Origin of the sequence: Sphingomonas sp. So64.6b (assembly GCF_014171475.1) — a bacterium.
Lineage (GTDB): Bacteria > Pseudomonadota > Alphaproteobacteria > Sphingomonadales > Sphingomonadaceae > Sphingomonas > Sphingomonas alpina_A.
In genome coordinates, this window is sequence record NZ_CP048817.1 from 4,488,460 (window position 1) to 4,546,130 (window position 57,671).

General features: G+C 64.2%; 46 protein-coding genes, 1 tRNA gene and 1 pseudogene (2 of these 48 only partly in view). 28 read left to right on the top strand and 20 right to left on the bottom strand.

Going from position 1 to position 57,671, the window contains the following annotated elements; genetic code table 11:
* From G4G27_RS21600 to G4G27_RS21625, 6 genes are all read left to right on the top strand, one after another.
* On the top strand, positions 1-2,506 hold the 3' portion of the coding sequence (locus G4G27_RS21600) for a TonB-dependent receptor (protein ID WP_183110535.1). 11 nt of this gene lie to the left of the window's left edge; only the last 2,506 of its 2,517 coding nucleotides appear in the window; the start codon falls outside the window, past its left edge; its stop codon occupies positions 2,504-2,506.
* A gap of 8 nt (positions 2,507-2,514) precedes the next feature.
* Positions 2,515-3,261 (top strand): tetratricopeptide repeat protein, encoded by a 747-nt coding sequence (locus tag G4G27_RS21605; RefSeq protein ID WP_183110536.1) that lies wholly within the window; start codon positions 2,515-2,517, stop codon positions 3,259-3,261.
* Positions 3,258-3,941, top strand: coding sequence for a Fe2+-dependent dioxygenase (locus tag G4G27_RS21610; protein ID WP_183110537.1), 684 nt, complete (start codon positions 3,258-3,260; stop codon positions 3,939-3,941). Before G4G27_RS21605 ends, G4G27_RS21610 begins: the two co-directional genes overlap by 4 nt.
* A 7-nt stretch (positions 3,942-3,948) precedes the next feature.
* Complete coding sequence (locus tag G4G27_RS21615; RefSeq protein WP_183110538.1) at positions 3,949-4,518, top strand: DUF922 domain-containing protein; 570 nt, start codon at positions 3,949-3,951, stop codon at positions 4,516-4,518.
* 112 nt (positions 4,519-4,630) lie between these two features.
* Positions 4,631-5,107 (top strand): PH domain-containing protein, encoded by a 477-nt coding sequence (locus G4G27_RS21620; RefSeq protein WP_183110539.1) that lies wholly within the window; start codon positions 4,631-4,633, stop codon positions 5,105-5,107.
* Complete coding sequence (locus tag G4G27_RS21625) at positions 5,104-6,636, top strand: PH domain-containing protein (RefSeq protein ID WP_183110540.1); 1,533 nt, start codon at positions 5,104-5,106, stop codon at positions 6,634-6,636. The genes G4G27_RS21620 and G4G27_RS21625 overlap by 4 nt, the downstream gene beginning before the upstream one ends.
* A gap of 10 nt (positions 6,637-6,646) precedes the next feature.
* Here G4G27_RS21625 and G4G27_RS21630 read toward each other — a convergent pair whose 3' ends face one another.
* Complete coding sequence (locus G4G27_RS21630; protein WP_183110541.1) at positions 6,647-7,006, bottom strand: VOC family protein; 360 nt, start codon at positions 7,004-7,006, stop codon at positions 6,647-6,649.
* Positions 7,007-7,248: 242 nt separating this feature from the next.
* Here G4G27_RS21630 and G4G27_RS21635 point away from each other — a divergent pair, with 242 nt between their 5' ends.
* Complete coding sequence (locus G4G27_RS21635; RefSeq protein WP_183110542.1) at positions 7,249-7,791, top strand: TetR/AcrR family transcriptional regulator; 543 nt, start codon at positions 7,249-7,251, stop codon at positions 7,789-7,791.
* 470 nt (positions 7,792-8,261) lie between these two features.
* Here G4G27_RS21635 and G4G27_RS21640 read toward each other — a convergent pair whose 3' ends face one another.
* From G4G27_RS21640 to G4G27_RS21655, 4 genes are read right to left on the bottom strand one after another with little or no spacing between them, the layout of a single operon-like run.
* Positions 8,262-9,218, bottom strand: coding sequence for an FAD:protein FMN transferase (locus G4G27_RS21640; protein WP_244624455.1), 957 nt, complete (start codon positions 9,216-9,218; stop codon positions 8,262-8,264).
* 56 nt (positions 9,219-9,274) lie between these two features.
* Positions 9,275-10,090: a DUF4198 domain-containing protein gene (locus tag G4G27_RS21645; protein ID WP_183110543.1), complete on the bottom strand. Its 816-nt coding sequence runs from the start codon at positions 10,088-10,090 to the stop codon at positions 9,275-9,277.
* 23 nt (positions 10,091-10,113) lie between these two features.
* The gene (locus G4G27_RS21650; protein WP_183110544.1) at positions 10,114-10,632 is read right to left on the bottom strand and encodes a DUF2271 domain-containing protein; all 519 of its coding nucleotides are present in this window, start codon (positions 10,630-10,632) and stop codon (positions 10,114-10,116) included.
* A 10-nt stretch (positions 10,633-10,642) separates the two neighbouring features.
* On the bottom strand, positions 10,643-11,278 hold the full coding sequence (locus G4G27_RS21655) for a PepSY-associated TM helix domain-containing protein (RefSeq protein ID WP_183110545.1): 636 nt from the start codon (positions 11,276-11,278) through the stop codon (positions 10,643-10,645).
* A 160-nt stretch (positions 11,279-11,438) separates the two neighbouring features.
* On the opposite strand from G4G27_RS21655, the gene G4G27_RS21660 reads away from it, so the two are divergent.
* The gene (locus tag G4G27_RS21660; protein ID WP_183110546.1) at positions 11,439-11,588 is read left to right on the top strand and encodes a hypothetical protein; all 150 of its coding nucleotides are present in this window, start codon (positions 11,439-11,441) and stop codon (positions 11,586-11,588) included.
* Positions 11,589-11,616: 28 nt separating this feature from the next.
* Here G4G27_RS21660 and G4G27_RS21665 read toward each other — a convergent pair whose 3' ends face one another.
* On the bottom strand, positions 11,617-16,251 hold the full coding sequence (locus G4G27_RS21665; RefSeq protein ID WP_183110547.1) for an NAD-glutamate dehydrogenase domain-containing protein: 4,635 nt from the start codon (positions 16,249-16,251) through the stop codon (positions 11,617-11,619).
* A 245-nt stretch (positions 16,252-16,496) separates the two neighbouring features.
* The gene (locus G4G27_RS21670; protein WP_183110548.1) at positions 16,497-17,777 is read right to left on the bottom strand and encodes a hypothetical protein; all 1,281 of its coding nucleotides are present in this window, start codon (positions 17,775-17,777) and stop codon (positions 16,497-16,499) included.
* Between the two features lie 182 nt (positions 17,778-17,959).
* Here G4G27_RS21670 and G4G27_RS21675 point away from each other — a divergent pair.
* The 6 genes and pseudogenes from G4G27_RS21675 (at position 17,960) to G4G27_RS21690 (ending at position 25,417) form a co-directional block, all read left to right on the top strand.
* A tRNA-Thr gene (locus G4G27_RS21675) sits at positions 17,960-18,035 on the top strand.
* A gap of 267 nt (positions 18,036-18,302) precedes the next feature.
* Positions 18,303-18,398, top strand: a pseudogene (locus G4G27_RS24420) (Arm DNA-binding domain-containing protein); the annotation flags it as partial.
* 98 nt (positions 18,399-18,496) lie between these two features.
* Positions 18,497-18,862: a hypothetical protein gene (locus tag G4G27_RS24425; protein ID WP_345940690.1), complete on the top strand. Its 366-nt coding sequence runs from the start codon at positions 18,497-18,499 to the stop codon at positions 18,860-18,862.
* Positions 18,840-19,451, top strand: a complete 612-nt coding sequence (locus G4G27_RS24430) for a site-specific integrase (protein WP_345940660.1) — start codon at positions 18,840-18,842, stop codon at positions 19,449-19,451. Before G4G27_RS24425 ends, G4G27_RS24430 begins: the two co-directional genes overlap by 23 nt.
* Positions 19,452-19,856: 405 nt before the next feature.
* Positions 19,857-22,085 (top strand): TonB-dependent siderophore receptor, encoded by a 2,229-nt coding sequence (locus tag G4G27_RS21685; RefSeq protein WP_183110549.1) that lies wholly within the window; start codon positions 19,857-19,859, stop codon positions 22,083-22,085.
* 20 nt (positions 22,086-22,105) lie between these two features.
* Entirely contained in the window at positions 22,106-25,417 is a 3,312-nt protein-coding gene (locus G4G27_RS21690) for an amidohydrolase family protein (RefSeq protein ID WP_183110550.1), read from the top strand.
* Here the strand turns inward: G4G27_RS21690 and G4G27_RS21695 are convergent.
* Positions 25,414-26,568, bottom strand: coding sequence for a carbohydrate porin (locus G4G27_RS21695; RefSeq protein ID WP_183110551.1), 1,155 nt, complete (start codon positions 26,566-26,568; stop codon positions 25,414-25,416). The two genes, G4G27_RS21690 and G4G27_RS21695, sit on opposite strands and share 4 nt — an antisense overlap.
* A gap of 193 nt (positions 26,569-26,761) precedes the next feature.
* Between G4G27_RS21695 and G4G27_RS21700 the strand changes: the two genes are divergently transcribed.
* On the top strand, positions 26,762-28,282 hold the full coding sequence (locus tag G4G27_RS21700; protein WP_183110552.1) for an amino acid permease: 1,521 nt from the start codon (positions 26,762-26,764) through the stop codon (positions 28,280-28,282).
* Here the strand turns inward: G4G27_RS21700 and G4G27_RS21705 are convergent.
* The 5 genes from G4G27_RS21705 to G4G27_RS21725 form a co-directional block, all read right to left on the bottom strand.
* The gene (locus G4G27_RS21705; protein WP_183110553.1) at positions 28,267-28,872 is read right to left on the bottom strand and encodes an FMN-binding negative transcriptional regulator; all 606 of its coding nucleotides are present in this window, start codon (positions 28,870-28,872) and stop codon (positions 28,267-28,269) included. The genes G4G27_RS21700 and G4G27_RS21705 overlap by 16 nt on opposite strands.
* Entirely contained in the window at positions 28,869-29,807 is a 939-nt protein-coding gene (locus G4G27_RS21710; protein ID WP_244624456.1) for an alpha/beta hydrolase, read from the bottom strand. Before G4G27_RS21710 ends, G4G27_RS21705 begins: the two co-directional genes overlap by 4 nt.
* 6 nt (positions 29,808-29,813) lie before the next feature.
* Positions 29,814-31,016, bottom strand: a complete 1,203-nt coding sequence (locus tag G4G27_RS21715; RefSeq protein ID WP_183110554.1) for a PepSY-associated TM helix domain-containing protein — start codon at positions 31,014-31,016, stop codon at positions 29,814-29,816.
* Between the two features lie 120 nt (positions 31,017-31,136).
* Complete coding sequence (locus G4G27_RS21720; protein WP_183110555.1) at positions 31,137-31,895, bottom strand: helix-turn-helix transcriptional regulator; 759 nt, start codon at positions 31,893-31,895, stop codon at positions 31,137-31,139.
* Between the two features lie 181 nt (positions 31,896-32,076).
* Positions 32,077-32,556 (bottom strand): Lrp/AsnC family transcriptional regulator, encoded by a 480-nt coding sequence (locus G4G27_RS21725; protein WP_183110556.1) that lies wholly within the window; start codon positions 32,554-32,556, stop codon positions 32,077-32,079.
* A gap of 223 nt (positions 32,557-32,779) precedes the next feature.
* On the opposite strand from G4G27_RS21725, the gene G4G27_RS21730 reads away from it, so the two are divergent.
* From G4G27_RS21730 to G4G27_RS21770, 9 genes are all read left to right on the top strand, one after another.
* A complete protein-coding gene (locus G4G27_RS21730; protein WP_183110557.1) occupies positions 32,780-34,273 on the top strand; it encodes a peptidase S10 in 1,494 nt (497 codons plus the stop codon).
* 13 nt (positions 34,274-34,286) lie between these two features.
* Positions 34,287-35,255 (top strand): ornithine cyclodeaminase family protein, encoded by a 969-nt coding sequence (locus tag G4G27_RS21735; RefSeq protein ID WP_183110558.1) that lies wholly within the window; start codon positions 34,287-34,289, stop codon positions 35,253-35,255.
* Positions 35,252-37,357: an amidohydrolase family protein gene (locus G4G27_RS21740; protein ID WP_183110559.1), complete on the top strand. Its 2,106-nt coding sequence runs from the start codon at positions 35,252-35,254 to the stop codon at positions 37,355-37,357. The genes G4G27_RS21735 and G4G27_RS21740 overlap by 4 nt, the downstream gene beginning before the upstream one ends.
* Positions 37,347-38,846, top strand: a complete 1,500-nt coding sequence (locus tag G4G27_RS21745; RefSeq protein WP_183110560.1) for a peptidase S10 — start codon at positions 37,347-37,349, stop codon at positions 38,844-38,846. Before G4G27_RS21740 ends, G4G27_RS21745 begins: the two co-directional genes overlap by 11 nt.
* Positions 38,843-40,177, top strand: a complete 1,335-nt coding sequence (locus tag G4G27_RS21750; protein ID WP_183110561.1) for an APC family permease — start codon at positions 38,843-38,845, stop codon at positions 40,175-40,177. Before G4G27_RS21745 ends, G4G27_RS21750 begins: the two co-directional genes overlap by 4 nt.
* Positions 40,178-40,258: 81 nt before the next feature.
* Entirely contained in the window at positions 40,259-41,449 is a 1,191-nt protein-coding gene (locus G4G27_RS21755) for a pyridoxal phosphate-dependent aminotransferase (RefSeq protein ID WP_183110562.1), read from the top strand.
* 269 nt (positions 41,450-41,718) lie between these two features.
* Positions 41,719-43,992, top strand: coding sequence for a TonB-dependent receptor (locus G4G27_RS21760; RefSeq protein ID WP_183110563.1), 2,274 nt, complete (start codon positions 41,719-41,721; stop codon positions 43,990-43,992).
* A gap of 107 nt (positions 43,993-44,099) precedes the next feature.
* Positions 44,100-45,860: a peptidase M61 gene (locus G4G27_RS21765; RefSeq protein WP_244624457.1), complete on the top strand. Its 1,761-nt coding sequence runs from the start codon at positions 44,100-44,102 to the stop codon at positions 45,858-45,860.
* Positions 45,861-46,435: 575 nt separating this feature from the next.
* Complete coding sequence (locus G4G27_RS21770) at positions 46,436-47,077, top strand: IS6 family transposase (protein WP_244624458.1); 642 nt, start codon at positions 46,436-46,438, stop codon at positions 47,075-47,077.
* Between the two features lie 300 nt (positions 47,078-47,377).
* On the opposite strand, the gene G4G27_RS21775 is transcribed toward G4G27_RS21770, so the two are convergent.
* On the bottom strand, positions 47,378-48,790 hold the full coding sequence (locus tag G4G27_RS21775; protein WP_183110566.1) for a helix-turn-helix transcriptional regulator: 1,413 nt from the start codon (positions 48,788-48,790) through the stop codon (positions 47,378-47,380).
* Positions 48,791-49,002: 212 nt separating this feature from the next.
* Between G4G27_RS21775 and G4G27_RS21780 the strand changes: the two genes are divergently transcribed.
* Complete coding sequence (locus tag G4G27_RS21780; protein ID WP_183110567.1) at positions 49,003-49,272, top strand: GlsB/YeaQ/YmgE family stress response membrane protein; 270 nt, start codon at positions 49,003-49,005, stop codon at positions 49,270-49,272.
* A gap of 58 nt (positions 49,273-49,330) precedes the next feature.
* The gene (locus G4G27_RS21785) at positions 49,331-50,047 is read left to right on the top strand and encodes a hypothetical protein (protein ID WP_183110568.1); all 717 of its coding nucleotides are present in this window, start codon (positions 49,331-49,333) and stop codon (positions 50,045-50,047) included.
* 423 nt (positions 50,048-50,470) lie between these two features.
* Here G4G27_RS21785 and G4G27_RS21790 read toward each other — a convergent pair whose 3' ends face one another.
* The 6 genes from G4G27_RS21790 to G4G27_RS21815 are packed head-to-tail and all read right to left on the bottom strand — an operon-like array spanning position 50,471 to position 55,190.
* On the bottom strand, positions 50,471-50,887 hold the full coding sequence (locus G4G27_RS21790; protein ID WP_183110569.1) for a DUF126 domain-containing protein: 417 nt from the start codon (positions 50,885-50,887) through the stop codon (positions 50,471-50,473).
* On the bottom strand, positions 50,884-52,113 hold the full coding sequence (locus G4G27_RS21795; protein ID WP_183110570.1) for an aconitase X catalytic domain-containing protein: 1,230 nt from the start codon (positions 52,111-52,113) through the stop codon (positions 50,884-50,886). Before G4G27_RS21795 ends, G4G27_RS21790 begins: the two co-directional genes overlap by 4 nt.
* Positions 52,110-53,048, bottom strand: a complete 939-nt coding sequence (locus G4G27_RS21800) for an ornithine cyclodeaminase family protein (protein ID WP_202049614.1) — start codon at positions 53,046-53,048, stop codon at positions 52,110-52,112. Before G4G27_RS21800 ends, G4G27_RS21795 begins: the two co-directional genes overlap by 4 nt.
* An 8-nt stretch (positions 53,049-53,056) precedes the next feature.
* Entirely contained in the window at positions 53,057-53,959 is a 903-nt protein-coding gene (locus G4G27_RS21805; protein WP_183110571.1) for a 3-keto-5-aminohexanoate cleavage protein, read from the bottom strand.
* A 2-nt stretch (positions 53,960-53,961) separates the two neighbouring features.
* Positions 53,962-54,720 carry an SDR family oxidoreductase gene (locus tag G4G27_RS21810; RefSeq protein ID WP_183110572.1) on the bottom strand — a complete coding sequence of 253 codons (759 nt, stop codon included), beginning with the start codon at positions 54,718-54,720 and terminating at the stop codon, positions 53,962-53,964.
* 20 nt (positions 54,721-54,740) lie between these two features.
* Positions 54,741-55,190, bottom strand: a complete 450-nt coding sequence (locus G4G27_RS21815) for an acyl-CoA thioesterase (protein ID WP_183110573.1) — start codon at positions 55,188-55,190, stop codon at positions 54,741-54,743.
* A 133-nt stretch (positions 55,191-55,323) separates the two neighbouring features.
* Here G4G27_RS21815 and G4G27_RS21820 point away from each other — a divergent pair, with 133 nt between their 5' ends.
* Both G4G27_RS21820 and G4G27_RS21825 read left to right on the top strand, forming a co-directional pair.
* On the top strand, positions 55,324-57,444 hold the full coding sequence (locus G4G27_RS21820; protein ID WP_183110574.1) for a TonB-dependent receptor: 2,121 nt from the start codon (positions 55,324-55,326) through the stop codon (positions 57,442-57,444).
* 58 nt (positions 57,445-57,502) lie between these two features.
* On the top strand, positions 57,503-57,671 hold the 5' portion of the coding sequence (locus G4G27_RS21825) for a S9 family peptidase (RefSeq protein ID WP_183110575.1). It continues 1,826 nt past the right edge of the window; only the first 169 of its 1,995 coding nucleotides appear in the window; the start codon lies at positions 57,503-57,505; its stop codon lies beyond the right edge, outside the window.

Here is a 57,671-nt window from a genome sequence, read left to right on the forward strand (position 1 = left end):
GGGCACTGTTTCACGTCGCGCCGCTGTGCCTGCTTTTCTGGCTCTGTCGTGTGTCGGTGCGTTCGTCACCGCCCCGGCGATGGCCAAGGATGGCGCCGATGCCGCGCCCGCTGACGAAGCGGCCCTCGCGCAACGCCGCGACGACGATATTCTGGTCGAAGGCGAGCGGATCCGGCAGGACGCCAGTCCAAAGGATGTGGCGCCGATCATCGATACGCCGAAGTCGATAGTCCTGCTCGACAAGAGCGTGATCGAACAGACAGGGTCGGCCAATTTGCAAGACGCATTGCGCACGGTACCGGGCATCACCTTTGGCGCGGCCGAGGGCGGCAATCCGATCGGCGACCGGCCATTCATCCGTGGCTTCGACAGCCAGGGCAGCCTCTATGTCGATGGCGTGCGCGATCTCGCATCGCAGACCCGTGAGGTTTTCGCGATCGAGTCGATCCAGATCGTGCGCGGTTCGGATTCGACGCTGGGTGGCCGCGGCAGCGCCGGCGGGACGATAAACATCCTCTCCAAAACGCCGCAGCCGGGCAACTTCGGATCAGTCAATGCCAGCTACGGCAATGGCGACTACAAGCGCGTCACCGGCGATCTGAATGTGCAGATCAGCGATACCGTCGCGGCGCGGATTCAGGGGCTTTGGCACGATCAGAATGTCGTCGATCGCGACGCGATCTGGTCGAAGCGTTGGGGTTTTGCACCCAGCATCACGATCGGTCTCGGTACGCCGACCCGCCTGACCGCCAGCTATTATTATCTGGAAAGCCATGAACTGCCCGACAGCGGCATGCCGTTCCTGTATACCATCGCCAATGCGCCCGGCACCGGCAATATCTTTACCACCCCCGCGCTCGGCAACGTCATCACGGCGGGTGGCCAGACCGGTTATGTCGCTCGCTCCAACTTCTATGGGCTGGTCGATCGCGATTTCCGTGACAGCACGACCAACCAGGCGATGCTGCGGGTCGAACATGATTTCGGCAATGTCACGTTGCGCAACACCGCGCGCTACAGCCACAGCGAGCAATCCTATAATTTCCTGCTACCCGATGACAGCCAGGGCAATGTTTTCGGCACCGCCGCGATCAACCCGGCGCCCGCCACTCCGGGCGGCCTGCGCGGTGACATCCTGACCGGCGGCTATGTCTGGCGGCGCGGCAACACCCGCTACGGCTATTCGGAGAGTATCGTCGATCAGACCGATCTGAGCGGCACGTTCAAGACCGGCGGCATGGAACACAGCTTCGCGGTCGGCACCGAATTCTCCTGGGAAAAGACCCGGCGCGGGGCGCTCGTCTCGGCGAATGGCTCAACCGTCAGCCCGCGTTGTAATACCGCGACGATCGCGCGTTACTATTGCACCAGCCTGTTCAATCCCAACCCTTATGATCCATGGGTCAATTATTCGAGCGACACATCGGCGGTACAAACGCCGATTGTACGGGGCGCGCCCAATACTGAAACGCAGAACGATGCACAGACTCAGGCGATCTACGGCTTCGATTCAATCACGATCACCCCAGCGCTGATCCTGAATCTAGGCGCGCGCTACGACCGGTTCAAATCCACCGTGACGCTGCCCTTCACTGCCGGCACCTCCGCGCTTCGCCTGTCGCGCACAGACAAATTGTTCAACTGGCAGGCTGGCCTGGTGCTCAAGCCGACCAAGGAAACCAGCCTGTACGCCAGCTATGCGACGGCGGCGACACCGCCGAACACCCTGTTGGGCGAGGGCCGTGAGGACAATGCGCTGCCGACGACCAGTTCTGCTGTCAACCTGGCGATACTCGATGCACTTAAAGTCCAGAAGACCAAGACCTATGAGGTCGGTGCGAAAGGCAGCCTGTTCGGTGACAAGCTGGCGCTTGGCCTGGCGGTATTCCAGACCGACATCGACAATGCCCGGGTGCAGATCGATGCGACTACCGTCGGTTTCCTCGGCAAGACCCGCATCCGCGGCGTCGAACTGACCGCCAACGGCACCATACTTCCCGGCTGGACCATTTTCGGCGGCTATACCTATCTCGATCCGAAGATCATCGATGCCGGCTTTGCTGCGCTGACCGCGCCCGCCAATGGGCCGGCAGCGGCGAAAATCGTCTATGTCCCGTCGGTCAACACCGGCAAGCAAGTGCCGCAGACCGCGAAGAACAGCTTCACGCTCTCGACCAACTATCAGGCAACCAAGCGCTTCTCGTTCGGCGGCGGCGCATATTATATGGACCGGCAGATCGGCGGCTATGCCGACAATAGGGCTGCTACGCAGACGACCACCGGCGTGGTGACCGTCTCCTCGGCAACCAAGGTCCTGACGCGCGGCGTCCCGAGCTATTGGCGCTTCGATGCCCAGGCACGGTACAAGCTGACCGACAATGTCGAGATCGCCGTCAATGCTCAGAACCTGACCAACAAGACCTATTTCTCACAAACCTATACCTCGCACTATGCGGCGATCGCGCCTGGTCGTACGGTGTTCGGCACGGTGAGCTTGAAGTTCTAGGGATCGATATGGCGATAAATGGGCTGGATGAGCTCAATACGCTGACGCCCGATGATATCGCCGCGCGCCTCTCCGCCCCGCCGGAGGAGCGCGCGGTCTTTATGCGTCAGGCAGCCGAGGCGGGCGTGGCCGAAGCGCAGGCGGTTTATGGCCAGATGCTGCTCGATGGTGCGGGCGTCGCTGCCGACCCGCGCGCGGCGCTCGGCTGGTTCACCAAGGCGGCGGCCCAGCATCATGTGATGGGGCTCAACATGGTTGGGCGCTGCTACGATCTTGGCTGGGGCACCGCGCCGGACAAACGCCGCGCGGCGGAATGTTACCGTGTCGCGGCCGAACGGGGCCTCGACTGGGCGATGTATAATTACGCCACCCTGCTCGCGCTCGGCGATGGCGTGGCGGAGGACAAGGCGGCGGCGCTCGGCTGGCTGCAAAAGGCGGCGGCGATGGGCAATGCCAAGGCGATCAACTTTGTCGGCAGCTTCCATGAGGATGGCTGGGTGGTCGAACGCGATATGAGCGTCGCCGCCGATTGCTATGCCCGCGCGGCGGAAGGCGGCGATTTTCGCGGTCAGTTCAATCATGCGCGCCTGCTCGGTGAGGCCGGCCGGATCGACGAGGCGCTGGGCTGGCTCGGCCGGGTCGGAGAGACTGCGACGTCGGCCTTCATCGACAAGGCGGCGGCATGGCTCGCCGCTTCCGTCATACCGGGCTTTGCCACTCGCGGCGTCGCGGCATTGCGGAGCGGCGTAAAATGATGATCGCCATTCCCGATGTGTTGAGCGCCGAGCGCGTCGCCGAATTGCGGCTGTTGATCGACGCCGCCGACTGGATCGATGGCAATGCCACCTCAGGCGCGCAATCCGCGCTGGCCAAGCGCAATCAGCAATTGCCCGAGGACTCGGAGGCCGCGAAGCGCGCCGGCAATATCGTGCTCGATGCGCTCGCCGCATCGCCTTTGTTCGTCGCGGCCGCTCTCCCGCTCAAGGTCTTCCCGCCCTTGTTCAACCGCTATGCCGGCGGTCAGGAATTCGGCTTGCATGTCGACAATGCGATCCGCATCCGGCGCGGCAGCGATTTCCGCATTCGCAGCGACCTGTCGGCGACGCTCTTCCTCGAACCGCCAGAGGATTATGACGGCGGTGAGCTGGTGGTCGAAGACCAGTTCGGCGCGCAATCGGTCAAGCTGCCTGCCGGCCATATGCTGCTCTATCCCGCATCGAGCCTGCACAAGGTCGAGCCCGTCACGCGCGGCACGCGCACCGCGTCCTTCTTCTGGATCCAGTCGATGGTGCGCGACGATGGCGCCCGGCGCATCCTGTTCGACCTCGATCAGGCAGTGCAATCGGTCGCCGCCGCACAAGGGCAGGGCAATGCGGCGGTGATCCAGCTCACCGGCGTCTATCACAATCTGCTGCGCCGCTGGGCCGAGGCCTGAGCGGGCGATGATGCGCCTTGCCGGTTTCGCGATGGCGCTGATCGTGCTGTCGACCGGATCGGCCGTCACCGCTCAGTCGACCGATGCCTTTGCCGGTATCCCCAATATCAGCTTCACTTATTATGACGTGTCCGGCAGCACCGCCACTGCCCTGCGCACGTCGATCGACAAAGCCAGGCCGGCGGATCCGAAGAACGGCGACAGGTTCGATGCGCTGAGCAACTGGCGCTTGGCATGGGCCTGGAAGAGCGACGGCAAGACAAAATGCGACCTGAGCGCCGCCACGCTTACTTTCTCGGCAACCGTGCTGATGCCGCGGCTCGCTGCGCCCGACTCGCTCTCGCCCGAACTGCGCGCGCGCTGGGACCGTTATATCGCGGCGCTTGAAACGCATGAGGCAGGGCATGTCCGCCACGCCTATGATCATCACGGCGAAGTGCTGGCCGCGATCAAGAGCGCGACTTGCGAGACGGTCAGCAAAGCCGCCCAGGCGGCGATCGACAGGATCGACGAGTATAATATCGAATATGACCGCCAGACGCGTCACGGCGAAACGCAGGGCGCGGTCTTTCCCTGAGCTATTGGTGATCGCTCCCGGGGGCGGTATCCCCGCGCATTGGGGGCAATCCATTTCAACTGTCAGGTTGGTCGACGGCCTCGCATATCGCTGCAACAAGAGCATGCCTGAAATGAGCGATGTCCATCTGAACCCACTCGAACCCGGTCAACGCATCGTCATGCATGCCGGAGCGCTGGTGCCGGCGCTCGCGCTCGCTGCGGGCGGCCTGGCGGCGGGCTTTGCCGCGCGCAGCGAACTCGACCTGCCCGGCTGGCCATTCGCGCTTGCCCTCGGCCTGGTCGCGCTGTGGTCGCTGTTGATTGCGCCGCGCCGGCGCTGGGCCGCGTGGGGTTGGGCGCTGGAGGAGGATGAGCTCCATGTCGCGCATGGCGTCTGGACGATGGTACATACCGTCGTGCCGCTCGCCCGGGTCCAGCATATCGATGTGGCGCAGGGACCACTGGAGCGGACGCTCGGCCTTGCGCGTCTCGTTCTCCATACGGCCGGCACCGCGCATGCGACCGTCACGCTGCCGGGGGTGACCCGCGAGACCGCCGAGGGCCTGCGCGACAAGATCCGTGCTCATATCAAGGCCGAACAATGGTGAGTGAGGCCGGACTTGATGCCAAGCTTGATGGCGGTCCGAAGCGGCTCCATCCGGCAACCATGCTGGTATCGATCGCGCGCGGCGCACCATCGACGCTTCTCGGCTTGCCGGCGCTGCTCGCGGTGGTGGCGAAGATGGACCTTCTGCTGGTACTCGGGGCCGCCGCTGCCGTCTTTTTGAGTACGGCCGCGCTGCGCTGGGCTGCCTGGCGACGTTTCACCTACCGGTTGACCGACGATGCGGTGGTGATCGAAAGCGGCGTGCTGAGCCGCAATCGCCGGACCATCCCCTATGAGCGCATGGCGGATATCGGCATCGAACAACGTCCGCTGCAACGACTGTTCGGCCTGGCGACATTGACGCTGGAGACCGGCGGGTCGGGGCAGGATGAGGGCAAGCTAGACAGCGTCGCGATGGCCGAAGCCGAACGGCTGCGCGCCGTGCTGCATCGGCAGCGCGCGGGCGTTGCCGTGTCGCAAGCGCCGGAGCAGCAGGCCGACCTCGTTCCGGCTCCGATGTCTTCCGTCCTGTTCGCGATGGGGACCGGGCGCGTCCTGCTCTCCGGCCTGTTCAACTTTTCACTCGTGTGGATCGCGGTTGGACTGGGTGTGGTTCAGTTTCTCGCCCCTGCGCTTGGTGTCGATGATGAAACTTTCTGGCGCGCCGCCGCCGATCGCACCGGCAGAATTGGCGTGGCGCAGACCGGCTCCTGGGCTGCGACCATCGCGACCGGCGCGATGCTGGTCCTTGTCCTCGGCGTGATTGCGGGGCTGATCCGGACCACGTTGCGCGATTATGGCTTCTCCTTGTCCGACGATGGCGGACGCCTGCGCCGGTTACGCGGCCTGCTCACGCGTAGCGAAACGGTCATCGCGCTGCCCAGGCTTCAACTCGCTGCGATCGATTCGGGGCCGCTCCGGCGCTGGCTGGGCTGGCAGCGGTTGCGTGGGCAATTGCTCGGCGGAGAAGGCGCGACCGGTCGCCAGGATCTCGCACCGCTTGCCCGGGCCGATGAGGTCGATCGCTTACTGGACGCACTCCGGCTGCCCCGGATCGACCCGGCCGACATGACGCCCGTGTCCCACCGGCACGTCTGGCGCGCGGTGCTGCGCAGCATCGCATTGCCCGCCCTGGTGATTCTGGCGGCGACGCTGTGGAAAGCGCTAGCGCTGTTCGCCTTGCCGTTTCTCCTGCCGTTGCTTGCCGTCGCGCTGCTGCGCAGGAAGCACCACCGTTACGCGCTGAGCGGTGATTTGCTCCAGGTCCAGCGCGGTGTCGTCACGCGCACGACCTGGGTGGTGCCGATTGCGCGCATCCAGTCGATCACGCTGAGCCGCGGCTGGATCCAGCGCCGGCTCGGCCTGGCCAGTGTGCGTATCGACACTGCCGGTGCCGGCATCTTCACAGGACCCGATATTCACGACTTGAAAGAGCGTGCCGCAGCCGCGCTGGTTGCGGACCTGACCCCGCGTCTGGACATTCGGCGCTTGTCTCAACCTGCCCCGGAGCGCGACGCGAGCAGCGGTTGAGCGGCAACCCTCACGATCCCATGGCACGCCCGATCCGAACCAACGTGCCGCTGGGATCGCTCACCGCGAATTCATAAGTGCCCCATGGCTTGAGATGCGGCGTGCCCTTCTCGATGATCAGGTCGCGAACCCGGTCGGCGACCGCATCGACATCGTCGACATACAGATACAGACCGAAGGGATTGTCCTCGACCCTGGCCGGCCATCCCGCTGACCTGGTCAGGTGCAAATGCCAGCCCTTGCCGTCGGCAAGGATGCGATAATCGCCATAGTCGCTCTCCACCTGAAAACCGAGCTTGCGGTAAAAGGCTTCGCTGGCATCCAGATCGTCGCTCGGCACGATGGCGGTCGCCCGATGGGTCTCGGTCATTCTGTCCCTTCCTCAAGTCGTCCAATCGTATCCAAACCCTGCCTTCAGGACGTTGGCCATCCTGTTTCATGCGTCACCGTATCGCGACCGACAAGGACGGGCGGGACTCCGTTTCCGGACGATTGCGCCAAAAACTCCGGCTTGGCGCGGCCGATAGTCACTCAACGGCCGCGCGAATCGTGTATCCTGGGCGGATGAAGCAGGGATCCGATGACGAAGGGGATCGCGAGCGAGACCGACGGGTGCGGCGGACGCGGACGGCAATCGTCGGCGCCTTCACCCGCCTGCTCTTCACGCGTCGTTACGAAACGATCCGCACCGCACAGTTGATTGCCGAAGCCGATATCGGCCGTTCGACCTTTTACGAGCATTTCCGCAGCAAGGATGACGTGCTGGTCGCGGTCATCGATCCGATCTTCGAACCGTTGGCGGACGCCGCTGCGGGCCGCGGCAACATGGCGCGCCTGCGCTTGATGCTCGATCATATGTGGCAACAGCGCGCACTGGGCCGGGTGATCTTCGATCCCGGCCGTTTGCCCAGGCTGCAGCGCAAGCTCGCCGCGATGATCGACGAGCGTTTGGACGGGGGTATATTGGACGGGGGTATATCGGCCCACGTGCCGCACGCATTGATCGCGACCGCGGCGGCGGCCGGGCAATTGGCGATGCTGCGCATGTGGCTGGCGGGGGAGGTCGCCTGTCCGGTCGCAACGCTGGCGCAACACCTGATGAACGATTTCTTGGTCGTGATACCGCGATCGGCGTCGCTCATGCCGGTGACCTGACCGGCGGCGCGCGGCTCGATTCAGATCGCTCTCTGACATATGTCATATGTGCTGTCCGGCGGAGGCGCCCTGTGTCGCGGTAAAGCCCTTCCGACCACCCTTTGAATCAGCTGACTCGCAACCGGACAGACCATGACTTCCGCACCGCACTTTCCCGATATTCCCGTAAGCGCGCATAAAATTCCCGTTACGCCGGACCGATTTTCCCGCAGTTTTTCCCGTGGATCCCGTGAAACGCTCAAAAAAGCTTTTACGCGCAGAACTTCCCGCAGCTGCGGGAAATTGGCGGCCGGTCGCTCTCCACCAAAGGTGCTGCGGCTTCGAACGGGTTATCCCACTGATTCAATCCCGCCGGTCCAACTGCTAGCACCGCCCCAACGGCACCTCACTCATCGCCGTCCCGCTCTTTCACATGACCATCAAACAACGCGCCGCGCCGCCGTCGAGCCGGTCCTGGTCGTCGATCCGTTCTAGTCGAGCATCGCTTCGAACATCGGTGAGAAGAATTCCTGGTGGCCGCCACCGCCGTTCGTCACGATCCGCGCCGCAAGGCCTTCGCGCGTCGCCAGCGCGATCCCCGCTTCCGGGCCGAGCACGGTCAGCGCGGTCGCCCAGGCGTCGGCCATCATGCATTCGGCATGGACGACACTCGCCGATACCACATTATTGACCACGGGCCGGCGCGTACGCGGGTCGATGCTATGGGCATAACGTCTGCCCTCGGCATCGAAGAAGCGGCGATAATCGCCCGAGGTGGCGACCGCGATGTCATGCAATGCAACGCGCAGCGGCGCGAGCCGCGCGCCCGGCGGGGCTTCGAGATCGACCCACCAGGGCTGGCCATCGGGCTTCACGCCTTCACCGCGCAGTTCGCCGCCAATCTCGACCAGGAAGTCGCGCGCGTCGATCGAGCGCAATGCGCGGACCAGCACATCGACGCCAAAGCCCTTGGCGATGCCCGACAGGTCGATCCGGACTCCGGCGGTGCGACGCACGCGATTGCCCTGCCGCTCGATCGCCGGCCAGCCGGACGCCGCCTGATCCAGCGCGCTTGCAGCGGGTGGCGAGGCATGGCGTCCAGCGGGGCCGAAGCCCCATAGATCGACCAGCATGCCGGCGGCGGGATCGAACGCGCCGCCGCTCGTGCGGGCGATCGCCAGCCCGGCATCGAGAACATAGGCGAGATCGGCGCGCAGGCTCTGCCATGTGCCGACCGGTGCGGTGTTGATGCGCGAGAGCAGCGAGCCCGGCTCCCAATCGCTCATCTCGGCGATAACGCCGCGCAACGCGTCTTCGATTGCCGTCTTCAGTTCGCCCGGCGGATGCGACGAGACGATCCGCGCCGACCAGGTCGTGCCCATCGTCTCGCCCGACAGCGCGACGACCGTGGCATGCGGATCGCGCCGCCGAAACGCATCGACCGACACGTCCGGGATTGCGATCCGGGGCTCAAAGCCGGCGTTCGATCGAGGCGCGTAGATGTTCAGGGGTGAAGGACCTCAAGCACGGCGGTGTAGCTCATGCGCTTTTCCGCATTGGGAATGGCGACGCTCGGCACGGTCGTGGTGGCGTTGATCCAGTACATACCCGCCACCGGCCAGCTGATCGCGACCTGACCCTGCGCATCGGTGGTGAAGGTCTTTTCATCGACCGATCCGCGATAGCGGCTGCCGCCGGCGATCACCGTGACGACGAGCTTGGCGGCCGGCTTGCCGTCAGCGGTGAATTTGAACGTCGCCGGTTCGCCCGTGACCAAGTCGTTGGGATGAGTCACCGGGATCAGCTCGAGCCCGACACCGGTCGGTTTCAATGCCGTTTCGGTGGGCGCGCCGGCAGTGACGAACACCTCGTTCCGATTGGCCGTCTCGCTCAGCTTGACGTCGGTCGCGCCGGCCGGGATCGCGGTCGCGAGCTGATCCGGCTTGGTCCCGCGCGGCAGGCGCTGTTCCTTGCCGTCGACCTTGAAGCTGCCCATCACGCCGCCATTCTGCACGACCAGCTTATAGGTGCCCTTCTGCACCATGTGCAGGTCGAAGGTCGCGCGATACTGGCCGATATTGACATGCTCGACCTTGCCCGGCGTGCCGTCGGGCTGAACCACTGCCGGTTCGACGCGGAGCGGCTGATGGTCGGGGAAGAACAAATCGTTCGACGCGGCGGCATCGAAGGTGATCCAGTCGTCATCGCCTGAGACGATCGTGGTCGATGGCAGCACCCACAGGCGGTGCGCTTGCAGCGGTGCGGCGATCGCAGCGGTGCCGAGGGCGGCGGCGAGCAGTTTTGCGCGGAGCGATGTCATGGTCGAAAATCCCCTGTTGAATCTTATCGCTTGAAGGTGGCGGACACGGCGCCGAGTTCGGTCGTGCCGGTGCCCTTGGCGGTCTGGCTGGGCTTGGGCGGCCAGGCGAAGGGCAGGCGAACAGTCTCGCGCCCGCCGACTTCGCGCGCGGCCTCGACCACCAGCGTGTACTGGCCCGGCTTGAGCGCGCCGAGCCTGGCGGCATTGAAGCTCAGTTTCTGGACGCCGGGCGCGCGCGTCGCGCCAGAGGTGCCGTCGCTGACATATTTGCCGGAACGACCCGAGGCGCGCCACCAGCTGCGCACTTCGTTGAGCCATTTGCGGCCCTCATTCTTGGCCTTGGCAACGTCGTACCATACCGACAATGTCCTGGCGGGCGTCCCCGGCGCTTCGATCCACACCGCGACATAAGGCTTGTGATATTCGGCGACCGACAAACGCGGCACGGTAATCGAGAGTTCGACCGACTGTGCCGCGACCGGGCCGGTGGCAAGCAGGCCGGCCGCGGTACCGGTCAGGATGATGTGGTGGCGAAGCTGCATGGATTGCTCCCTAATGAATGAAGATGACGGCGATGAGCGCCGGAATGGCGAAACCGAGCGCGACCAGCGGCCATGTGATCGGGCGCTTGGCGGCGTGAAGTTGCAGCAGGATCAGCCCGGTCAGGGCAAAGATCAGGCAGGCAAAGGCGAACACATCGATGAACCATTTCCACGCCGTGCCTGAGTTGCGGCTCTTGTGGAGATCGTTGAGATAGGAAACCCAGCCGCGATCGGTGAATTCCGACGTCACCGCGCCGGTTGTCCGCGTGATCGTCACCCATCCATCGCCTCCGGGGCGGGGCAGCGGCAGATAGACTTCATCGGCCGACCATTCCGCGTCACCACCCGCACCGACCGCGAAATTCTGCTCGACCCAGCGCGCGACCGGGGCGGGCAGCGGCTTCTTGGTATCGGGGGCGTCGTTCGGGGCGATCTGTGGCAGCAACGGCGCGGGAAGCTGGGCGGCGCGTTCGCTCACCACCGGCTTGGCCTCGATATCGGCGGCATGGTTGAGCGTGAAACCGGTGATCGCGAACAGCAACAGCCCGATCAGGCTGACGGCCGAACTGATCCAGTGCCAGGTATGCAGCTGTTTAAGCCAGAAGGTCTTGCGCCGTGGCTTCTGCCGCGCGGCCGGGCTGGTCATTGGTAGAGGCGCATCCCGACTCGTGTCTTGAGAATGAGTCGCGATAACGCGAACGATTCGCAATTGCAAATGCCGGGTCGCGAATAGGCAAAGTAACCGCGTAGTTTTGCGTAATTTCACCGACAACGGCGCGCGCTACACAGTCCGTGAAGGATGGTTGATGCAATATTCGAAAATCGCGATCGACGTGCCGTGCCTCGCTGGCGCCGAGCTCCGCCGGGACACGCCGTTAAACGGATTCCTGATCGCAATCCCGCTCGGACTGATGATCTGGGCGATCATCGCGCTCCTGTGGTTCGCCTTGCGATAGTGCGCTGTCCCCTGACGGGTGCTGGGACCTAACGTCCCAGCAGCACCCGCGCCTGCCCGGCGATCTGCGCCAGCATCGCCGCATTCGGCGCCGGCGCGTTCCTCGCGCGATCGACCACCGCCTTGAACTGCGCCACGCGCTGCGCATTGGCCGTCAGCCAGCTCTCGACCAGCGCTTGCGGGTCGCGCTCGCTGCGTCCGAGAAAGTCGAGCCGCAACTGCTGGAAGTCGCGTGCCAGACCGGCGATCAGCAGCCGTTCCCAAGGGTCGCTCGGGCTGATCCGCGCGGCGTTGGTCTGCGCCCAGTCGAGGCCGAGCGCCTGGCCAAGCCGGGTAAAGGCATGAGTCAGCACCGTCTCGTCGAGCTTGAGCCGGTTGCCGAGATCGGCCAGGCCGACCGCGCCGTCCAGTTCGAACAGCCGCACGACCTTCTGCACCAGCTTCCGTGGCGCGCCGGCTTCTTCGAGCCGGCCCGCGATCCGAGCACTCTGCGCATTGGCTTCGTCGCGGAGCAGCGACTTGTGCTGCTTGTCGAGTTGCCCGATGCCCTTGGCGATCCGCGCAAGCACCTCGCCAGGCCCGGTGCCGGGATGAGTGATGCGCAGCAGGTCGGCGATCTGTGCCCGCGTCGCGACCGCCACTTCGTCGAACAGGGCAATGCGCGCGATCTCGGGCATGACCGCGGTCTCGATCTCCTTCCACAGCGCGGGCAAGTCGAACAGCCGCTCCGCGACGACGAACATCGCCGCGATGTCGCTCATCGCAGCGCCTTCCTCCTCGGCCAGCTCGAACGGATAGAGCACGCCCATGCGGTTGATGATGCGGTTGGCGAGCTTGGTCGCGACGATCTCGCCGCGCAGCCGGTGGCTGTCGATCGCCGCGCCGAACTTCTTGCGCATCGCCGCCGGGAAGGCGGCATGAAGATCGGGCGCGAGTTCGGGATCGGTACCGAGATTGCCGTTCTCGATCGCATCCTGAAGCGCGAGCTTGGCGGTGGCGAGCAGCACCGCGAGCTCGGGCCGGGTCAGGCCATGATGCTCCTGCACACGGCGCAGCAGCTCGTCGTTCGACGCCAGCCCCTCGACCGCGCGGTCGAGCCGGCCATCCGCCTCGAAGATCTCGATCACGCGGACATAGGAGGGCAGCGCCTGCGCACCATCCTGCTCCATCACCGACAGTGCGAGCGTCTGCAGCCGGTTATCCTCAAGCACGAGATGCGCGACATCGTCGGTCATGCTGGCGAGCAGCACATTGCGCTTCTCGTAAGCGAGACGGCCCTCGATCATCTCGCGGTTAAGCGCGATCTTGATATTGACCTCGTTATCCGAACAATCGACCCCGGCCGAATTGTCGATAAAGTCGGTGTTGATCCGTCCGCCGCGTGCGGCAAAGGCGATCCGTCCGGCCTGCGTCACGCCGAGATTGGCGCCCTCGCCGATCGCGGTCGCGCGGATATCCTCGGCATTGACGCGTAGCCGGTCATTGGCCGGATCGCCGACCTGGATATTGTTTTCGTACGCCGCCTTCACATAAGTGCCGATGCCGCCGAACCAGATCAGGTCGACCGGGCTTTTCAGGATTTCCGAGATCAGTGCCGCCGGCTCGATCTCGTCCTTATTGAGGTCGAGCGCGGTGCGGATTTGCTTCGACAGCTTGATCGTCTTGTCGGTGCGCGGATAGACGCCGCCGCCCTTGGAAATCAGCTTGGCGTCGTAATCCGCCCAGCTCGACCGCGGCAGCGCGAACATGCGGTTGCGCTCTTCCCAGCTCAACGCCGGATCGGGATCGGGGTCGAGGAAGATGTGGCGATGGTCGAACGCGGCGAGGATTTTCAGCGTCTTCGATAGCAACATGCCGTTGCCGAACACGTCGCCCGACATGTCGCCGCAGCCGACCACGCTGATCGATTCGTTTTGCACATCGACGCCGCGCTCGGCGAAATGGCGCTGCACCGAGAGCCATGCGCCCTTGGCGGTGATGCCCATCGCCTTGTGATCGTAGCCGACCGATCCGCCGCTGGCGAATGCATCGCCGAGCCAGAAATCATGTTCGAGCGCGATCGCATTGGCGACATCGGAGAAGGTCGCGGTGCCCTTGTCGGCGGCGACCACGAAATAGGGATCGTCGCCGTCATGGATCACGACCGATTTCGGATGCACGATCTGGTTATCGACGATGTTGTCGGTGATCGACAGCAGCGAACGGATGAACACGCGGTAGCTTTCGGTACCCTCGGCGAGCCAGGCGTCGCGGTTCGCGGCGATCGGCAGCTGCTTGGGATAGAAGCCGCCCTTCGCGCCGGTCGGCACGATCACCGCATTCTTGACGCGCTGCGCCTTCATCAGGCCGAGGATCTCGGTGCGGAAATCGTCGCGCCGATCGGACCAGCGCAAGCCGCCGCGCGCGACCGGGCCGGCGCGCAGGTGGATGCCTTCCACGCGTGGGCTATAGACCCAGATCTCGCGCCACGGCACCGGCGCGGGCAGGCCCGGGACAAGATGACTGTCGAGCTTGAAGGCCAGCGCGACTTTCCCTGCGGCTGCGAAGGCGTTGGTGCGCAGCGTCGCGGCGATCACGCTTTGCAACGCGCGCAGGATGCGGTCGTCGTCGATCGCCGACACGGCATCTAGTCCGCGTTCGATCGCGCCATCCGCCGCCTCAATCGCGGCTGCAGCCTTGGCGGTGCGCGCCGGATCATGCGCGGCGGCGAAGCGATCGATCAGCGCGGCGGCGACTTTCGGCGCGCGGCGCAGCGCATCGACCACGGTGACCAGGCCATAGGTCATGCCGGCCTGGCGCAGGTAACGGAACCAGGCGCGGAACAGCACGACCGCGCCGGGGGCCATGCCGGCATCGACGATCAGGCGGTTGAACGCGTCATTCTCCGCCTTGCCCTCAAGCACCGCGGCGATCGCGTTTTCGAGGATCGCGGGGTCGGTGCCGAACGCGTCGCGTGCCGACTGGGCACCCATCTCGATCAGGAAATCGTGCACGAACGCCTGACCTTCATCGGCCAGCGCGGTCGGCACTTCCTCGATTACGCGGAAACCGAAATTCTCCAGCACCGGCACCGCGTCCGACAAGGCAAGCGCGCCGCCAAGGCGGTAGATTTTGAGCCGCGCACCACGTTCGTCGCGATAGAGCCGGACCGAACGGTCGCTGGGCGTCTCCAGTCGCGAAAGGCGGACGATGTCGCGCGCCGCCTCTTCCGGCGGGTTGGCGGCGCGATACCCTTGCGGGAAGCAATTGGCATAGCGCAGCGCCATGCGCGCGGCACGTGCCGGCTCGACGCTGTCGGGCGATGCGCTGTCCGACAATGCGGCCTCGATCGCCGGCACCCAGCCGCGCACCATGCGGCCGAGCCGTGCGTCGAGCGGTGCGGCATCGGGCATCTTGCCTTCGCCGCGCAAGTCGAGCGTGAAGCGCATCATCGCGACCACGCCATCCTCCAGCGCGATCGACCAGTTGAGCAGATTGGCATTGGCCGCCTCGGCCAGCATGTCGCCGATCGCGACGCGCCGCGCGGTAGTGAGGTCGTCGCGTGGCAGCCACACGAACGCGAACAGATGCCGGCCAAGCGTCGAGCGCACCAGCACCAGCTTGGGCCGCGGCCGGTCGGCCAGCGACATCGCGGTCAGTGCCAGTTCCTCGAGCTGTTCGGTGTCGAACGCGGTGACCAGATCATGCGGCAGCGCGGCGAGCGCATGAGTCAGCGCCTTGCCGGTATGGCCGCGCGGATCGAAACCGAATTTCGCCTCCAGCGCGGCAAGCCGCGTACGCAGCACCGGCACTTCCTGCGGCGGCGCACCAAGCGCCGCGCTGGTCCACAGTCCGGCATGGATCGACAGGCCGACGACCTTCTTGCCCGCCTTCACCGGCACCAGCACCAGGTCGAGCGGCACATGGCGGTGCACGCCCGAGATCAGGTTGGATTTGAGCAGCAGCGGCGCTTCACCGCCCTTCTCGAACCATTTGACCGCGAGCAGGCGCGAAGCATCGGCCAGGATCGGCACGTCGTGCGCGTGACGGCTGAGCCCGAGCTGCGCATCGCGCTTGCCGTCGCTGTGCCAGGTCTCATGGCCGAGCAGCGTCATGTTGCCGTCGAGGAACCATTGCAGCAGCGCCGCGCCTTCACTTTGCCCGAGCTGCGCGATATCGCCGGAGAGCGCATTCTGCAGCGCCGGCCAGTCGGCGACCGCCGAGCGCACGTCGCGCAGATTGCGTTCGAGCGCGGTCATCAATTCGCGACGCTCGCGCGCGTCGGCGCGCTCCATCTCGATATAGATCATCGATTCGGGGCTGCCATCTTCGGCGACCTTGCCCAGCACACCGCCGGCGCCGCGCGTCACGCGCATGACGGGATGGATGATTCGGTCGATGACGATGTTGTGTGCGCCGATCGTCGCGGCGATCGAATCGACCAGAAAGGGCATGTCGTCATTGACGATGGCGAGCCGCATGCGGCGGCGCGGGTCGGTGCCGGCCATCGCCTCGAGCGACAGGACCGGAACGCCGGGTGCACGGGTCTCTGCGGTCGCCGCCATGAACTCGGCGGCGGCGGCGCGTTCGGCTTTGCCGAACCCCTGAAGTTCGCCCGGAAGCGCGCCTTTGGTCAGCCGGACGGCGAGCGCATCCGACAGCGATTTGAGCATAGTCTTGGCCATGAGGCGACCTATGCGCCGGTCGCGTTTCGACCTCAACCCTTGTGGCACTGCACAATCGCCATGCGGTGATGGCACCCCCTTAAATCCTCCCTCGCGCAGCGGGGGAGGGGGACCATTTGCTCCTTCAGCAAATGGTGGAGGGGGCCTGGCCCCAAGCGTCAACGCTAGTGGAGGAGCCCCCTCCACCACCCGCTGAAGAAGCGGGTGGTCCCCCTCCCCCGATTCCCGGGGGGAGGATTAAAAGATCACCCCGCGACCTGCCGCATCGCCCGCAACGTCAGCGCATCGTCGCCACCAATCGCCGCGACGATATCCAGCGTATCCCCCGCACCCGCCCGCGCCAGCAGCACGACATACTCGCCGGCCGCACTGTGCGTATCGATCGACACGCTGGCCAGCGTCGGGCGCTCGCGCAAGGCATCGGCCGGGTCGGCAGCGGGCTTGGGCGCAGGCTGGCGCAGCGCGCGTTCGGCCTTGACCACGCCCTTGATCCCACCGTCGAACCCATCGAGGAACGCGCCGAGACCACCGGTCGCGACGCCGGTGCGGCGTGCATGCGACAATACCGTCGCGAATTCTGTCAGCCGCGTCTTGTCGTAATCCTGGCCGAACACGAGCTTGACGATCGGTGTCATCGGCGCGCGCAGCTGGACGGCGATGCCGGCGGTGTCGAGCAGCGCCTGGTAACCGGCCGGATCGGCATCGGCGCAGGCGGCGAAATCATGCGCGCGGCCCAGCGCACGGTACAGTGTGGCGCGGCTGCGCGTGTCATGCGCGCGCACTGCGGCGGCGGTCTGCTGTGCGAGCATCAACTGGTCGGACAGGCTCGCGCCGATCACCGGCGCGCTGTCGTCATCGGAATCGCCGGGTTCGTCATCCAGACCGGCGCTTGGACCATCCGCCCAGACTGCGGCGGAAGCGGGCGTACGCGGCGTGCTGCGCACCGATTCGGCGACTTCGGCATCGAGCTTGGCCTGGGTCTCGGCATCGACCAGCTCTTTCCAGTTGATCACGCCATAGATGAAATCGATCGTGTCCTCATCGGACGAGAAGGGCATCAATATGCCGCGATACATTGTGTTGTGCCCACGCGTGGCGACGAATTCGGCCTCGAAGCCGATCGGCGCGCGATTAGCGATGATCTGCAGATAATGGTCGGTCAGGCGCGACAGCAATGAACGACTCGGCACCTGGGAGATCAGCGTGACCGAGGTATCGAGCCCGCATTCCTCGCGCAGCGCGCCGCCGAGAAAGGCGATCGTCGGATCCTCGATGCCGCGCGAGAAATCGAGCAGCACGCTGTGCGGCCCGAAATCGGCGATGCTCGCAGGGTCGAGATCCTCGATCGACGGATAGGCGCGGCCCCGCAGCAGCGAGACCCAGTGATTATAGGCGCGGACATGCATCCGGCGCTCATCGCTGCCGATGTCGAGCGCGGGCTCGGTGCCGCCGGCATAGGCGTCGTCCCCGTCCACGTACCCGTCCATGCCGATCCGATCCTCGTCGAAGCCGCGAACATTATCCATTACGCAAAAGACCCTTACCGGACATACAGGCGCCCATTACCGGCCGTTGTGCACCGCGCGTGGTAAACGATGCGTAAAGGCACTTACGTTAGAGCATGGCGTGCGTGGGGTGCTTGTCAGGCCGGGGAGGACCTGCTAACCGCCGCCGCCTTGTCAGGGCTCGTTGCGGGCCCGGCCGGTATGCCGCTTTAGCTCAGTTGGTAGAGCATCGCATTCGTAATGCGGGGGTCACAGGTTCGAGTCCTGTAAGCGGCACCATTACACCCCTATAAACCCTTCAAAACTCTGGAAAAATCCCGAGGATCCGGGCATAAGGCCCCTACGGCCTTCCGCTGTCGTTCGCCCTCGTTCGCCCCTATCCGGCGGATTTGGGGGCCTCGTTTGGGGGCCTGGAGTCAGGATTTTTTGATGAGGCCCCCAAATGCTCAGCGACGCTGGGATTCGTGCCCTAAAATCAAAGGCTAAGGAGTATAAGGTGCCCGATGGTAGGGCCTGTATTTGCTTGTCGCGATATCGGGAAGTCTGGTGTGGAAGTTCAAATACCGGTTCCGCGAGACCGAGAAGAAGCTTTCGCTCGGCGCTTATCCCGAGATTTCGCTGAAAGAAGCACGCAACAGGCGCGACGCGGCCCGTGCGTTGCTCGACGAAGGGCGTGACCCTGCCGCCGTGAAGCAGCAGGAATGCTCGATGCGTCTGCCGCTGCGGCAATCACGTTCAGCATGGTCGCAGGCGAATTCATCGCAAAAATGGACGCTGAAGGCTTGTCGCCGGCGACGATCAAAAAGGCATTCTGGTTTCGCGATCTGCTGGACCCGGCGATCGGCAACCGTCCTATCGCGGATATCACGGCGCAAGAGCTGCTCGCCGCGCTTCAGAAAGTCGAACGCAAGGGACATCGTGAAACCGCGCAACGCCTGCGCGCCTTCACGTCCCGCATCTTCCGGTTCGCGGTCGCCACGCTGCGTGCGGAACATAACCCGGCGGACGTGTTGCGGGGCGCGCTGATCGCCCAAGGTCAAACATCACGCAGCGATCGTTGCGCCGACAGCGGTCGGAGAATTGTTGCGCGCGATCGATGGTTATAACGGCCGCCCTGAAAACTGCATTGCGCTCCAGTTGGCTCCCCATGTGTTTTTGCGTCCCGGCGAGCTCCGCAAAGGTGAATGGGACGAGATCGATTCTGCGGCTGCTGTCTGGCGCATCCCACCCGTGCGTATGAAGATGAGATCCCCGCATAGCGTCCCTTTGTCGCGCCAGTCGCTCGAGTTGTTGCGCAGGCTGCGGGCATTAGACAACGAAGGCCGGTTCCTGTTTCCTGCGCTGCACACAGCGCACCAGCCTATCTGCGAGAACACGCTCAATGTGGCACTGCGGCGGCCCGGCTATGGCAAGGACGAAATGACGGCGGACGGGTTTCGCGCGACCGCGAGCACGTTATTGCACGAGTCAGGGCTTTGGCATCCCGACGCGATTGAGCGGGCGCTGGCCCACGGTGATCCGGACAAGGTCCGCGCTGCCTATCATCGCGGCACTCATTGGGACGAGCGGATGAGGATGGCGCAGTGGTGGTCTGACTATCTTACCCGGCTGCGTGACGGTGCTGCGGTGTTGCGGCCCGCATTTCAGCAAGCGTCGTGGCATCTACTCACGCTGATCGGCTGCGCGCTCTACTAGGTGTTTGATCCCACGGTTTGATGGTGCGATCCTTTCGCTGGAATGGAAGGAAGTCCTATGGGACAGGTACGTCACGTGGGCGACATGCTCGCGCACTACGCGGCAGCCGAACTGAGGGCGCGATATCATCGTCCTCTGCAACGTCGTGCAACACGGGTTCAGCTCGTTCTTTGCTCAAGCAAACCGACCACTCCGTGCTGGGACAAGGCTCGGTTGATGGTGTAATTATTGCGCGGCCGCCCCGGCCGGCCGCGTAATTTTCGATCGAAAGCTCGTGGCGGCCCGCCTGCGATGGAAAGCGACCCGATCCGAAATGTCATTCGCGCGCATCAGGCTAGGCTCGAAAAAGAACATATCACTGGCGACAGGCGAGGATTTCGTTCCATTTTTCGAAGGGGGAATAACATGCAGCCATTCCATCAGGCTCGTAGCGCCAGTAATCGCCGCATCAGGCTCGCGTTTCTGGGCGGCTCGGCGCTTTTCGTCTCCGGCACCGCTGTCGCACAGGACATTCCCCCGGCACCGGCCGGTGAGGGGGCCTCGCTCGAGACGACAAAAAGCGCGGAAGGCGATATCATCGTAAGCGCTCGCAACTACGTCCCTGAAGGCGCACTGACTGCAAGCAAATCGGACATCCCGCTGATAGAAACTCCGCAGTCGATCTCGGTCATCACGCGCGACCAGATCGATCTTCTGAGCTTCGTCGACGCGCAGCAGGCGGTTCGCTATACGGCTGGCGTCTTCGGTGAGAATTACGGCCCCGATCCGCGCTACGACTTCGTTACGGTACGCGGTTTCACGCCGAAGCAATATATTGATGGCCTCGCCGTGCCGGCGACTACCACGATCTCCGCGGTTGGCGTCGATCTTTACGCCTTTCAGTCGCTCGACATTCTCAAGGGCCCGTCGTCGGTGCTATACGGAGCGGCGCCTCCAGGTGGCATCCTAAACGAGACCAGCCGCCGCGCATTGAGCCATTTTGGCGGCGAGGTCTTGATCAAGGGCGGCACCAATAATTTCGGTCAGTTCGCGACCAGTGTGACCGGGCCGGTGACCAGTTTCCTCGATGTTCGTGCGACCATGTTGTACCGTGATTCCAAGGGCGACATCGATTACCAGCGCAACAAGCGCTTGCTGGTGTCGCCAACGGCAACGCTGAAGCTTGGCGACAACACCAGGCTGACCGGACTGCTCTATTATCAGTATGACAAGAACAAGGGCGGCAATGGAGGCTTCCTTCCGGCCGTCGGCACATTGCTACCCAGTCCGACCGGACTGAGGATCGACCGGTCTAACAATCTCGATTCTCCGCACACGATGTTCGAGCGCCGCCAGACCGGCGCAGGCTTTGATTTGCAACACAAGTTCGGTGGTGGCTTGACCTTCCATTCGAACACCAAATGGAGCCATTACCGCGAAGAAACGCCGACCGGCATCTATAGCGGCGGCGGCTTCATCAACACGAACAATCCGGCCGATCCTTCTTATTATCGCACGCTCCGGCAGTATAATTTTAGCTATGCCGAAACGGTGTCGAGCTTCACCACCGACAACCGGCTGGATGCGAAGCTGGTCAGCGGCGCGCTAACCCAGAAGATCCTGCTCGGCGTCGATTATCGCAAGGTCGCCAATGCTTCGTCGTTCAACTTCAAGGTCGCGGGACTTCTTGACGCCTTCGACCCGATTTATGACAAGAGTTTCGATGTCGGTATCGGCTTCCCGTTCGCATTCAACGATCAGAAGCTGAAACAGACCGGCATTTACGCGCAGGATCAGTTGAATATCGGTAATTTGTTCGTCACGGCCAGTGGCCGGTACGACTGGGTGAAGGTGACCAACAATGCGACCGGTGTCGCGCAGAAGGATCACAAGTTCACCTATCGTATCGGCGCGAATTACGTGACCGATGCGGGCATCGCGCCTTATGTCAGTTATGCGACCTCATTCGAGCCGGTGCTGGGCAAAGGCGATGATGGAAAACCGTACATCCCGACGCTTGCAACGCAGTTCGAAGCCGGCGTGAAGCTCGACGCGCGCGGCCTCCCGAGCGACGTAAAACTGTTCGCAACCATCGCCGCGTTTGATATCAAGGAAAAGAATTTCGTCGTTGCCCAGGTCGGCGCAACGCCGATCGGCGGCATGCAGGGGGGCGAGGTCGAGGTGTACGGAGCCGAGTTCGAACTGGTCGCCCGAATTCGCGAGCAACTGTCGATCAACGGGTCGTACAGCTACAACCACAGCGAGATCAAAAGCAGTTTGAACAAAGTCGCCGACATCGGCTTCCCGCTGCCGACGACTCCTAAGCACAAAGCGTCGATCTTCGCAGATTACACCTTCCAGCGCGGCGCATTGGGCGGCTTCGGATTCGGCGGGGGCGTGCGTTACAACAGCAAGAGCGCCGGCGGTCTGCCATCGGCCACTGGCACATTGGCATTGTCCACTGGGCTGTATATCGAAACCGGGGAAGCGACCCTGTTCGATGCCATCGTGCATTATGATGCGCCGGGTTATCGCATCGCATTGAACGGGTCGAACCTTGCCGACAAAAACTATATCGCGCGCTGCGCCGGCCTTTATGGCTGTGTGTATGGTGCCGGGCGGCAGGTGCTCCTGACACTGACGGGCAAGTTCTGAGCCGGCGGGGGCGGCGTGCCATGGCGCGCGGCGGGCTGATGCTCGCTGCCGCCCTGGCCGCTGCGCCCCTCTCGGCGCAAGAGGCGGGCGAGCCGCCGATCCACGACACGACGGGCGTCGCAATGCCGGTCATGCCGCCGCAGCAACCGCCGGGCGGTACGCTGCCGATGAAGCCCGCACGGCACCTGAAGTTCGAAGCCGACCGTGGCACCTGGCTCTCGCTCGATCGCTCGCCCGATGGGCGGCGCATCGTCTTCGACCTGCTCGGCGATCTCTATGCCATGCCCGCCAGCGGCGGGCGCGCGGCGCGCCTGACCGGTGGCATGGCTTTCGACACGCAGCCGACATTCGCCCCTGACGGTGCGACGATCGCCTTCGTCAGTGACCGATCGGGCGCCGACAATCTCTGGGTTTCCCGTGTCGACGGCTCGCGGCCGCGTCAAATCAGCTTCAACGACGACGACAGTGTGATGGCGTCGCCGGCCTTCAGCGCGGACGGCGAGAGCCTGTTCGTCAGCCGGTACCGCCCCGACCTCAACAATTACGAACTGTGGCGCTACGATCTCAAGGGCAAGGCTGCGTTGCTGGTGCCGATCCGCGATGCCGCCGGTTCGCCGCGCGATGGGTGGCGCAGCAGCCTCGGCGCGGTCGCGTCGCCCGATGGCCGCAGCCTGTACTTGGCGCGGCATGTCGGGGGTCTCGATTTCGACGCGGTCGACGAATGGACGATCGTTCGCCGCGACCTTACCAGCGGTGCCGAGACCGTCATCGTCGCCGAACCGGACGGCCCGCGCAAGGCGCTCAACCCCGGGTCGTCCTTCCGCCCCGCGCTCTCGCTCGATGGGCGCCAACTGGCCTATGCCACGCGCCGCGAAGGGCAGACCGAGTTGCGTGTGCGCGATCTCCTCTCGGGCGCCGATCGCGCGGTGGCCTTCCCGGTCGAGCATGACCAGGTCCAGGCATCGATGTGGCAGGACCTTCTGCCGCGCTATGCCTTCACCGCCGATGGCACTGCGATCCTGCTCGCGCGCGGCGGCCGCATCGAGCGCATCTCGCTGACCGGCGCCGACCCGCAGCCGATCCCATTCACCGCGCCGGTCGATCTCGCGGTGGGCGGATCGACGCGGCAGGATATCCGCGAAGAGAGAGGACCAGTGGTCGCGCGTCTCGCCCAGTCGCCGACCGTGTCGCGTGACGGCCACCGCGCCGCTTTCTCCGCGCTCGGGCACCTCTACACGGTGGCGCTCGATGGCAAGTCGAAGCCGGTCAAGATCGCCACGACCGACCCAGCCTTTCAGCCGAGCTGGAGCGCCGATAGCCGGCGGCTGACTTGGGTGACGTGGAGCGAACGCATGGGCGGCGCGATCTGGGCCGGGCCGGCGGACGGAGGCGGCGCGCCGGTGCGAGTGACCGATATCCCGGCCTTCTATACCTATCCGGTCTTTACACCGGACGGGACCGGAATTGTCGCCGTCCGCTCGGCACAAGCGGCGCGCGTCCGTCTTTACATGGAATATGGCAAGTTGCGCGATGCGGAGTTGGTCATGTTGCCCGCGCAGGGCGGACCTTCCCGCGTGCTGACCCAGGGGAAGATTGGCAGCCGGCCGCATTTCGCGTCCGACCCACACCAGGTCTTCATCCTCGCCGATGACGGTCTGGACCGAGTCGATCTCTCGACCGGCAAGCGAACACTCGCGGTGCGGGTCGAAGGGCCTGGCTGGTATTTTCAGGACGGCGCGGTGCCGGTCGATGATGTGCGCATCAGCCCCGATGGCCGATGGCTGCTCGCGCAGGTCGCCCAGCAACTCCATCTCGTCGCGATGCCCGATCGCGACGGGGTCACGGTCGACCTGAGCCATGCGGGGCAGGCGCACCGCCGGCTGACCGCTGGTGGCGCGGATTTCTTCGAATGGAGCGCTGACGGGAAGTCGATCCTGTGGTCAGTCGGGTCGACGCTGCATCGGCGACGCCTGTCGGAGGTGAGGGTCAATCCGCCCGACCGGCCCGACTGGTCGCCCGATCTCGCGGAACGGGACGAACGATGGCCGCTGACGGTGACGGCCACACGCCACCTGGCGACGGGAAGCTTGTTGCTGCGCGGCGCGCGGACCCTGACCATGGCCGCCGGCGATGCAGTGATCGAATCGTCCGACATCCTCGTCACCAACGGGCGCATCGCCGCGATCGGTCCCGCCGGCGTCATTGTGGCACCCGCAGGAACGCAGATTCGTGACGTCACCGGCAAGACGATCCTTCCCGGATTCATCGACACGCACGATCATATCGCGACTGTGCGCCGTGAGGTGCTTGGGCTCCAGGACTGGGGCCTGCGCGCGCGGCTCGCCTACGGCGTCACGACAAGTTTCGACCCGTCGACCCTGTCGATCGACATGCTGGCCTATCAGGATCTGCTCGACGCCGGGTCGATGATCGGCCCGCGCTTGCGATCGACCGGACCGGCACTGTTCTCGTTCAATCGTTTTTCGTCGCTCGACGATGTTCGCGCCGTGTTGCGGCGCTACCGCGACGACTACCGGCTGGCGAACATCAAGGAATATCGCACCGGCAACCGTCGCGTCCGGCAATGGATCGCGCAGGCCGCGCGGGAACTGGGGTTGCAGCCGACGACCGAGGGCGCGCTGTCGATGAAGCTCGACCTCAGCCAGATCATCGACGGCTATGCCGGCAACGAACATGCGCTGGTCGCGGCACCGCTTCAGTCCGACGTTCTGCGTCTGCTGACCGCGATGCGCACCAGTTACACCACGACGCTGGAAATCACCAATGGCGGCGCCGAGGGTCAGGACTGGTCGATCGCCCGCGACGGCGACCCGGCCTCTGATCCGAAGCTGCGGCGTTTCTGGCCGCGCTTCGCGATCGACCAGATGATGCTTCAGCGCCACTGGCGACCGCTCGGCGAATATCGTTTTCCGGCGATCGCGGCCGATGCGGCGGCGTTGCAGCGCGCCGGCGGGCTGGTCGGCATCGGATCGCATGGCGAGACGCCGGGGATCGGTTTCCATTGGGAAATGGAGGCACATGTGGTCGGCGGCATGACGCCAATGGAGGCGCTTCACGCCGCCACGATCGGCTCAGCGGAGACGATCGGACGCAAGACCGATCTGGGCAGCCTGGAGGTCGGCAAGATCGCCGATCTTGTCATTCTCGACGCCGATCCGATCGCCGACATCCGCAATGCCCGCCTGATCGAGGCGGTGATGCGCGACGGGCGGCTGTTCGATGGCGATACGCTCGCGGCGCTATGGCCCGCACCGTCACCGCCACCGGTGTCAGATGATGGCGGCGCGGGGGAATGGCTTCCCGCCCCTTAATCGATCGCCAGCGCAAACCGCAGCCGCGCGCCGATCACGAGCGCGTTGAGGGTCGCCGGGTTCCAGCCCGGATTGATCACATATTGCACCGCCGGTTGCACGACGACCCCCTCCACCACTCGGCGCGCCCATGTCAGTTCGAGCGCGGTCTCCGCTCGATCGGCGACGTGGCCGTCGATCAGCGAGCGACGCGCGGGCATGCCCAGGCGGGCATGCGCCACGGCGACGCCGATCCGCGAGTGCGGCGGCCCATGCGCGATCCCGCCGCCCAGATACAGGCCGATCGGGTTGGTGCGATCGTCGGCGACGCCAACCCGCACCCAGCCGTCGATCCCGCGACCAAGCGGCCCCTCGATCAGCGCATAGGCGCCCTGGCTGACGACGCGAGGGCGTGTGGGATCGAGCGCGTCGAAGCGGTCGGTATAGCGCCACGCACCCAATTGAACCTCGCCCGACCTTCCGATGCGATGTTCGATCTCGGCGACCAGCAGTGCGCCGCGCGAGCCTGGAAAGCGGATCGCGCTGCGGCGCGGATCGGCGACGCTGCCCGCGATCCCGTCGAATAGCCCGGCGCGTAGCCGGACCTTTCCGCGTGTATGCCGCACAACGATCGCGGTGGACGAGGATGGGAAGATCGACGGCCCGTTCGCGCCGCTTTGCGAGAAATCCGGCCCGATGCCATGGGAGCTGTGCAGGAATAGTGCGCCGGTCGACTGGATGTCGAATTCGGTGTTGAGGTCGATCAGTCCCGCCTTCACGGCGGTCGCCTCGCTCGCCTGCGCCTCGATCCACGCTTCGAACGGCCGGATCGCGCTGTCGGCCTGCACATTGCTCACGGTCTGGCCGTCGCCGACAATGCGGCCGGAAAAGTCGGTCGGCTGGGTCGCCAGCAGATCGGCAAACACCGCGATCCCATCAAGGCCGATCGCCCTTCCATCGATCGCCACGGTCAGATCGGCGCGGCCGAGCCACGCCGTCCCGCGCCGCACGCCGCCATCGGCGACGGTCAAGATATCGGTGATGTAGGAGGCGCCGAGCACGATCCCCGGCTCTTCCACGTCCTGCGCACAGGCTGGCGTCGCAAGCGCAACCGCCATTAGCGGCACCGCTCCGGTCAGGACCGTCCGCCATTTGCGTGACATCGCGGACATTATGGCGCTCTCCCTGTTGCCGTTGCAGACTAGGGAAACGAGCGCAGTTCGGCTGTCGCGCACGGGCCGAAGCCTTGGTCGATCGGGTCCGCACGCGGCTTGGCCCTATCGCGACAGCAAAAGGTCGTTTTTGACCGCGCGCGAGATCGCCCCGCGCGTATCATCCCCGCTTATGGCTGAGGGGACGAAGGCAATGGCTATTGAACGTCGCGGCGTATGGGCGCGCAAATCGCTCGACGCCGTTCGCACCGAGGCGAATGCGACCGGGATGCGGCGTACGCTCGGCCCGATCCAGCTTGTGCTGATTGGAATCGGCTGCATCATCGGCGCCGGCGTCTATGTCATGACCGGCACGGCGGCGGCCAATTATGCCGGACCCGCAGTGGTGATCTCGTTCGCGATCGCCGGACTCGCCTGCGCCTTCACCGGTTTGTGCTATGCCGAACTCTCCTCCGTTCTCCCGGTATCCGGCGCGTCCTATACCTATGCCTATGCCGCGCTGGGCGAAGGCGTCGCCTGGGCGCTGGCCTGGATGCTGATGCTCGAATTCGGCCTGGCCGGATCGGCGCTTGCGGTGGGGTTCGCCGGGTATCTCGGCAGTCTGCTCGGCGATTTTGGCGTGCATCTGCCGGCAGTGCTGACCAGTTCGACCATCCGCGGCGAGATCACGCCAGCGGGCATGCACTTCACCTTCGCACCGACGATCAACCTCGTCGCGCCGGCGGCGCTGGCGATCGCCACCGCTGTGTTGATCCGCGGCATTTCCCATTCCGCGGCGGTCAACACGTTCCTCGTCACGGTCAAGATCGCGGTCCTCGCCGGCTTCGTGCTCGTCGGGTCGCGGCATGTCGATGTCGCGAACTGGACACCGTTCATCCCGCCGAGCGAGGGCGGTTTCCGCTATGGCGTCCCCGGTATCTTCCGCGCCGCATCGATCCTGTTCTTCGCCTATCTCGGATTCGAAGCGGTGGCGACGGCAGCATCGGAAGCGCGCAAGCCGCAGCGTGACATCCCGATCGGCATTCTCGGCGCGCTGCTCGTCAGCACGATCATTTACGGTGCCGTCGCCCTCGTCTTGACCGGCCTGGTGCCGTTCCGGTCGCTCAACGTCGCCGATCCGATCGCCGTTGCGGTCGGCGCGATCGGCATGCCGGTGGCGGCGATCGTGATCAAGGTCGGGGCCTTGACCGGGCTCGGCTCAGTGTTGCTGGTCAATACTTATGGCCAGTCCCGCATTCTCCACGCGGTGGCGGTTGATGGGTTGCTGCCCCCGGCCTATGCGCGCATCCATCCGCGCTTCAGCACGCCCGCCAACGGCACGATCCTGGTCGCGGCGATCTCCGCCGTCGCGGCCGCGCTGCTGCCGATCTCGTTGCTCGCCGATCTGGTCAGCCTTGGTACCGCGTGCGTGTTCACGACAGTGGCCGTGTGCGTGATGTGGCTGCGCACCAGCGAGCCGGCTCTCCCGCGGCCGTTCAGCGTGCCGCTCGGCGGCATCCGGGTTCGTGGTGTGTGGATCGGCGTCGTGCCGGTGCTCGCAATCCTGTTCTGCCTCGTGATGATGGGCCCGGTGCTGGCCGACATCATCGGTAAGGCGATTGGCGGCGAATGGATTCCTGCGACAATCTTGCTGGTCTATCTGTCAGTCGGCGGCCTGATCTATCTGGGCTATGGCCGCCACCACTCGAAAGTGCGGCGTCAGGAAGCGCGATAGCTCTTGCGTGTTGCCGTCATCAGCCGTGCGAGTTGCGCGTCGCCGAGCCCGTCGATGATCGTGGCGAAGTTGGCCGGGTCCTCGTCCTGTCCCAACTTGAAGCGCGCGCGGCAGGACTCGATCGTCACGCGAAAACCGACTACCCGCGCCGCAAGCTTTTCATAGCGGTCACCCATCGCAGCCACCGTCCAGGGTTCGATCCGGCCGGTTTCCATATGCGCGACCAGCCGCTCGAGCGCCTCTCCTGTAAGCGCATCGTCGAACGCGACCGTGCCGCGGACCGCGACGACCGCGAAGTTCCAGGTCGGTGCCCAATCCTTGTTCGCGATCCACCCCGGCGTGATATATCCAGCCGGGCCGTTGAACAGGAACGACCCGTTGGGATCGGCGGTAAAGGCGGGTACCAGCGGGTGTGCACGCGGCAAATGGCCAAGCAGGGATCGCGGTGCTCCGTCCGCGTCCGTCTCCAGCAGCAGCGGCATCGGCGTCGCCGCCGCCGGGTCGCCGTCCGCCATCAGCCAGGCGAGCGGATTGGCGGCGACAAGCCGCACGACCTCCGCGCAGCTGACCTGGCCGAACGGATCGGTCATCGCCCCAGCGTCCGGGCGAGCCAAGCCGCGCCGTCTTCGATCGCGCGATCGGCCAGCGCCGAAATATCGACCGCTTCGAGGAAGCTGTGCGACGCACCGCGATAAATTCGTTCATCCACTGCGACGCCCGCTTCTCTAAGCCGCGTCGCCATGGCCCGGTTCTCGTCGGCGAGGATGTCGCATTCGGCGATGCAAAGAAAAGCGGGCGGGAGGCCGGCAAGCTCGGCCAGCATGGGACGGGCAAGCGGATGCTCCGCCGCACCCGGCACGGTCCCAAGATAATTGTCCCAGAAATCGATCATTTCATCACAGGTCAGCATGAACCCGTCGCCGTCGTACCGGCTGTGCGAGTCACGCCTGGCGGTATCAAACGCGCCATAGTTGAGCAGCAGGCCATCCAGCCCGGTTCCGGAATCGCGCTGCCGGATCGCGCTCGACAGGGCCAGATTTCCGCCGGCGGAATCGCCGCCGATCGCGATACGCGCAGAATCCAGCCCATGGGCAGCACCGTGGCGACGTAGCCAGGCGCAAACCGCGCCAATCTCGTCCAGTGCGGTGGGGAAGCGCACCTCCGGTGAGCGGCTATAGTCCACTCCGACCACCGCGCAGCCGCTGCGCGCGGCATATTCGCGCATCAGCCGATCATGCGAATCGAGGCTGAACAGCACCCACCCGCCGCCGTGCAGGTAGACCAGCACGGGCAGGCCTTGGTCGTTGGTAGGCCGATGGATGCGCACCGTGACGCCGGCCGATCCCGCGGTCAACGTCTCGGTCGCCGCCATCGTCGGTCCTCCCCGCGCCCAGCGCTCGCGCACGCGTTCGGCAACCGCCCGCCGCGCGGCCACATCGGCATAGGCGCCGCCGGAGAATTCCGCGTAACCGGCATTGGTCTCCGCCCGGAAGCGGGCGATATCAGGATCGAGTTCGGTGGTCACGGTGGCTCAAATTCCCTTGGTAATGGCGGCGCGTTTGGCGGCAGACCGCTCGGCGGCGAGACGCGAGGCGCGTTTTTTCCACCACACATAGAAGCCGGTGACGATCATCTCGATCGTCGCAAGCCCGAGCAGAAAGACAATCGCGATCGTCGGCCAGCCGCCGATCTGACCACTGTGCAGCGGGTAGAGCATGCGGATCATCACCAGCCCCGCGCTGTCGTCATAGGGATTGACTACGTGCGCCAGCGCACCGCCACGCGCGTCGAAATAATAATAGATCGGACCCAGCGCGCGGTAATTGAGCGTGCCATCATTGGTGAGCGTCATACCGTAGAGGTTCCAGTCCGGCCGGTAGAGCATCGTCGCTGGCTTCCATTTCAGACCGTCGCGCGCGACCTGGCGCTTGCCGAGTGCCACCGCTTCACGAAACGTCAGCGCGGGTCGGGTGCCGTTTGGAAAAGGGGCCGGTCGGTCGAACAGACTGCGCTTCAACGGTGCGATCCGGATCACCGTCGGTTCGTACGCCTCGGCATAGAAGTTCAGGCAGACCGACGTGTAGGCCAGCGCGGTCACCCCGATCAGCAACCACAGCCCGGTCGAGCGGTGGATATCGAGCATTAGCCGGCCGAGCACGCTCTTCAGGCTGAATCGCCACATGCGGCGCCAGTTTTTCAGATAGGGCCGTTTGCGCGGCCAGGTGAGATAAACGCCGACGAGATTACCGACCAGCCAGGCGAGCGCCATCACACCCATAAACCACCGGCCAGCATCGCCTGCCAGGAGCGTGAAATGGAATTGCGCAATCCCCTCGACGATATGCCGACGGTCCCAGCCGGCACGTTTCTCGCGCACGCCGACAATATGACCATTCGCAGGGTCAAGAAAGACCTGGTCGAAGCCTGGCGCCGTACCACCCGGTGTCGCCATCACCTCAACTGGTATGGTCGCGCCGGGCAAATTGTTCAGGGGGAATCCGACGATTTGCAGATCGGGGCGCGCCGCGCTTAGCCGCTCTATTTTCGCGAGGGGATCACTAGCGCTGGAGGCACCGTCGACGACGAACAAATCGCGATTGAGTGCGCGGTCAAGTTGAGGGGCGAAGCACAATATGCAACCGGAAACCGCGGCGATCAGCAGGAACAGCATGATCGACAAGCCGATATATCGATGGATCGTGGTCCAGAGCGTCCGGCGCGATGCTTGGCTCATGTCGCGCGAGCCACCGCGCGGCGTGGTTTCTGTGTGGGATTCGGCACGTCCGTCATGTTCGATGGTGATAGGCGAAGGAACTGCATCTCGGTATCGACATCGGGTACAAGGCTTGTGCGATCAGGCCGCGATGCTGCTGCCGTCGCGTCCGCTCCGACCGGGCTTGCTCAAGTAAGCGGAGGGGGGCTGGCCAAAGGCGCGATGAAACATTGCGGTAAATGCGCTCGCACTTTCATAACCGACATCGAACGCAACGGTCGTGATCGGCTGTCCGAGCGCCAGTCGCGACAGCGCCGCCATCAATCGAACCTGTTGCCGCCATGCCGCGAAGCCGGCCCCGGTCTGGTCCTTGAACAGCCGCGTAAAGGTTCGTCGGCCCATACCGGCGACGTTCGCCCAATCGTCGATATTGCGCTGATCGGCCGGATCGTCGATCAACGCCCGACACACGCGCAACAGGCGGCGGTCGCGCGGCATCGCGATTTCGCTCGGAATGCCGGGCATGCGCTCGACCTCATCGAGCAACAATTGAGCGATCCGTCCTTCACGCCCGTCGATGTCATATCCTACCGGGAAACGCCCAACCTCGAAGATCAGTGCGCGGACCAGATCGGACACCTCAAACACCCGGCATTGACCCGGTTGACGGCCAATCGCTGGATCGATGTATAGCGTATAGGTCGATACGTCGGCTCGACAGTGCAACTCGTGCATGGTTCCAGCCGGAATCCAGATCGCGCGGTGCGGTGGGAGCACGAAACTGCTCGATTCGGTGATGATCGAGATGGTGCCCCAAGCGGAATAAGAAAGCTGCGACTGAGCATGGCTGTGCGAAGGATCGACGAAGCCGGCGGGATAATCGTCGGAAAAGCCGATCATCGGTCGGGACTCTAAAGGATAGTCGGTTGATCGCTTCACGTCGCAGCTGATCCCTCCGGGCTAGCGCTCCGATCTATTATGGCGACGAGTCGCTGGCAGATGCAAGACGGGGCGCTGCATGGTGCTTCGCGCGGGCGATCGGTTTGCGTTACGCACTGGCAATGGGCGCTATACTATGCGTTTAGTACCGGCTTTTGCGCACCGGGATCGCCGTTGTTCGCTTGATCTCGGTCAATGTCACCGTCGATTGCACGTCCTGAACCCCTGGGAGTTTAAGGATTACCCGAAAGATGAACCGCTGATACCATTCCAGCGATTCCGCGATGATCTTCAAGATGATGTCGCGTTCACCGAAAATGGTGTGGCATTCCATCACCTCGGGCGTCGTCTCGATCCTGCGGTTGAATTCGGCGCGCTGTTCATCGCTCAGCGTCACCATTTTCAAGGTGGCGAAGATGTAAAGGCTTTCACCGAATTTCGTGCGGTCGAGCAGCGCGACCTGGCCGACAATATAGCCTTCCTCGCGCAGTCGCTGCAGCCGGCGCCAGCAGGGCGACTGCGAGAGGCCGACACGCTCGGCGAGCTCACTCGTCGAGAGCGAGGCGTCCTTTTGCAGCTGCTCGAGGATCTTTAGATCGATCGAAGTGAGCGGGTCGGTCATGGGCGATATTCCTGTCGGGCGCGTTGCGATGGCTAGGCACGCCGGTGCAACATAACTTTACCGGCTCTTCGAGCAATCCGCGACTAAACATACCCGCGAAATACCGAGTGTATCGGGACGGTCTGAGAAAATTTTATGCAACCTCCGGGGCGCTGACCCCAAAGTTCGCATAATCATTTCACTGGGCCGGCCCTAAGGTGCGAGGATCGGAGGCTGATCCTGCATGACGTTGAAGTCCGCCTTTACCCGTTTGCTGTCGTGCGCTGTGCTGGCCATCACGCTTTCCTGCCCGGCTTGGGCGCAGCCGGCCGCACCGGTAGCGGTCCACGACCAGATTGATCACCCCGCCGTCGTCACGCACCATATGGGGCAGTTCGGCGGCCGGAACATCGCCTATACCGCAACGGTCGAAGGACTGCCGGTCTCGACCGACCCCGATGGCGAAGGCGCGCGGATCGTCAGCTTCGCCTATACGCGCGACAAGGCCGATCCCGCGCGCCGGCCAGTGATGTTCCTGTTCAACGGCGGACCGATCGTCTCCTCCCAATATCTGCACATCGGCGGTATCGGGCCGAAACGGGTCGCCTATCCGGATGAGGTCAAGGCCGACCCGTCGACCTTCAAGCTGGTCGACAATCTTTATTCCCCGCTCGATGCGGTCGACCTGGTTTTCGTCGACCCCGCTTCGACCGGCTTCAGCCGCGCCACGCCGGGCACCGATCCGAAAATCTATTTCTCCGTGCAGGCCGATGCGCGCCAGTTCGCCGCCTTCATCCGCGCCTGGCTGAAGAAGCACGGCCGCGAGGGCGCCCCTGTCTATCTCACCGGCGAAAGCTACGGCACCAATCGCGCGGCTGAGATTGCGGGCCAGCTGGCCGACGGCCCCGATCCGCTGCCGCTTGCGGGTATTTTCCTCTATGGGCAGGCCGCCAACATCATCGAATATTCGCAGCGGCCGGCCAACATCACCAGCTACATCGCCTCGCTGCCGACAATCGCCGCGATCGGCTGGTATCATGGTAAGGCCGATCGGAGGGGGCGCTCGCTCGACGCGTTCCTCGCCGAAGCGCGCAGCTTCGCCAAGGGCGACTATCTGACCGTCCTTTACCAGGGTAGCGCCGCGTCGGATGCCGACAAGCGGCGGGTCGCCGCGCGGCTCGCCGAGCTCAGTGGCGTTCCGGCAGACTGGTATCTAGCGAATGATCTCAAGATCACCAAGGAACGCTACCGGGTCGAACTGCTCAAGGACCAGGGTCTGCTGCTCGGCCGTGCCGATGCGCGCTACACTGCGCCGATTACCGACAAGGGCAATGCGCCCGATCCGTCCGATGTCCTGACGCAGGGCGTGCAGAAATTCTTCCCCAGCTATATTCGCGACGATCTCAAGGTCGACTGGACGGATCCCTATGTTCCGGCCGTGGAGATTGCGAGCCTGGAAGACTGGGGTTGGGGCGACGCCAAGAGCCCGTTCGGCGACTGGCCTTATTACAAGGGTATCGGCAAGATGATGAAGCTCAATCCGGGCTTCCGTCTGCTCGTCGGTAACGGCATCTACGACACCCAAACGACGATGGGCGCGGCCGAACTGCTGGCAACTCAGTCGGGCTGGGATCCTGCCCGCGTGACGCTGCGCTACTATGACGGCGGCCATACCGGCTATTCGGTGGCGACGACGGCCAGGGCGATCGGCGACGATATCCGAAGCCTGGTCCGCTGATCGGGGCGCCGGAATGACGATCGCCTTTTACGACGCCGCGCAAGTCGAACATCTGCTCGACTATCCGGGTTGCATCGCGGCGATGCGCTGCGCGATGCAGGCCTTGTCCGAAAGCGGCAAGGCGCAGCCGCTGCGCCAGATCGTGAAGATCGCCGACAACATGCTGTTCGGCGTGATGCCGGGCGATCTGGCGGCGATCGACAGCTTCGGCGCCAAGCTGGTCAGCGTCGCCGAGGATCCTGTGCGGCCCGGCCGATCGCGGCATCGCGGCGTGGTGGTGGCCTTTGCGGCCGGCACTGGTGAGATCACATGCATCGCCGACGCCGAAACCGTGACCAGCATCCGCACGGCTTGCGCGACGGCGGCGGCGACCGATGCGCTGGCCCGGCCCGAGGCCAGGACATTGGCGATCTTCGGCGCGGGCATCCAGGCCGAAACCCATATCCGCGCGCTGCGCCATGTCCGTGCCTTTGACCGCATCCTGCTGTGGAGCCGATCGATCGACACTTCGACTGCGCTCGCGGCGCGGCTGTCGGCCGAGCTCGGGCTGACCATCGAGGCCATGACCGATGGCGAGCGAGCCGCCGCCGAGGCCGACGTGATCTGCACTGTCAGCGGATCGGCGGAGCCCATTCTGTTCCGGTCCTGGGTCCGCGACGGCACCCATGTGAATCTTGTCGGGTCGAGCTTCCTCGGCCCGGTCGAGGTCGACAGCGCGCTGGTCGCGGCCGGCCGCTACATCGCCGACTATCGGCCCGGTGTGCTCGCCCAGGCGGCCGAACTGGCGGTCGCGCGCGACGCGGGTCTGGTCGGTGACGACCATGTCGTCGGCGAGATCGGCGAGGTTCATGCCAGCACGCTCGTCGGGCGCGAAAGGCTGGATCAGATCACGATCTACAAATCGCTTGGCCATGTCGTGCAGGATCTCGCCGCCGTGGCGTATCTCCATGCTCGCGCCGCCTCGAAAGGCATCATCGCGTGAAGAAACTCCTCCTCAAGAGTCTCGTCGCCTCGCTGCTGCTCAGTGTGTCGGCATCTGCTTTCGCGGCGACCGAAAGACTGTCGATCCTGTCCAATGGTGAGAAGGTCGGCACGGTCGTCGTCGAGACCGAGGGCGATCACGCGGTGATCGACTATCGGGTCGACAATAATGGCCGCGGCCCGAAGCATCGCGAAGACCTGACTTTTGGCGAAGGCGGCGTTCCGATCGCCTGGACGATCAAGGGCACGTCGCTGATGGGTGGCACCGTCGACGAAAGCTACCGCTGGTCGGCCGGCCGCGCACAATGGACCAGCCAGGCCGATACGGGCAGCGCCAAGGCGAAGCGCCCGCCGCTCTATGTCGTCAATGACGACAGCCCCTATGCGATCTGGGTCTATGCCCAGGCCGCACTGGCGCAGCCCGATCACAGCATTGCGGTGCTGCCATCGGGCAAAATCTCGCTTGAGAAGCTGCAGATGCTCACTCTGGGCGAAGGCGCCGCCGCGACCAAGGTTACCGCCTGGCGGCTGACCGGCGTGCAGCTCAACCCCAGTTATCTGCTCCTCGACAAGGACCAGAAGCTGTTTGCGCTGTTCGGCCCGGCGGCCGACGGCATCACGATCCGCGAGAGCTATGAGGCATCGGTGCCGATGCTTGCCCGGCTCGGCGGTGAGCTGGAGACCGGCCGCGCGCTCGATCTGCAGCGCAAACTCGCTCACCGCTTCGATGCGCCGGTCCGTATCCGCAACGTCCGCATCTTCGATCCGGAGACGGGCAGGCTGTCACCGCTATCGACGGTCGTCGTTATGCGCGACACGATCACCCAGGTTATCGCTGACGACAGGCTGCCGGCACCAAAGGACGAAGTGCTGATCGATGGCGAGGGCGGCACCGTCTATCCGGGCCTGCACGACATGCACTCGCATGCCACCCTGCCTTCGGGCCTGATGTATCTCGCTGCCGGCGTCACCGCGACCCGCGACATGGGCAACGACAATGGCTTCCTGCAGAACCTGCTATCGCAGATCGACAGCGGACAGGTGGCGTGGCCGCGCATCGTACCGAATGGCTTCATCGAAGGACGCAGCGCCTATTCGGCGCGCTACGGCTTCATCCCATCCTCGATCGACGAAGCGCTGAAGGATGTCCGCTGGTACGCCGATCGCGGCTATGCCGAGATCAAGATCTACAATTCGATGAACCCTGACTGGGTGAAGCCGATCGCCGCCGAAGCGCACCGGCTCGGCCTGAGGGTGACCGGCCATGTCCCCGCCTTCGACACGCCCGACCGGGTGATCGCTGACGGCTATGACTCGATCGCCCATCTCAACCAGTTGATGCTTGGCTGGATATTGCGGCCCGAAGAGGACAGCCGCACGCCGCTGCGCCTGACCGCGATGTCGCGCGCGGGATCGCTCGATCTGAATTCGGAAGCCGTGCAGAAGACGGTGCGGCTGATGAAGCAGCGCGGCGTTGCGCTCGACACCACGGTGGTGATCCTCGAGCAACTGATGATGAGCCGGGCGGGGCAGGTGCCGATGGGGCAGGAGGATTTCCTGTCGCACATGCCGATCGGCTTTCAGCGTTACCGCAAACGGTCGTTCGTGACGATCGCCAACAAGGCGCAAGAGGCCGCCTATCAGTCGGGCTATGACAAGATGCTCGAGACGGTCGGCATGCTCCACAGGGCTGGCATCCGCCTGTTGCCGGGCACCGACGACGCGACGGGCTTTTCGGTCCAGCGCGAGATCGAGCTCTATGTGAAGGCGGGCCTTACCCCGGCCGAAGCGCTACGTGCCGGCACGCTGGGGGCTGAGGAATTCTTCGGCCGGACCGACCGGCTGGGTAGTATCGCGCAGGGCAAGCTGGCCGACTTCGTGCTGGTGCCGGGCGATCCAACCAGGGACATCACCGCGATCCGGCGCCCGCGCATGGTGATCCGGGGCGGGACGATCTATTTCCCGTCGGAGATCTACAGCGCGCTGGGCATTACGCCGTTCACCACCGCGCCCACCATCCGCGCGGCCGCCAAGGTCGCCGAGCGCGACGGCGGCGGCAACGCGGTCGGCTTCGGATATGGAGAGCATGTCGATGAGGATTGATCGTGCACTGATCGGCCTGGGGCTGGCGTTCGCTGTGCTATTCGCCGGTCCGGCCCTCGCGGCCCCCGCGCCGGCCGCGCGCGAAACGCCGCAGCCGCGCATCTTCCGATCGGAAGGCCAGGGCAGCTTCGGTGGGGTTCGGCTTCGCTATGCGGCGGCGGTGGAAGAATATCTGCTGCCCGGCGCGAGCATCTTCCTCACCAGCTATATCCGCAGCGACGTGAAGGCGCCCCTCGCGCGCCCAGTGATCTTCGCCTTCAACGGGGGCCCCGGTTCCGCCTCGATCTGGCTGCACATGGGGCTTATGGGCCCGCGCCGCGTCGATTTCGACGATCCAGCCAGCGCGCGCACGGTCGCTCCTTTCGCCACCGTCGCCAATCCCGACAGCCCGCTCGACGTCGCCGACATCGTCCTGATCGATCCGCCGGGCACCGGCTACAGCCGGATTCTGCCGGACGGAAAGGCCGAGCAATTCTACGGCACGCAGCAGGATGCGCAGGCGATGGTCGATGTGATGCAGCAATGGCTGCGCCGCCACGGCCGGCTTAACGCACCCCGATACCTGATCTCCGAAAGCTATGGCACGATCCGCGCGGCGGTGATGGCGAAGCTGATGGTGGGCGGCCCGACCCAGACCGGCGGGATGGACGGCCTGACTCTCAACGGCGTGATCCTGCTCGGCCAGGCACTGGACATGGGGCGCGGTACCGAGGGCGATGATCGCGCCTATCTGGGCCTGCTGCCATCACAGGCCGCGACCGCCTGCTATTTCGGCAAGGTCGCGGCCGGCTGCACCGCGCAAGCACAGGCCGAGGCGGCCAGGCGGTTCATCGATGCGAGCTATCTGCCCGCGCTCTACGCCGGGTCACGGCTGCCCGCCGATCGCAAGGCCGAGGTCGCACGCCAGATGTCGGCGCTGATCGGCATATCCGAAAGGGACATCCTTGCCAGCGACCTGCGGATCTCGGGCGCGGCCTTCGCAAAGCTGCTGCTTGCCGATCGTGGCCAGCGGGTCGGCCTCTATGACGCGCGCTTCGTGCTGCCGTTGCAGGGGGCGGGCAGCGATCCGGTCGCCGACGATCCGGCGATGGGACAATATGTTCCGGGCTTCGCCACGGCCTGGAACGACTATGCCGCGACGACGCTCAAGGTCGATCTCGACACGCCCTATCAGCCGATCGCCTTTCGCGACGTTAACGCACGCTGGGATTATGGCTCTGGCCCGGCCGTGCCGCTGGGCCGGAATTTCGCGGTGGATCTGGCCGCGGCGATGAACCGCAACCCGGCGATGCGGCTGATGGTCGGCACTGGTTATTACGACCTCGTCACGCCGCTCGGCACTGCCGAATATACGCTGACCCATGCCGGGGTGCCGCTGGGCGCCACCAGCTTCCACGTCTATCCGTCGGGGCATATGCCCTATCTCGGCGCCGAGGCGCGCGCCGCGCTGATCCGCGACATCCGCGCCTTTGTCGGCGGCGGCAAGTGAGCGTCGCGATCGAACGCGCCACCCTGCGCAAGAGCGTCGGGCTGGTCGGTGTCGTCACCTTCGGCGCCGGCACCGCGATCGGCGTCTCGATCTTCTCGATTCTCCAGCCGACCGCGCAGGTCGCCGGGTCGGGCCTGCTCGCCGCGATCGGCGTGGCGGCGCTGCCGATGCTCGTGTTCGCGGCGGTCTATGCCTATCTCGGGTCGGCGCTGCCGGTCTCGGGGGCGTCCTATGAATGGCCGACCCGATTCATCCATCCCGGCGTCGGCTTCATCATCGCCTGGCTGCGGATCATCTCCAATGTCGGCGCGCTGACCATCCTGTCACAAGTGATGGTCAGCTATCTCGCCATGGTCGTTCCCCTGCCGGTAAAGCCCGTCATGGCGGTGGCGATCACGGCGATCTTCGCGCTCAACTATGTCGGGGTGTCGATAGCGGCGAAGGTGCAGACGCAATTGATGGCGCTGCTGCTGATCATCCTCACGATCTTCGTCGCGACCGGTCTGCCGCATTTCGATGCCGCGCTGGTCGGCAATCCGCTCGATACGCCGCTGCTGGCGATCCTCGCGGTCGTACCGCTGATGATCAGCCTGTTCCTGGGCATCGAGTCCGCCGTCGAGATCGGCGAAGAGGTGCGCGACGCGCGGCGCAACGTGCCGCTGGGCATCGCGCTGGCAATCGGCCTGACCGCCATCGTCTACGGCCTTGTCGCCGTCACCGCGCTTGGGCTGGTCGGGCCGGAAAAGCTTGCCGCGAGCCAGGCGCCGCTGCTCGACGCATCGAAGGTCGTACTGGGCGACCTGGCTATCCCGCTGATCGTCGGGGCGGCCTTCTTCTCGATCATCAAGTCGATGAACGCGGCGGCGCTCACCTTCTCGCGCAGCCTGTTCGCCATGGGCCGCAACGGTGTGCTGCCGCGCGCGATCGGCGCAGTGCATCCGCGCTTCGGCACACCGCACGGGGCGATCCTGTTCGGCTATGTCTGCGCGATGTTCGGCCTGTTGCTGCCGCCGAGCCTCATCTTCCTGCTGCTCGCGGTCAATATTCCGACGATGCTGAAATATATGGCCTGTTCCTATTCGGCGACCGTCGTGGCGCGGCGCCATCCCGACATTCACGCCCGCGCGACGATCCCGCTGTCGCGCGGCGCGGTCGTGGTGCTGGGCTATGTCGGCATGGTCTGCGCGCTGCTGGTCGGGGTATTCGGGATCGAGGCCGACCCGCGCCCCTATCTGCTGGTCGGTGGCTGGCTGATCATCGGCCTGGCCTATTGGTTCCTGAAAGGCCGCAAGGGCGGTTCGGGCAATACCAAGCGCGATTTGGCCGAATAAGCGATCAAATTATGCGGAATGGCGACCCAGCCGTCCGAGATAGAATAATTAGTGCCCGTTGCCGCCGGTAGAGAGGACGCCATGTCTGGAGAAGAAAATATGCCGGCGTCGGTGACGACACTTCCCGAAGATGGAAGCTATGCGCAATGGGTCCGCGGCGCCCTCGCCAAGGCCCGCGCCCATGACGGGCAAACGGTCAGCCTGTTCGAAAGCTCGGTGCCCGAGCCGCGCGAATTACTGCGCACCACCGTGCTGGCAGCGGTCGAGCCGTCCTTCTCACGCTATTATGTCAGTGCCTTTGGCGACGGCAATCCTTTCGTACGCGACATGCTGGCTGAACGCTATGCGGTCGAGCGCGACCAGGTGCTGTGCACGACCGGCGCCACCGGCGGGCTCTCGCTGATCTACCGTGCCTTCGTCCGTCCGGGCGACCATGTCCTGGTCGAGACGCCGGGCTTCGACCTGTTCCGTCACCTTGCCGAAGCGTCGGGGGCGGTGGTCGACACCTTCCAGCGCTGTGGCGACCGCTTCGTCATCGATGTAGCCGAGGTCGAGGCCAGGCTGCGGCCCGACACCCGGCTGATCGTGCTGTCCGATCTGCACAATCCATCGGGCATGGCGATTTCCGAGGATATAATGCGCGCGCTGGCGGCGCTGGCCGAACGGCGCGGCGTCCTGCTCGTGGTCGACGAAGTCTATCGCGATTACACCCCGGAGCAGCGACGCCCCCAGGCGGCAGCCGCGCTGTCGCCGGCGGTCATCAGCCTTTCGAGCCTCACCAAGATCTACGGTCTGGGCGTATTGCGCTGCGGCTGGATCGTCGGCGCGATGGATGTGATGGAGCGGCTTCGCCAGCTGAATGGCCGCATCGAATTCGGCATGTCGACGCTGTCGCACGCCGTTGCTGCGCATGTGCTGGCGGACAGCAGCGCCTTCGATCAGCATTCACGCGACTATGTCGCGCAGTGCCGTCCGCATTTCCAGTCGTGGTTCGATGGCATGGTCGCCGAGGGGCTGATGGCCGGCGTACTGCCCCAGGACGGCTGCATCTGCTTTCCGTCGCTGCCCGGCGTCGCGGACACCCGCGCCTTTTCTGAATGGCTGATCGCACGGTCGGGCGTGATCGTTGCGCCGGGCGAATATTTCGGTGCGCCGGGTTATGTCCGGATCGGCTTCTGCCAGGAGGACGACAAGCTGGACGCTGGCTTGCGCGGCTTGGAGGAGGGCCTGCGCGCTTATGTCCGGCAGCCCCAGGCCGTCGGCGCGAATTGACCGGCCTGAGCAGGCGCTGGCGCGGTCGGGCAAACTTGATCCAACTCGGTCGTAATCAGCGAAAGTTTATGCACGAAGCCGCCCGTCGGCCTCGAATCAGAATAAATATGACGGCGGTGCACGGGTAATCTGCGGATGTCTTGATGAGGGATGTTCGCCGGAAGCGACGATGACAATCGCGTTTCGGGTGGGCTGCACAAGAGGTTTCGGAACCGGATGTCGATGGTCCCGCCGGGGACCCCGATCCGCGGATACAGGGGGTACGAAGAATGAAAAATGTGAAACACACGATCTCCATCTCGGCGGCAGTCATCGCGCTGGCAGTGTCGATGCCGGCGACTGCCCAGGAAGCGCCGCCCGCCGACGACAGTTCGGCCGGCGATATCATCGTCACCGCGCAGAAGCGCGCCGAGCGTCTGATCGACGTACCGGTCGCCATCTCCGCGATCTCGGCGGACACGCTGACCTCGCAGAACATCAATCGCCTGTCGGAATATTTCGACCGCGTGCCGGGGCTCCAATATTCGAACCAGCGCGTGTCGGGCCTGGCGCTGCGCGGTGTCACCACCGGCGGCGCGACCGCGCCGACCGTCGCGCTGCTCGTCGACGACATCCAGTTCGGCGGCACCACCGGCACCGGCCAGCCGCCGCTTCCCGATTTCGATGCCAGCGCGGTCAGCCGGGTCGAAGTGCTGCGCGGCCCACAGGGCACGCTCTATGGCGCGTCGAGCCTTGGCGGCCTGATCAAATATGTGCTCAAGGAACCCGACACCAACGCGTTCTCGGGCCGCATCGAGCTCGGCGGCACCACCATCGCGCATGGCGGCACCGGCTATGCGGCGCGCGGCTCTGTCAACATCCCGGTCACCGACTGGCTGGCGATCGCGGGCAGCGGCTTCAAGCGTGAAGACGCACCCTATCTGGACAACGCCAATGCCGCCGCGCTGAAGAAGAAGGACGTCAACACGCGTGATGTCTGGGGCTTCCGCGGCGCGGCGCTGATCAAACCGGCCGATAATTTCCGAATCATATTGTCGGCGCTTCATCAGAAGCAGGACGCGATGAACAGCGATCTGGCGATCACCGCGGGCGGTGTTCCGGTCTGCGCCGCCTGTATTCCGAGCACCCCGGCGAATCCCAATACCGTGGTGACCACGTTCAAGCCGGTCTATGGCGACCTGACGATCGACTCGCTCGACTCGATCAACAACTCGAAGTTCCAGCTCTATTCGGCGCGCGGCGAGCTCGAACTGGGTGGCGTGACGATCACCTCGATCAGCGCGTGGAGCCGTGCGGACAATGTTATCACCAGCGATGTGAGCAAGGTCTTCGGCAACCTGTTGAAGTCGCGCTATGGTTTGCTGACGGCTCCGACCGTGCAGATCGCCAATGCCGACCAGACGCATAAATTCTCGCAGGAACTGCGTCTCGGCGGCGATTCCGGCACCAGTTTCAGCTGGCTCGTCGGCGGTTTCTACACCGTCGAACATGCCGCGACCAACCAGACGCTGATCGCGACGGGCAGCCTCGATGCGACGCCCTATATCGGCACCGGTCCCGGCACCTATCGCGAATATGCGGGCTTCGCCGATCTCACCTGGCACGCGACCGACAAGCTCGATGTTCAGGTCGGCGGCCGTTATGCGCATAACAAGCAGCATAACGAGTCGACCCTCGACACTTCGCCGCAGACCGCCCCGGTCTTTGGTTCGGGCACGACGATCGCCGATTCGAGCGACAATGCCTTCACCTGGCTGATCTCGCCGAGCTATCACTTCTCACGCGACATCATCGCCTATATCCGCGTCGCGAGCGGCTATCGTCCGGGCGGCCCGAACATCGCGGCGCCGCCATCCGTGCCGCGGTCCTTCGGCTCGGATACGGTCGTGAACTATGAATTCGGCTTCAAGGGTAAGGTTATTCCCGGCGTCCTGACGCTTGATGCCGCGCTGTTCCAGATCGACTGGAAGAATATCCAGCTGCAGGGCACCGACTCGATCAGTTCGCTCACTTTCCTCGCCAATGGCAGCAAGGCACGCAGCCGGGGCCTGGAATTCGCGGCGAACCTCACGCCCTGGCGGGGCATGGCCATCGATGCGACCCTGACGTTTACCGATGCGACCCTGACCCAGGATCTGCCGACGCTTGCCGGTGCTACCGGGCTGAGGGGGCTAGCGGGTGATCGCCTGCCATTCTCGGCAAAAGTCGCGGGTAACATCAACGTACAGCAGACGTTCGAGCTGTCCGACTCGCTCGAAGGCACCCTGGGCCTCACCGCCATCTATCTCGGCGATCGCGCCAGCACCTTCGTGACGAACGCCGCGAACGCGACCCGTCCGCGCATCCTGATGCCTGAGTACACCACGGTCGATATCCGTGGTGGCCTGACCTATGATCGGGTTTGGAGCATCAACCTCTATGCCCGCAACCTGTTCGACAAGCGCGGCGTCGCCGCCGCGGACAATCGCAACGGCGTCAACGTGCCAACCGCGCTGTTCATCCAGCCGCGTACCATCGGCGTGACCCTGGCGCGGTCCTTCTGATCATGACGGGCGGCGATCGCGCTTCATGATATCAAGACGCGCAGGACTCCGCGGTCCTGCGCATCTTTTTATATGGATATGATCGAGGTGGACCGATGCGACCAGCGTTGATCAGTTATGCTCTGACGGGCCTCGTGCTGGCGCTCGCGCCGGCGACACCCGCCATCGCGGGCGCTGCGGAGCGAAATACCTCCCTCGCCGTGACGCTGGCGCCGATCGCCGCACCCGCCGTACGGACGCAGATCGGCACCGTCCGGATCACGTTGCGCTTCGGCGGTATCGCTGCGCGCCGAGGGGACGCGTTGCTCCGCCTTCCGATGGTCGCCAGCAATGTCGACACGGTGGCCACCACGATCTCCACCATCACCGCGCGCGACGCAAAGGGTGTCCTGCATCTTACGGCGCGTGACATCGACCTGCCCGAGACGAGCATGCGCGATGCGGTCGGCGGCGGCTCGTCGCGCGAATGGCTGGTCGACCGTGCGGTGCAGGGCGCGGTCACCATTCAGTACAGCGTGCCCGCCGAGGCGACCCTGCCGCCCCGCGGTCCGGCGCCGCCCTTCTCCTTCACCGCCGATGGCGGCGGGGTGTCTGCGGCGGGACATGTCTTCCTGCTGCTGCCTCCCGGCGACAACCGGTATCGTACGACCTTCGGCTGGGATCTGACCCGCGCGCCCAAGGGGAGCCGGGGCGTCAGCTCACTCGGTGAGGGCATTGTCACCGCCGCCGAGCCGCTCGATGGCGCGCAGTTACGGATGAGCTTCTTCATGGCCGGGCGGATCGGCACCTGGCCGCCCAGGATCCCCGCCGGCGGTTTCTTCGGCGCATGGCAGGGCGATCCCGGCTTCGATGCCGGCGCGCTGCTCGCCTGGACCGGCACGCTCTACGATCATTATGCGCACATGTTCGGCCAGAAGGATTCGCCGCCTTATGGCGTCTTCCTGCGCTACAATCCGATCAACGCGGGCGGCGGCGTCGGTCTCTACCGGTCATTCGTGACCACCTTCGGCGCGGGGCGCGGTTCGGATGTCGCCAGGATCCGGCTGACCCTGGCGCACGAGATGTTCCACACCTTCCAGCCCTATATCGCCAGCCCCGCCGGACTCGAATCTTCCTGGTTCGGCGAGGGGCTTGCCACCTTCTACCAGGCGCGGCTGCCTTTCCGCTTCGGCATGCTGACCCCCGAGGAATATCTGGCCGACATCAATTGGACCGCAGCGCGTTATTACACCAGCAGCATGGCCCGCGCCCCGAACAGCCAGGTGCCGCTGCGCTTCTGGGCCGACACCCGCGTGCGAACGCTGCCCTATGACCGGGGCATGCTCTATTTCGTCACGGTCGACGATGCGCTGCGTAAGGCCAGCGGCGGCAAGACCTCGCTCGACGATCTGATGTTCGCCATGCTGGCGATCGAGAAGACCGGCAAGGTGATCAGCAATGCCGATTGGGAAGCGTTGCTGGCACAGCATCTCGGATCGAGCGCCGTCACCGACTTTCGCGCCTTCCTCGACGGCGTGATGCCGGTGCCCGCCTCGGACGCCTTCGGCGCCTGCTTTCGTCGGACCACCCGCCCGCTACGGCGCTATGAACTGGGCTTTGCAACCGACGTCCTTGCTCAGCCGAAGCGTGTCGTAAGGGGGCTGGTTCCGAAATCCGCCGCAGACAAGGCGGGACTGCGCAATGGCGACGAGATTGTCGATCCGGTGCCGCAGGACGGGATCCAGGGCGAGCAGGCCGAGCTGATCCGCCTCAATGTGCGGCGCGGGAACGACGTCCTGCCGATCTCCTATTTGCCGCGTGGCGAGACGGTCGACGCCTATCAGTGGGAGTTTGTGCCCGGTTCCGCAAGACAGGGCTGCGCATTTTGACGAGCCGTTCAGTCCCGGTGTAATTCCATCTCGGCTGCGGGAGCAACAGCGCGGGTTTCTCCCCGTTCTCGCAGGGCTTGTAGCCCGTTTATCTGTACCGGGAAGGTCACCACGCTGACTCACGAACAGTGGTGGAATAGGGATGATCGAACGCGATTTTAAAGCGCGTTAATCACTGCACGGATCACGTCCGACGCGGTCGTCGGATGCTAAATGACCGACATTGGGCGCTGAGCGGTCGGATATGGACGCATTCACCTGTGCTCTATAGGGATATGCTGCGCGCGAGGCGTTTGGCTTTCCGTTCGACGTCAGCTGTGCAGAAGTGTCGATGCAAGGAATCTGGACATGTCTGACGCAAGCCGGCCGAAAAGGTCGATGTGACCAAAGACTGGCAAGCGACACAGGGCCAGGAGTCTGCCGCTAAACGCCTTCGAATTTTCGCTGCGCTCTCGTGGAGGCACTGTCAAAGCGACGTGGCGGCGCAGCCTGCGCGATGATATTCGCGACGGATGAACCGCAGATCCCGAGCCAAGCCAGCTAACCCGTTTCGGTATTTTCATTCGGCACCGGAGATGATCCGTGAAGTCGTGATGCTCTACGTGCGGTTTCCGCTGTCGCTGCGGAACGTCGAGGACCTGCTCTTCGAGCGCGGCTTCGACCTTTGCCACGAGACTGTGCGGCTGTGGTGGAACCGGTTCGGGCCAGTGTTCGCCGGCGAGATCCGCCTGCGCGGGTTTCGGCACTGCCGTTGGCATCTCGATGAAATGTACGTGAAGCTGAATGGCGAGATGGTTTACCTCTGGCGCGCCGTCGATCACGAAGGCGAGATCCTCGAGAGCTACGTTACGAAGAAGCGGGACAAATCTGCGGCTCTGGCCTTCATGAAGAAAGCGCTGAAGCGGCATGACGAGGCTGAGGTGATCGTCACCGATGGCCTTAAGTCATATCGGGCTGCGATGGCGGAGCCGGGCAATGCCGACAGGCAGGAAGTCGGCCGACATGCAAACAACCGGGTGGAAAACAGCCATCTGCCGTTTCGACGACGAGAGCGCGCCATGCTCAGATTCCGGCGTATGAAGACCCTGCAAAAGTTCGCCAGCGTCCATGCCAACGTCCACAATCATTTCAGCCTCGAACGCCACATCGTCGACCGTCAGACCTTCAAGGAACGCCGCTCAGACGCACTGGCCGAGTGGCAGTCGCTGGCGAGCTAGGCGATCTGGCTCAAAGACCAGACTCCATCGTGTGGAGACGAGTTCGCATCCGACTGACAGCACCCTTGAAAACCATCTCGCGCCCAACAACGCTGGCTTCAGCCCCCGTCATGAACCTACCGGCATCAGCCGATTTGTCGTTCAGTTAAACTTATCGAGTTCTCTTCTGTCGCTAATGGCCGAAAGTGGGCCGTTCGCTGCCAGACAGCTTCTAGTCGGCGCAACGCGAAATACGGACGCTTAGTTTGGCGACAAAGCCAGGCATTGATCGAATTGCATTCCAGTTCCGAGATTCGAACATCAGTCATACTGATTGCCCATGCCTCGCTCTCGACCCCAGACAACAGCACCACTGCGTCGGTTCGTGCCAATTTTTGAGTAAATGCGGGCAACGTGGTTGCGCACCGTGTTCCGCGATAACCCAAGCCGTTCGGCAATCGCGGTGTCGTCGTGATCGTCGCAGATGAGGTCGAGGATCTCACGCTCGCGCGGACTGAGCTCCACGCTTGGCATGGCCACCTTTGGCCTGCGGAGGTTGGCTAGCTTGTCCAATATCGACTGACTGAGCCAGCTGGCGTCCTTCATCACTTCGCTGATCGCTCCAGCCAACTCCCCCTCGCTTCGGCGTCGCTCGGTCATATCTTGATAAACCCAGAGGACGCATGGGGCTCGCTCCAAGCTCACCGTCTCTGCCGAAACCACGCAGTCGATCTTAAGGCCCTTCTTTGACAGCAACAGGCCGTCACGGTCTCGCACGCCGCCGTCCGCCACTAAGTCACGCTCCAAAGCTGCGCGCTCTTCCGAACTGTTCCATAGCTGCAGATCGTTTGCAGTTCGCCCGACCGCTTCATCATCGCTGTAGCCGGTCAGTCGCCTGAAGGCGGCATTCACGCGAGAAATCCGGTGATCGCGGTCGCGAGTGACAACCATGGCGACCGGCGCCATTTCAAAGACCGCCGACAAGTGTCCCTCACTGTCCGCGAGCGCTGTCTCCGCTTCACGCCGTGGCTCTAAATCAGCGAATGTCAGCAGTAAGGCGTCCTCCTCGGTGACATCGATCGGTTGACCAGCGAACACCACAAGGCGTCTTGACCCATCCGCGGTGAGCAATTCGGCATCCGTTTGAGGCACCACGGTTCCGGAATCGATTAGCCGCCAAAAGGTTTGCGGATCAGCTAGGCAGCCCAGCAAATCGGAACTCACCAACTTCTGGCCGACGAGCTCTGCTGGCTGAAATCCGGTTAGCGCCTCGAAGCCCGGGTTAAGCTGCATGATCCGATGGTCCCGCAAGCCGACAACGATTGCCGGTGCCGGGTTCGCATTGAACATCGCCTTGAAGCGTGCTTCCGCGTCGAACCTTTCCGAGACGTCGCTGATGACCAGCGCTAGGTAATCCGGCTCCCCACCATCATCGTCCATTAGAACATCGCGGACCTCGTGTACCCAACGGACCTGCTCTGTCCCAGCCGGAGCAACCTCCACAACCGAGTCTGGCATGCTTTCACCAGCAAGCAGCCTAAACAGCGGGTATTCACGGTGCTTAAGCGGCTTGTGATTGCCAGACCATAAAGCGAACCGTTTTGCATAGCCCTCCGCGGTCCCGCCCAGGTCACCAATAGTTGACACGCCATGCATCCGCAGTGCGGCCTCATTGGCGCTGAGGATCACTCCAGTAGGATCGACGAGTACAACGCCATCGAGCAGTTGCGCCATAGCTGCTCGAGATGACGCAAGCTCGGTTGATCGCGGATTGGTGACGGAGCAGTCATCATCGCAAAGCGCTCGGAGACGGCCAACGTTCCAAGCTGGATTACTACGTTCGTTAGTGCCCGAGCACTAATCCAGACGCCACCGGATCGAGCGCTTTTTGAACGTTAAGGCCGACGCGGTCGTTTGAATGGCCTCTGTAACCGGAAGGAATATCCATGGGCCTCATCATTCTCCTCGTCGTAGGTGGGATCATTGGCTGGCTCGCCAGCATGATCATGCGCACCGACGGACAGCAGGGCATCGTTTTAAACGTCGTAGTGGGCATCGTGGGAGCTCTGCTCGCAGGCTTCATCGTGACCCCGCTTATCGGCGGCGCGCCAATCACCAGCGGCGTGATCAGCATCCAGTCGATCCTCGTGTCGCTGCTCGGCGCGGTGGTGTTGCTCGCCATCGTCAATCTCGTTCGTCGCGGGTCGGTCCGTTAAATTCGACCTGCTCGGACGTGCACAACCGCCCATCAAATTACCCCCAAGGAGAGCTCGGATGAATAACGACAACGACGGTTTCACGCATGACGATCCCAATCGTGGCCCGCTCGATCGCGCTGCCAATGCTGTTACCGGCGGCACTGGCGGGATCGATGCGGCAATCGGCTCCGACGATCCAAATCGCGGGCCGGTTGATCGCGCCACGAACGCGCTGACCGGCGACACTGCAAACGGCACGTCGAGCACCACCGCTACTGGCACGCTGTCCGCCATGTTCGACAGCCAGGCCGAAGCCGAACGCGCCGTAGCTGACCTTCGTGATGCTGGCGTGGGCAACAGCGCATTGTCGGTGATCGCTCGCAACGAGGGAACGACCACGGCACGCGACGGCGACGGTGTCGTGACTGACGAGCACCATGAAAATCTGGTGCGCGGCATCCTCGGCGGCGGCGCCCTGGGCGCTGGTCTTGGCGTCCTGGCGTTGGCGATCCCCGGCGTTGGACCTCTGGTCGCCGCAGGCGCTATCGCCGCTTCGGCAGTGCCAGGCGCCATGGCAATCGGCGCAGCTGCAGGTGCAGCGGCCGGTACGCTGAACGAGACGCTCAAAGCTCACGGCGTCAGCGACGAGGATGCTTCGTATTATGGAGATCATCTGACCAGCGGCGGGGTCTTGGTCACTGTGACTGGGGCGGCCGACAGCAGCCGCGTTCGCCAAATCTTGCGGCAGAATGGCGGTCACAACGTGAACAGTCCGCGCGGGGCGACTGCCTAATTGGAGTGGGGTCGAGGGTCCGCCCTCGACCCCATGATGGAGATCAGTCTAGAGATTTAATCGAGAGCGCGTCAGCTAAGGGTGCCAAACCCACGATTGGAATGGCGGTTTTTAGGAAATGAGAGCGCGAAACCTTACGGCCGATATTGAGGCGCATAGCAGTCGCGAAACGTGCCGCGATGCTCCATAAAATCTCGCGCGACGTGTGGGGAAAAATGTGGGGTAGCTGCCAGTGAGCGGCAAGATTTCGACGTGAAATCATATCGATAGAGAGAATCTGAGATTCCTCCCGCTCAGCCGCACTAAGCGAAGTCGTCGAGCGGTCTCTCGATCGGCGCGGAGTGGGGCTGCAGACGCTTCCGCCGGAGTGACCGTATTCACCGGCGTCACGACATAGAGAACGGATCACATATTCACGAGAAATTAGGCGGGATCGATCCGCGCCCTGTAGCCCGTGGTCTTCAGTACGACGGCCTTTCCATCACGCAATGCGGGCCAGTTAGCCTCGGCGAGGATCACGATCGGAATGTCGATCGCATAAAGCTCGGTCGCTACCAGTGCGCCGATCACCAGGATTGGATCGTGTTGAAGCATGACGATTGCCAGCGGCGCGAAACCCGAACGCGCCAGCTCGACCAGAGCGCTCGACGACGAAGATGAGCCTCGCGCACTGGGCATCACCAATACGCGCCCGGCGATCCGTTTGCCGCAGCCCGGGTGGCTGCGGTCGATGATCTCCCCACTATTAAGATCGACACCCCCCCAGAAGCTGAGCGGGACGTCGAGCTTGAGGATCGTGCCGGAAGCCTGGCCAGGCGTCAGCGCGCGCGCCTCGATCATGGTGCCACCTCGTTGATCTCGGCGGAGCGGATGCAGCGCTCAAGCGTCATAAGGCCGATCCGGCGCTGGAGATTGCCGGGGCCATAATGCGCATATTTGCCGGAGGTGGTGAGGATCGCACCGTTTCGTTCGGCAACCACGGGCGCGAGATATGTGCAGGTATCGACGACGAGCTGGACCCCGAAGGCGCGTAGCGGGGCAAGATTCGGGTCGGCCTGTACCAACGCGGCAATCTCGCGGGAGGTGGACACGAAAATCGATACCGAGGGAGCCGGCGTCCGGCCCTTCACGGCATTACTGAGGGTGCGGAATTCGCCAATAGAATAATGCGGCGTGCCGAGGCAGATCGCCGCAACGCGCTCGCCTGGCTTCACTGGGCAGAGGCTGGCGACTGCCGCTCCCAGTTCTGCCGCCGTGATGGTGAGGGTAGGCAGCCCGTCGAGCATCTGCTCGCCTGCCTCGGGCGTCACGCCTTCTGCATGGAATAGAGCGAGCGCTCCGGAAGAGGCGCCGGCCGCCCCCAGCGCCTTGAGTTCGTCCTCGGTCGCGTCTCGTGGCAGGCCCCGCAACAGCGGCACCTGGCCGTTGGCGCTGCGGCCGAGAACATATCCCATCGCCGCGAAATAGAGGTCGCGCGGCATTGCGGCGGCATCGGGCAAAGGGGCATCGACGATGCATTGCGCCCGGCGGTTCTCGTCGCAATGCAGACCGACCATCGGCACGCGCCCGGTGAGCGCGGCACAGAGATCGGCGAAGTCGCCATATCGGTCGGTGCGCGCGCCGAGCACCGAGTTCACGAAGACGATGGCGTTGGATTCGGCCCAGGCGACATGCTCCCCGAAGTGCGGGCGGATCATGCGTTGATAGGGCGCGCAGGTCAGCGTCGCGACGCAGCCGAGCTTCTCATGGAGCTCGGTCAGCTCGCTTTGCGCCGGGATCAGCCCGGGCGGGCCGCAATGCCATTCGGGGTGAGTCACATCCACAGCGGCCACATTGAGTGTGGTCGGGACGCGCACCCGACCGCCCAGGTCGACGAAGCGCCGCGCGAAATCGATGCTCGACGGGCCGTGATAGAGGCAGCCATCGATGTGCGCCGACTGGACCGAGACGAAGCGTCGGGCGCCCGATGCCTCGCCATAGCGCATCAGGATCGCCATCGCGCGTGCGGCGGCCGCGCCGTGATCGCCGTCGAGCAGGGCATGGTCGATGCGTTCCAGGGCGATCATCGTGCCTTCGTTCCGGCGAGCGCAAGTTCGGCCGCAGCGAGATCCTCGATCGCTGTGCCGACTGACTTGAACAGCGTGATCGCGGTCTCGTCACCGTCGCGGCCGGGATTGGAGCTGGCGCAGAGCGTGGCCAAGTCGCCCTGGATGTCACCGGAAGTGAGATGGCCGCCGGCGATCGCCTGTAGCAGGTCGCCAGCTTCCTCCAGCGCGCCATGCATCGTGTCGACGAATACCCGCGCCCGGGCAAAGGCGCGCCCGTCCGCCTCGCTCATGTCGGGTCGGAAGGCGCCGATCAGATCGACATGCGTACCAGGTGCAAGCGTGTCGCCTGCGATGAGCGGGGCAGCGGAAAGAGTCGCAGCGGAAACGATGTCGGCACGGGCAAGGGCAGGGACGATCTTCTCGGTTGCCACCGCAGGATAGCCGAGCGCGCGTGCCGCGCCCGCCGCAGCTTCGGCCTTTGCCGGGTCGCGGCCCCAGATCTGGATCGCCTCGATTGGGAAGGCGCTGGTATAGGCCTCGATCAGCGGCGCGTTTAGCGCGCCCGTGCCGAGCAGCAGCAGGCGCCTCGACTCCGGCCGGGCGAGATAGCCGGCGGCCAACACAGAGGCAGCGGCGGTGCGTCGCCGGGTTAGCGCCGCACCATCGAACACCGCCTTGGGTGCTCCGGTCCTGCGGTCGATCAGCATATAGGTGGCGCGGACGGCGGGGCTCGCTTCCCGGTCTATTTCGACGACCTTGACGCCCAGGCTGGCCGCGCCGCGCCACGCTGGCATCACCAGCAGAGTCGAGCTTTCGCTCATATCGGCGGCCAGACGTGCCGGCGCGACGTGGCGCCGCTCAGCAAAGGCCTTGCGCAGCGCAGCGATCAGCGCTGGCATCGGTGTGCTGCGTTCGACCATATCGGCGTCGAAGTAGGGGATCGAGCGCTGCATGAGATTCCCTATCGCCCGGGTTTGCGAAGCTGCAAGATGTCGCGCGTTTCGGCCGGCGTCGCGACGCTGTAGCCGCCGATAGCGTTGACGATCGAACAGGCGCGCTCGACCAACTGGCCGTTGGTGGCCCACACGCCGCGCGACATGTAGAGATTATCCTCCAGCCCGACGCGGATATTGCCACCGAGCAGGAGGGTCTGGGCGAGCATCGGCATTTGCTCGCGCCCGATGCCGAAGGCGCCCCAATGCGTGCCGGGCGCCATCAAGCCCTTCTGGTAGAGGATCGTGTCGACCCCGTGCGGCGCGGCCCATTGTACGCCGAGCACCATCTGCATCATCGCCGGGCCGTCAATCAGTCCTTCCTCGAGCAGCTTGTTGCCGAACAATATGTCGCCCGCGCCGAACACTTCGAGCTCAGGCTTCACGCCGGCCGCCTTGAAGCGCTTCGCCATGGCGCGCAGCGTATGGGTAGGGCTGAAATAGATATAGTCGGTCGGGCCCTCGACCTGGTTGTTGGTAACGATGTCGAGTGTCGCGATCTCGGGCAGCAGCTCCTCGACATGCGCGACGCGCTCATCGACGCCGACCACATCGCTGCCGGGCAGCATATGTCCCTCGCGATCGGGATCGGGTAGGAAATAGGCGCCCATGCCGCAGGTGAGGTTGAGCACGATATCGACGCCGGTCTGGCGGACGCGATCTACCACTTCACGGAAATGCGCGCGGTCGCGATTACCCGCGCCGGTCTCGGGATCGCGGACATGGATGTGGACGATGCTGGCGCCGGCCGAGGCCGCTTCGATACAGGCTCCCGCAATCTGCTTAGGTGTGATTGGCATCGCGGGATGTTTCGGGTTGAACGGCGCGCCGCCGGTGACCGCGCAGGTGAGGATGGTCTTGGTGCCGGTCATCTCTATTCCTCCCATTCCATGTTGCCGCTGACCGCGATCGTCTCGCCGGTGATCTTCTTGCCTGCGTCCGAGGTGATGAACTCGACCATGTCGGCGAACTCGCTCAACTCTACCTTGGTGCGCAGCGAGACATATTTGAGATAGTCGTTCTCGATGTCCGCGAAGCTGCGCCCGGTAGCGTCGACGTTGCGCTGTACGATGAAGCGGAAGCGATCATTGTTGATGATGCCGGGCAGGATGGCGTTGCAGCGGATGCCGAACGGCCCCAGCTCGCGCGCGCTGTTCTTCGTGAGGCCTTCGACGCCGGCCTTGGAAGCAATGTACGGTGCGCGGAACGGAATGCCGGTGCGGGTCGAGCAAGTCGAGAAATTGACGATCGAGCCGCCACCATTGGCCTTCAGCATCGGCACCGCGCGCTTCATGCAATAGAACATGCCGGACAGGTTGACCGCGATGGTCTTGTCCCACTCGTCTTCGTCGATATCCTCGATCGGCGCGCGGGGGCCGGCCATGCCTACCACATTCACCAGGATGGTCAGGTCGCCGACCGATGCGCGGACATCGTCGAACAGCCGGTCGACATCGGCGCGCACGCCCACATCAACTGCGCTGCCGCTCATGCCGGGGTTGGCAGCGACCGTTTCCGCGACGGCAGCGGCGCGGATGTCGCAGATATGGACCTTGTAGCCCTTGCCGAGGAAGCGCTCGGCGATCGCACGGCCGACGCTGTCGCCGGCGCCGGTGACCAATATTCTTTCCATCGTCTTTCCTGTGTTCGGGGTCATGGGAGCGCGGGGGCGGAGAGGCCGGTAGCGACCGCGCGGTCCGCATCGGAGAGCGGTGTCGACTTGCGCGCGCTGAGGTCGAAGCGGACGGTCACGCCCTCCATCATCGTGCAGGCGCGCCCGTCGGAGCGGCGTATCAGGACGGTACGGTGCCGCAGCGAGGACGTGCCGACCGAAACGATGCCTGAGTGGAGGATCAGGAGGTCGCCCGCGACCAGTTCGTGCAGATACCGGATCTCGTGCGAGATATCGGCCCAGCCCAAGCGGTGGCCATCCCGTTCGAGCACAGCGGGGCCGAACGCGCCCAGCAGATGATACACAGCATTATCGAGCAGCGGCACCTGATGCTGCACCGACATGTGGCCCATCATGTCGCAATGCCATGGGAAAACCACGCCGCGGAATGTCTCGATCCCGCCTATCTTACCCCCATTGTCATCGTCCATGTCACTCCCCCTCGATCGGCCTAGACGCCCGGTTAAAGTTGATCGCTTGACTTGTCTACACAGATTATACAGAGTGTGTTCACCGCGTATTTGATAACGTGCCCGAGGCGCGAGACGGGAAAAGGGGAATTCGATGGTCACGAAGCGAGCATTGGGGTTGAGGTATGGCGCGGCTCTGGTTCTGCCTTGGGCGCTTATATCGGCGGCCAGCGCCCAGACCGCGCCGACGCCAGAGCCCGCGGCGGCGGACGAGCAGCCGGACATCGTCGTCACCGCGCAGAAGCGCAGCGAGCGGTTGCAGAACGTGCCGATTTCCATCTCCGTGCTTGGCGGCGACAGGCTCGACAGCCAGTCGACCGGCGGCGTTACCGATGCGCTTCGGTCAGTCGCGGGCCTTTCGATCACCAGCACGGCACAGGGTGGCGCGACTCAGCTCACCATTCGCGGCGTCGCCGCCGCCGGCGCGACGCTCTCGGGATCGAGTACGGCTGCCTATTACATCGACTCAGTACCGTTCGGCTTGGTGAAGTCGGCGATCCTGCCCGACACCAACGCCTATGACATGGCGCGCGTTGAGGTTCTGCGCGGGCCACAGGGCACCTTGTACGGCGCCAATTCGCTTGCAGGCGTGGTGCGGCTGATCACCAATGACGCCAACCCCGACAAGTTCGAGCTGAAAACCCGCGCCGGGCTCTCCACCACCGATGGCGGCGAGATGAGCTATCGCGGCGATATCGCGGTCAACGTCCCGCTCGTTCCCGGCAAGCTTGCGCTCCGCGTCGTCGCCGGCGCGGAGGAAGCGGGTGGCTGGATCGACCAGCCGGCGCAGAACAAGCGCAACGCCAACGACCAGCAATCCCGTTATTTTCGGGCGAAGCTCAATGCGCAGCTCACCGACGAGTTCAGCGTCGGACTGTCGGCGTGGATTTCGCGGATCGACCAGGACGCGCCCAATTATGCCGATGGCAACGGCAATCAGTCTTCGCCAGTGCCGCTGCCGCAGACGCTGAACTTCGACGCGTACAGCGCCAAGCTCGGCTATGAGTTGCCGGGCGTCAGCATCAGCAGCGCGACCAGCTATCTTGAATTCACTAACCTCAGCCAGCGCGATTATACGGCGCTGGGCGCTGGGCAGCGGCTATTTACCGAGATCCGCTCCAAGGTGTTCACCGAGGAACTGCTGCTCAACTCGACCGGGTCGGGCAGCCTGAAATGGTCACTCGGCGGTTTCTATCGCGACGCGACCGATCTGCTTCACCAGACCCTGTTCGTGCTCCCGGCGCCGCTCAACTTTAATGACAAGTCCAAGTCTTTTGCCGTGTTCGGCCAGCTCACCCAGAGCTTCTTGGACGATACGCTCGAGCTGACCGGCGGCCTTCGCTATTTCAACGACCGCGTCTCGCAGATCGAACTGACGCCAACAACGGGCAATCCGGCGCAGGTGCTCGCGCACCGCACCGAGACGTTCGAGGCGATTACGCCGAGGGCGGTGCTCACCTGGCTGCCGAGCAAGACCTTCACGGCCTATGCCTCCTACTCGCAAGGCTTTCGCAGCGGGTTCAATCAGAGTCCGTCGGTCATCCGCACCGCGCCCGACCTGCCCTCGGTGAAGGCGGACAAGCTGCATAATTATGAAGTGGGTGCCAAAGGCAGCGTGCTCGACGGCAAATTAAGCTTCGATGCGTCGTTGTTTTACATCAAGTGGAACGACATCCAGCAGAACCTGACCTTGCGCTATCTCGGCGCGCCGATTGCCGCTTCGGTCAACGGACCGTCGGCGAGTGGGTTCGGTGTCGACCTGTCGCTGACCGCGCGTCCGGCGCCCGGCCTCGCGATCGGCGGCACCTATAGCTGGAGCGGGCTTAAGCTCGACGGGCAGGTGGTGTCGAACCTGATCGTCCTGTTCAACAAGGGCGAGCGCCTGTCCTTCTCGCCCGAGCATACCGCGAGCGGCTTTGCCGATTACAGCTTCCCGCTCGGCGGGCTCGAAGGAAAACTCGAAGGATCGATCAACTATCGGTCGGCGATCCCGGCGCGGGCGCTCGTGTCCGGGGTGTCGCGGCTCTATGTCAGCGATGCGCCGCTAACGGCCCGCGCCGCCTTTTCGCTCAAGTCGCCGGCCAATTGGACGACGACCTTCTTCATCGAAAATATCACCAATGATCACAGCGTGCTGCAGCCGCCGAGCGACATCAGCCTGTTCATGCGCCAACGCCCGCGCACGGTGGGCCTGCAGTTCGAGTTCCATCTTTGAGGGGTGGCTGGCCAGTCCCTGCAGCGGTTATGGGTATGTGCTGAGGATGGGACCGGCAATGCGTGAGGAAGTGGAGTCCGCGATCCGGGATCGGGTCGCGGGTTATTTCGAGACGATCTATCGCCCGGGCGCGCTGCATTTCAATGCGATCGTCCATGCGGTGGAGAATGCTGTGAGCGGTGCGATCGCCATTGCCGGGCCGATCTATGACGCAGGCGGGGGATTTC

What these genes read in the sequence shown, in the direction of transcription:
- G4G27_RS21605 (WP_183110536.1), top strand. Translation starts at nt 2,515, where the DNA reads ATGGCGATAAATGGGCTGGATGAGCTCAATACGCTGACGCCCGATGAT.
- G4G27_RS21610 (WP_183110537.1), top strand. Translation starts at nt 3,258, where the DNA reads ATGATGATCGCCATTCCCGATGTGTTGAGCGCCGAGCGCGTCGCCGAA.
- G4G27_RS21615 (WP_183110538.1), top strand. Translation starts at nt 3,949, where the DNA reads ATGATGCGCCTTGCCGGTTTCGCGATGGCGCTGATCGTGCTGTCGACC.
- G4G27_RS21620 (WP_183110539.1), top strand. Translation starts at nt 4,631, where the DNA reads ATGAGCGATGTCCATCTGAACCCACTCGAACCCGGTCAACGCATCGTC.
- G4G27_RS21630 (WP_183110541.1), bottom strand. Translation starts at nt 7,006, where the DNA reads ATGACCGAGACCCATCGGGCGACCGCCATCGTGCCGAGCGACGATCTG.
- G4G27_RS21645 (WP_183110543.1), bottom strand. Translation starts at nt 10,090, where the DNA reads ATGACATCGCTCCGCGCAAAACTGCTCGCCGCCGCCCTCGGCACCGCT.
- G4G27_RS21650 (WP_183110544.1), bottom strand. Translation starts at nt 10,632, where the DNA reads ATGCAGCTTCGCCACCACATCATCCTGACCGGTACCGCGGCCGGCCTG.
- G4G27_RS21655 (WP_183110545.1), bottom strand. Translation starts at nt 11,278, where the DNA reads ATGACCAGCCCGGCCGCGCGGCAGAAGCCACGGCGCAAGACCTTCTGG.
- G4G27_RS21660 (WP_183110546.1), top strand. Translation starts at nt 11,439, where the DNA reads ATGCAATATTCGAAAATCGCGATCGACGTGCCGTGCCTCGCTGGCGCC.
- G4G27_RS21665 (WP_183110547.1), bottom strand. Translation starts at nt 16,251, where the DNA reads ATGGCCAAGACTATGCTCAAATCGCTGTCGGATGCGCTCGCCGTCCGG.
- G4G27_RS21670 (WP_183110548.1), bottom strand. Translation starts at nt 17,777, where the DNA reads ATGGATAATGTTCGCGGCTTCGACGAGGATCGGATCGGCATGGACGGG.
- G4G27_RS24425 (WP_345940690.1), top strand. Translation starts at nt 18,497, where the DNA reads ATGGTCGCAGGCGAATTCATCGCAAAAATGGACGCTGAAGGCTTGTCG.
- G4G27_RS21685 (WP_183110549.1), top strand. Translation starts at nt 19,857, where the DNA reads ATGCAGCCATTCCATCAGGCTCGTAGCGCCAGTAATCGCCGCATCAGG.
- G4G27_RS21690 (WP_183110550.1), top strand. Translation starts at nt 22,106, where the DNA reads ATGGCGCGCGGCGGGCTGATGCTCGCTGCCGCCCTGGCCGCTGCGCCC.
- G4G27_RS21695 (WP_183110551.1), bottom strand. Translation starts at nt 26,568, where the DNA reads ATGTCCGCGATGTCACGCAAATGGCGGACGGTCCTGACCGGAGCGGTG.
- G4G27_RS21700 (WP_183110552.1), top strand. Translation starts at nt 26,762, where the DNA reads ATGGCTATTGAACGTCGCGGCGTATGGGCGCGCAAATCGCTCGACGCC.
- G4G27_RS21705 (WP_183110553.1), bottom strand. Translation starts at nt 28,872, where the DNA reads ATGACCGATCCGTTCGGCCAGGTCAGCTGCGCGGAGGTCGTGCGGCTT.
- G4G27_RS21715 (WP_183110554.1), bottom strand. Translation starts at nt 31,016, where the DNA reads ATGAGCCAAGCATCGCGCCGGACGCTCTGGACCACGATCCATCGATAT.
- G4G27_RS21720 (WP_183110555.1), bottom strand. Translation starts at nt 31,895, where the DNA reads ATGATCGGCTTTTCCGACGATTATCCCGCCGGCTTCGTCGATCCTTCG.
- G4G27_RS21725 (WP_183110556.1), bottom strand. Translation starts at nt 32,556, where the DNA reads ATGACCGACCCGCTCACTTCGATCGATCTAAAGATCCTCGAGCAGCTG.
- G4G27_RS21730 (WP_183110557.1), top strand. Translation starts at nt 32,780, where the DNA reads ATGACGTTGAAGTCCGCCTTTACCCGTTTGCTGTCGTGCGCTGTGCTG.
- G4G27_RS21735 (WP_183110558.1), top strand. Translation starts at nt 34,287, where the DNA reads ATGACGATCGCCTTTTACGACGCCGCGCAAGTCGAACATCTGCTCGAC.
- G4G27_RS21745 (WP_183110560.1), top strand. Translation starts at nt 37,347, where the DNA reads ATGAGGATTGATCGTGCACTGATCGGCCTGGGGCTGGCGTTCGCTGTG.
- G4G27_RS21755 (WP_183110562.1), top strand. Translation starts at nt 40,259, where the DNA reads ATGTCTGGAGAAGAAAATATGCCGGCGTCGGTGACGACACTTCCCGAA.
- G4G27_RS21760 (WP_183110563.1), top strand. Translation starts at nt 41,719, where the DNA reads ATGAAAAATGTGAAACACACGATCTCCATCTCGGCGGCAGTCATCGCG.
- G4G27_RS21770 (WP_244624458.1), top strand. Translation starts at nt 46,436, where the DNA reads ATGATCCGTGAAGTCGTGATGCTCTACGTGCGGTTTCCGCTGTCGCTG.
- G4G27_RS21775 (WP_183110566.1), bottom strand. Translation starts at nt 48,790, where the DNA reads ATGGCGCAACTGCTCGATGGCGTTGTACTCGTCGATCCTACTGGAGTG.
- G4G27_RS21780 (WP_183110567.1), top strand. Translation starts at nt 49,003, where the DNA reads ATGGGCCTCATCATTCTCCTCGTCGTAGGTGGGATCATTGGCTGGCTC.
- G4G27_RS21785 (WP_183110568.1), top strand. Translation starts at nt 49,331, where the DNA reads ATGAATAACGACAACGACGGTTTCACGCATGACGATCCCAATCGTGGC.
- G4G27_RS21790 (WP_183110569.1), bottom strand. Translation starts at nt 50,887, where the DNA reads ATGATCGAGGCGCGCGCGCTGACGCCTGGCCAGGCTTCCGGCACGATC.
- G4G27_RS21795 (WP_183110570.1), bottom strand. Translation starts at nt 52,113, where the DNA reads ATGATCGCCCTGGAACGCATCGACCATGCCCTGCTCGACGGCGATCAC.
- G4G27_RS21800 (WP_202049614.1), bottom strand. Translation starts at nt 53,048, where the DNA reads ATGCAGCGCTCGATCCCCTACTTCGACGCCGATATGGTCGAACGCAGC.
- G4G27_RS21805 (WP_183110571.1), bottom strand. Translation starts at nt 53,959, where the DNA reads ATGACCGGCACCAAGACCATCCTCACCTGCGCGGTCACCGGCGGCGCG.
- G4G27_RS21810 (WP_183110572.1), bottom strand. Translation starts at nt 54,720, where the DNA reads ATGGAAAGAATATTGGTCACCGGCGCCGGCGACAGCGTCGGCCGTGCG.
- G4G27_RS21815 (WP_183110573.1), bottom strand. Translation starts at nt 55,190, where the DNA reads ATGGACGATGACAATGGGGGTAAGATAGGCGGGATCGAGACATTCCGC.
- G4G27_RS21820 (WP_183110574.1), top strand. Translation starts at nt 55,324, where the DNA reads ATGGTCACGAAGCGAGCATTGGGGTTGAGGTATGGCGCGGCTCTGGTT.